At 53.3% G+C, this 45,294-nt stretch carries 34 protein-coding genes and 1 tRNA gene (1 of these 35 only partly in view); 27 read left to right on the forward strand and 8 right to left on the reverse strand.

Translation table 11 applies throughout. The features are described 5' to 3' along the window. From AAH450_RS11570 to AAH450_RS11595, 6 genes are all read left to right on the forward strand, one after another. On the forward strand, window positions 1–22 hold the 3' portion of the coding sequence (locus AAH450_RS11570) for an antiterminator Q family protein (protein ID WP_342910329.1). It extends 344 nt beyond the left edge of the window; the window shows 22 of its 366 coding nt (coding positions 345–366); its start codon lies beyond the left edge, outside the window; it ends in the stop codon at window positions 20–22. A 151-nt stretch (window positions 23–173) separates the two neighbouring features. Beyond that, window positions 174–641 (forward strand): lysozyme family protein, encoded by a 468-nt coding sequence (locus AAH450_RS11575; RefSeq protein ID WP_342910330.1) that lies wholly within the window; start codon window positions 174–176, stop codon window positions 639–641. Next, window positions 638–985 (forward strand): DUF7940 domain-containing protein, encoded by a 348-nt coding sequence (locus tag AAH450_RS11580; RefSeq protein WP_342910331.1) that lies wholly within the window; start codon window positions 638–640, stop codon window positions 983–985. The genes AAH450_RS11575 and AAH450_RS11580 overlap by 4 nt, the downstream gene beginning before the upstream one ends. After that, window positions 982–1,275 (forward strand): hypothetical protein, encoded by a 294-nt coding sequence (locus tag AAH450_RS11585; protein WP_342910332.1) that lies wholly within the window; start codon window positions 982–984, stop codon window positions 1,273–1,275. Before AAH450_RS11580 ends, AAH450_RS11585 begins: the two co-directional genes overlap by 4 nt. Window positions 1,276–1,575: 300 nt before the next feature. Continuing rightward, the gene (locus AAH450_RS11590) at window positions 1,576–3,324 is read left to right on the forward strand and encodes a glycosyl hydrolase family 28-related protein (protein ID WP_342910333.1); all 1,749 of its coding nucleotides are present in this window, start codon (window positions 1,576–1,578) and stop codon (window positions 3,322–3,324) included. 131 nt (window positions 3,325–3,455) lie between these two features. Next, on the forward strand, window positions 3,456–3,722 hold the full coding sequence (locus AAH450_RS11595; protein ID WP_318790709.1) for a hypothetical protein: 267 nt from the start codon (window positions 3,456–3,458) through the stop codon (window positions 3,720–3,722). Between the two features lie 63 nt (window positions 3,723–3,785). On the opposite strand, the gene AAH450_RS11600 is transcribed toward AAH450_RS11595, so the two are convergent. Together AAH450_RS11600 and AAH450_RS11605 are read right to left on the reverse strand one after the other, a co-directional pair. Next, a complete protein-coding gene (locus AAH450_RS11600) occupies window positions 3,786–5,186 on the reverse strand; it encodes a GGDEF domain-containing protein (RefSeq protein ID WP_342910334.1) in 1,401 nt (466 codons plus the stop codon). A 423-nt stretch (window positions 5,187–5,609) separates the two neighbouring features. Continuing rightward, on the reverse strand, window positions 5,610–5,933 hold the full coding sequence (locus tag AAH450_RS11605) for a DUF6388 family protein (RefSeq protein WP_342910335.1): 324 nt from the start codon (window positions 5,931–5,933) through the stop codon (window positions 5,610–5,612). Between the two features lie 167 nt (window positions 5,934–6,100). Here AAH450_RS11605 and yedD point away from each other — a divergent pair, with 167 nt between their 5' ends. Beyond that, complete coding sequence (gene yedD, locus AAH450_RS11610; RefSeq protein ID WP_342910336.1) at window positions 6,101–6,589, forward strand: lipoprotein YedD; 489 nt, start codon at window positions 6,101–6,103, stop codon at window positions 6,587–6,589. A 132-nt stretch (window positions 6,590–6,721) separates the two neighbouring features. On the opposite strand, the gene amyA is transcribed toward yedD, so the two are convergent. From amyA to fliD, 4 genes are all read right to left on the reverse strand, one after another. After that, a complete protein-coding gene (amyA, locus tag AAH450_RS11615) occupies window positions 6,722–8,209 on the reverse strand; it encodes an alpha-amylase (protein WP_342910337.1) in 1,488 nt (495 codons plus the stop codon). A gap of 138 nt (window positions 8,210–8,347) precedes the next feature. Beyond that, complete coding sequence (fliT, locus tag AAH450_RS11620) at window positions 8,348–8,716, reverse strand: flagella biosynthesis regulatory protein FliT (RefSeq protein ID WP_318790714.1); 369 nt, start codon at window positions 8,714–8,716, stop codon at window positions 8,348–8,350. Beyond that, on the reverse strand, window positions 8,717–9,124 hold the full coding sequence (gene fliS / locus AAH450_RS11625) for a flagellar export chaperone FliS (protein ID WP_342910338.1): 408 nt from the start codon (window positions 9,122–9,124) through the stop codon (window positions 8,717–8,719). Window positions 9,125–9,135: 11 nt separating this feature from the next. After that, the gene (gene fliD, locus AAH450_RS11630; RefSeq protein WP_342910339.1) at window positions 9,136–10,545 is read right to left on the reverse strand and encodes a flagellar filament capping protein FliD; all 1,410 of its coding nucleotides are present in this window, start codon (window positions 10,543–10,545) and stop codon (window positions 9,136–9,138) included. 282 nt (window positions 10,546–10,827) lie between these two features. Between fliD and AAH450_RS11635 the strand changes: the two genes are divergently transcribed. From AAH450_RS11635 to AAH450_RS11680, 10 genes are all read left to right on the forward strand, one after another. Further along, window positions 10,828–12,123, forward strand: a complete 1,296-nt coding sequence (locus AAH450_RS11635; RefSeq protein ID WP_342910340.1) for a FliC/FljB family flagellin — start codon at window positions 10,828–10,830, stop codon at window positions 12,121–12,123. A 71-nt stretch (window positions 12,124–12,194) separates the two neighbouring features. Further along, the gene (locus AAH450_RS11640; protein ID WP_342910341.1) at window positions 12,195–13,163 is read left to right on the forward strand and encodes an HNH endonuclease signature motif containing protein; all 969 of its coding nucleotides are present in this window, start codon (window positions 12,195–12,197) and stop codon (window positions 13,161–13,163) included. Window positions 13,164–13,308: 145 nt separating this feature from the next. Continuing rightward, window positions 13,309–14,031, forward strand: coding sequence for an RNA polymerase sigma factor FliA (locus AAH450_RS11645; protein ID WP_318790719.1), 723 nt, complete (start codon window positions 13,309–13,311; stop codon window positions 14,029–14,031). A gap of 43 nt (window positions 14,032–14,074) precedes the next feature. Further along, on the forward strand, window positions 14,075–14,578 hold the full coding sequence (gene fliZ / locus AAH450_RS11650; protein ID WP_318790720.1) for a flagella biosynthesis regulatory protein FliZ: 504 nt from the start codon (window positions 14,075–14,077) through the stop codon (window positions 14,576–14,578). 90 nt (window positions 14,579–14,668) lie between these two features. Continuing rightward, window positions 14,669–15,655, forward strand: a complete 987-nt coding sequence (locus AAH450_RS11655) for a D-cysteine desulfhydrase (RefSeq protein ID WP_342910342.1) — start codon at window positions 14,669–14,671, stop codon at window positions 15,653–15,655. 160 nt (window positions 15,656–15,815) lie between these two features. Then, complete coding sequence (gene tcyJ / locus AAH450_RS11660) at window positions 15,816–16,619, forward strand: cystine ABC transporter substrate-binding protein (RefSeq protein WP_342910343.1); 804 nt, start codon at window positions 15,816–15,818, stop codon at window positions 16,617–16,619. Then, on the forward strand, window positions 16,619–17,287 hold the full coding sequence (tcyL, locus tag AAH450_RS11665; RefSeq protein WP_318790723.1) for a cystine ABC transporter permease: 669 nt from the start codon (window positions 16,619–16,621) through the stop codon (window positions 17,285–17,287). The genes tcyJ and tcyL overlap by 1 nt, the downstream gene beginning before the upstream one ends. Before the next feature lie 42 nt (window positions 17,288–17,329). Continuing rightward, window positions 17,330–18,082, forward strand: a complete 753-nt coding sequence (gene tcyN / locus AAH450_RS11670) for an L-cystine ABC transporter ATP-binding protein TcyN (protein WP_342910344.1) — start codon at window positions 17,330–17,332, stop codon at window positions 18,080–18,082. A 237-nt stretch (window positions 18,083–18,319) separates the two neighbouring features. Further along, entirely contained in the window at window positions 18,320–19,417 is a 1,098-nt protein-coding gene (locus tag AAH450_RS11675) for an acyltransferase family protein (protein WP_342910345.1), read from the forward strand. A gap of 150 nt (window positions 19,418–19,567) precedes the next feature. Beyond that, window positions 19,568–20,647: an acyltransferase family protein gene (locus AAH450_RS11680; protein WP_342910346.1), complete on the forward strand. Its 1,080-nt coding sequence runs from the start codon at window positions 19,568–19,570 to the stop codon at window positions 20,645–20,647. Between the two features lie 58 nt (window positions 20,648–20,705). Here the strand turns inward: AAH450_RS11680 and putA are convergent, their stop codons facing one another. Beyond that, window positions 20,706–24,656: a trifunctional transcriptional regulator/proline dehydrogenase/L-glutamate gamma-semialdehyde dehydrogenase gene (putA, locus tag AAH450_RS11685; RefSeq protein ID WP_342910347.1), complete on the reverse strand. Its 3,951-nt coding sequence runs from the start codon at window positions 24,654–24,656 to the stop codon at window positions 20,706–20,708. 420 nt (window positions 24,657–25,076) lie between these two features. On the opposite strand from putA, the gene putP reads away from it, so the two are divergent. The 6 genes from putP (at window position 25,077) to phoH (ending at window position 31,868) form a co-directional block, all read left to right on the forward strand. Next, window positions 25,077–26,561 (forward strand): sodium/proline symporter PutP, encoded by a 1,485-nt coding sequence (gene putP / locus AAH450_RS11690; protein WP_342910348.1) that lies wholly within the window; start codon window positions 25,077–25,079, stop codon window positions 26,559–26,561. Window positions 26,562–26,885: 324 nt separating this feature from the next. Continuing rightward, on the forward strand, window positions 26,886–27,185 hold the full coding sequence (locus AAH450_RS11695; protein WP_342910349.1) for a hypothetical protein: 300 nt from the start codon (window positions 26,886–26,888) through the stop codon (window positions 27,183–27,185). Window positions 27,186–27,208: 23 nt separating this feature from the next. Further along, window positions 27,209–28,042, forward strand: coding sequence for an iron uptake transporter permease EfeU (gene efeU / locus AAH450_RS11700; RefSeq protein ID WP_342910350.1), 834 nt, complete (start codon window positions 27,209–27,211; stop codon window positions 28,040–28,042). A gap of 54 nt (window positions 28,043–28,096) precedes the next feature. Further along, window positions 28,097–29,218 (forward strand): iron uptake system protein EfeO, encoded by a 1,122-nt coding sequence (gene efeO / locus AAH450_RS11705; RefSeq protein WP_342910351.1) that lies wholly within the window; start codon window positions 28,097–28,099, stop codon window positions 29,216–29,218. Window positions 29,219–29,224: 6 nt separating this feature from the next. After that, complete coding sequence (gene efeB / locus AAH450_RS11710; RefSeq protein WP_342910352.1) at window positions 29,225–30,511, forward strand: iron uptake transporter deferrochelatase/peroxidase subunit; 1,287 nt, start codon at window positions 29,225–29,227, stop codon at window positions 30,509–30,511. A gap of 568 nt (window positions 30,512–31,079) precedes the next feature. Continuing rightward, entirely contained in the window at window positions 31,080–31,868 is a 789-nt protein-coding gene (phoH, locus tag AAH450_RS11715; protein ID WP_318790733.1) for a phosphate starvation-inducible protein PhoH, read from the forward strand. Between the two features lie 265 nt (window positions 31,869–32,133). On the opposite strand, the gene AAH450_RS11720 is transcribed toward phoH, so the two are convergent. After that, a tRNA-Ser gene (locus tag AAH450_RS11720) sits at window positions 32,134–32,221 on the reverse strand. A 237-nt stretch (window positions 32,222–32,458) separates the two neighbouring features. Between AAH450_RS11720 and phoA the strand changes: the two genes are divergently transcribed. The 4 genes from phoA to AAH450_RS11740 all read left to right on the forward strand — a co-directional run. After that, complete coding sequence (gene phoA / locus AAH450_RS11725; protein ID WP_342910353.1) at window positions 32,459–33,865, forward strand: alkaline phosphatase; 1,407 nt, start codon at window positions 32,459–32,461, stop codon at window positions 33,863–33,865. Between the two features lie 503 nt (window positions 33,866–34,368). Continuing rightward, a complete protein-coding gene (locus AAH450_RS11730) occupies window positions 34,369–36,039 on the forward strand; it encodes a ShlB/FhaC/HecB family hemolysin secretion/activation protein (protein ID WP_342910399.1) in 1,671 nt (556 codons plus the stop codon). Window positions 36,040–36,051: 12 nt separating this feature from the next. After that, window positions 36,052–44,100, forward strand: coding sequence for a two-partner secretion domain-containing protein (locus AAH450_RS11735; protein ID WP_342910354.1), 8,049 nt, complete (start codon window positions 36,052–36,054; stop codon window positions 44,098–44,100). A gap of 9 nt (window positions 44,101–44,109) precedes the next feature. Beyond that, on the forward strand, window positions 44,110–45,294 hold a 1,185-nt coding region (locus AAH450_RS11740; RefSeq protein ID WP_342910400.1), incomplete at its 3' end, for a hemagglutinin repeat-containing protein.

A 45,294-nucleotide genomic window follows, 5' to 3' on the forward strand; every position in this document is an offset into this window, starting at 1 on the left:
TACCCTTGAGTGCGAGAGATAAATTATTTCCAAAAAAGTGGTTGCGTACGCAATTACCGATCTAGTGTGTTAGTAACGCAATTTAATTTACCCAATCGAAGCACTTTACACACCGGGGAATTCATTCCTGAAGAATTTATGCGTCTGCATAAAAGTAATTACGGAGGTGAAGTATGAGTAAAGTCATTCAAATACTGGCTTATGAAGAGGGTTATAAAGAACGACCCTATATTGACACGGAAGGGTACCCAACGGTGGCCTGTGGAATAGTAATAGGCCCCAAAAATGCCCCGTTAGCTAATTATCAATTTACCGTACCAAGAAACGTAGGAGATATCTGGATGCAAAGAATGGTAGATGAAAAAATAGGGCAAATGAACAGCAACCCAACCCTGGTGGCCGCAATGAAGCAATGTAATCCGGCCAGGGCTGACGTGCTTTATAGCATGGCTTATCAGTTGGGGGTTGATGGGCTGCTCGCCTTTAAAAATACCCTGGTGATGATCTCGGTCGGCAATTTTGATGGCGCGGCGGAAGGGATGCTGAGCAGCATTTGGGCCAGGCAAACACCGCAGCGGGCAAAACGGCACGCGCAGGTGATGCGCAGTGGGAATTATGATGCCTATAAGGAGATTATATGAAATTTATTCTCTTTATTATGCTGGTTCTGTTGGTGGCTTTTGCCGTCTGGTGGATTACCAGGCACGGTAAAATCGAGCTGGTTGCGCATGCAAAATTACTCTTTAAGACCTGGTCCCTGTGGCTTGCTTCTATAGGGTCGTTTGTCGGGGCCTGGGTGCAATCATTCCCGGACTCAGCGATGAATGCCTGGAGCTCTTTGCCAGGCGACGTCAAGACAGTTATCCCACAACACTATCTGGGGCTGATCGCCTCCTTCCTGGTTGCCATGGCAGTCATTGCGCAATTTGTACGTCAGAAATCCCTGAACGCTAAAGCTCAGGTCATGAAGGAGGATAAAGCATGAGTACATTTTTCGCTCTGTTCAGCGGTAGCTGGCATATTCTCGCCGGGATTGGCGTGGTGCTGATGGCGCTGATTGTCAGCTGGTTTGGCGGTAAAAAAATCGGCAAAGTGCAGCAAAAAGCCCGCTCTGACGTGGCGGCAGCACAGGAAGAGAGTGACCGTATTGCCATAGTGGCCAATAAACAGATTCAGGATATTAAGGCGGTGAAGAATGTCCATGAAAGCAATAATATGCTTAATGATGATGACGCTCGTAACAAGCTGCGCGACTCGTCATATAACAACCCGTAATAATCCTCAAATGGTTTCTGACTCCTCATGTACGCTATTTAATCCTGTCCAGACTTATGGAAAGGACTGGCAGGTGATGGATATCAGAACCATCAAAGCCATCAATGTTCACAATGATACGTGGAATAAAGTTTGTGCTGCTAAAAAAGAGTAGGGCATCACCTGTTAAGGAGTAGGTGATGGTAGTCAGGGAGCTTTAATCATTCTTTCTTAATTCTCTATATTCCTTTTATTATTTTCTCTCTTATTTTTTTAATTAATTGAGGCGATTAGCAACGGCTTATTGCCCCGGAGGTTATTATGATTGAAGTTAATTCATTTGCAGAACTGAGAACTACCGCGCCAGCTAAAACTGGCGAGCTGGCCGTGTTACGCCGCTATTATGATAAGGACTCAACATTTCATGGCGGCGGTGAATTTGTCGGCTTTATCAGCGCTACTACCGTCACCGATGATTCGGGTACGTTAGCCGCCGGACAGGGTTTTTACTGGAAACGCGTGATCAACGATCCTGATGACTTAAATATCTACCATTTCGGCGCGAAAGGGGATGGCACCACGGATGACAGTGGTGCTTTTAAGTTAATGATGGCCTGGGCACAGAGCTACAACAACAATGCCAAAAGTCTGGGTGTACGTTTTCCTTCGGGCAAATTCCTTATCAACCCGATTGATTACTCCGGCACCGAGATGCCGTTCTTCTATATCTTTGGCGATCATAACCCGCATGGGGGAATGCCCCGGACGACCATTATCTCCAACAAATCCACATCACCGGTGTTCAAGGTCAAGGCGCGACGCACGACGCTTAAGGGAATCTGCTGGAATGGCCAGGCATCGGCAGATATTACTGCTAACAAGGGTATCATTAAGGCGACGATGTGTAGTAACCAGCAGCCGTTCTTTGAAAACACCATGGTGGCGGGAGAATCAGTCTTGATCAACAGCTTCCGTGCGCAGAATAACGGCGGTACGGTAATCAAACTGCTGGATACGCTTGATACTAAGTTTGAGCAAATTTATACCCTTACTACTTTCGCCCGTGTCATTGAGATTGGCTGGTCCGGTACGACCACTGGCGTCTGGGATCACTCAACGGCGGTTGAGATCACTAACGCCAATTTCCAGACGGGCTATGGCGATGCCACGCTCTACATGCCGCGTGTGACGCAAGGGGTGTTGCATAACGTCTGGATGGAGCACACCCGCTTCCCGGGGGATCTCAGTGAGGGACAATGGATTGTCGATGCGCTGAGTCTGGAGGATTGCGAAAATCCACTGAATATGAGCAACGGCCGCGTGCTGATCCGTCAGCTTAACCTGCAGGCGGGTGCCAAAGTCACACTGGATGCCACAAGTGAGCGCTGGTTATCCGGTTATGAATATGGCTGGCGCCGTGATGAGAACTTTGGTACCAACATGACCGGATCAATGAAAGTAGGTTGGTACTCCGGCTACAGGGTGACCAATACTTCAGCAACGGACAAATGGTACAGGCTGGGCAAGGTACACCTGCCAAAAGATAATCAGCAGTGGGTGGTGGAGATGATCAGCAAAGTCAGCAATGACGTGCTTTCCGGCACGGCTGGCAATCCGGTCACTGCCGTTTCTTCCTGTCTGACCTGGCTGAATATTTCGCGATGCGCGACCGCTATCTACGCGGATATCCAGCACAAAGGTTCGCCAGCCGTACTGGACGTGAAGTTAAACAGGATTGGCGTTACCTACGCTGAAATTTGGGTCAAGCTGAAAGCGGGCAGCGGTGACACGATGTTCAACCTGAAGTCAAACGGCCCCACCCGGTTCGATGCCGGTGTATGTGCCCTCTTTACAGCGGATCTTAGCGAAGTCACCGATACCAGCACCATCGGTACTACGTCGCCGAGTGCAAGGATGAGCCTGCATAATGGACTGGCAGGGATCGGCGCAAATGAGAAAGGGGTCTTAACCGTGGCCACCATTGCGGCTACCGCACCCACCACGACGACGGCTGCGGGATACATTACCGTCAATATTAACGGAACAGATCGTAAAATTGCCTACTACTAAGGCCTGCTGGCCGCCAGCGATGGCGGCCTTTTTGGCCCTGTCGCCGTCGGGTTAAAAAAGTGTTAATGAACTTCCGCTAACCCTGAGGGTCAGAATTTATGAGTGCTTTTTTAACCAAGAAGGATAATTGCATGAGTGACAACGAAGAACACAAAACGCCGACCGACCACGTACGTGATGTAACTTCTCAGTTAAAAGAAATGCGCCACTATGCACAATCCAACGTGGAAACCCTTTCAGCGCACTGGCTCGCTTTTGATCAGGGCGAGTATAAGCATCCTGAGTTTGCAGAGAGGATCAACGACCTGCTCACTAAGCAGGGCGGTTTACTGGATGAACTGGATAAAAATATTCAGGACATGGAAATTGAAGTGAACCGCATCGAAAACGAAGCCTGACAGGCTGAGCAAGTTCAGGATAACCCGCCACGGCGGGTTTTTTGTTCTCTGAAACTTAAAGAGTCACAGTACAAACTCGGGGCTGACCCGATTCCGGCCGCTGCTTTTGGCGATGTAGAGCTGTTCATCTGCATGTTTAATTGACTCATCCAGACTGGATGGATCGGTAATATTCAGCGTGCTGATGCCGATGCTTACCGTCACACTCAGATTGATATTGTTCAGCACAATAGCGTTGCGCTCAATGCTCTGGCGCAGACGATCCGCCAGCAGGTAAGCTCTTGGTTGAGAAATCCCCTCAATAAGTACCAGAAACTCCTCGCCTCCCATCCTGCTGATAAGCGCCGTCTGCTGTAGCGACTGCCGGATACACTCAACGGTTTTCGCCAGCACAAAATCTCCGGCCGCATGGCCATAGTTGTCGTTGATGCTTTTGAACCTGTCGATATCAATGACAAAAGCTGCACCGTAAAAACTGTTTTGCTTGTTACGTCGGGTTGCCAGCGTGGTCAGGCGTGAGGAAAGCCCGCTGCGGGTGAGAGCACCCGTCAAAAAGTCATAGTCTGCGCGTTGGGTAATTCTGGCGACCAGCTTTTTATTGGCGGTGCTACTCAGCGCGACAATCAACGGGCTGATGGTCATCGCCGCCACGCCCAGCCTTGCTGAAGCCAGACTGTCGATGCGGAAGAAATCGTCTGAACCCTGAATATTCAGCACGTTGCTGGCGACCAGAGTGATTTCTGCGATGCCGGTAAATAAGGTGAGCAGGCAGGTGAGAAATATCGGATAGCTCACCGCGCACCACATCAAGGCAGGCAGCGGGAAAATCAGGCTGCCGCCGCCGCCAACGTAGATCCCCGCCACCGTAGAAAACAGCAGCGAGAGCAGCGGCATCAGGCTGCTTTCACGCAAATCAGCCATAAACTGTGTAAGTTCATCCCTGCGCAGAAAGGTGATCACCAGCGGCAGCAACAGGATTGAGGTGGAAACCTGTTCACAAAACCAGGAGATCCAGCCCTTTAGCAGGTCATCATGAAAATAGCGCTGGCTGGTGAACGATCCCACCGCAGCACAGACGGCGGCAGCGGTAATGGAAGCAGGAAAAACTCTGATCAAAGCCTGTAGCCGACGCGGATAGGAGCGGGAAAGGAGAGGAGAGAGCAGAACGGCTCGACCTGTCACAATAAAAACCATATTCGCTGCATCTAAGCCCAGCGAAACTTCAAAAGGGGTGCCATATAAAAGGTCCGCGCAGACCATACCGAAATAGATAGCTGGCAGGCTGGAGAGCGTATCAAAGCGGGGGAAACGAATAAGCAGCCCTAAAAGCAGTGCATTGCAGGGCCAGAAAAGAGAAAGGGCATGGTAGCTGCGACACTGCAAGCCCAGAGCCGCTAAACACAATGCCAGAAGAAACAGGAAGATAACCTGGTCAAACTTATATTTATTCAGTTGCATATTCATGACTCAAGGTTCTTACAGGAGTCCGGCGAAGAGAAACCGCTCGGTAACTGCCTTGTAACGTCCATGTGCGGGCTTGATGTGCAGGTTTTTCACCCTCAAACCGCGCGCACAACATACGTGAAAAGCGGCGGCAAAGCAATCTTTTAAGAATTATCTTAATTTGGCGCAGGCGCCGTCTAAAATATCGTTAAGGCCTGTTTATTTCATTCACTGCCAAAGTCTGTTCATGCTGACGATGTGGCTGTAATGCCACAGAAAGTTGCCAGCATATATAGCGCAACCAGTTTCTTTTATCGAACAATAATATGCTGTTATCAGGCCTTTGAGACCATTCTGAGCAAGGGAAAGGCGAGAAGGAAACGGGTATCAAAACAGCCGTTAAAACAAGGCTGGCCCGGAAGCAGACCAGCCACCAGGGGGAATTTAAAGCTCGTTTTTAATACAAAATTCTTCCCAGCTCATACCAAGCGCCGTAGCGTGCTGTCGCAGATAAGCTTCGATAGCTTCATTCGCTACGGCTTTATCAGGTTCAGCCAGCTGGATGGCGAAGAGCATGCCATCCAGTTTCTTTTCACGAGTGAAAGCAGCATAAGCCCGGTCAGCCTGCATACTCTGTAACTGGGAGAGCGACATCCCCATCGCGGCGGCATTTTCCGCAGTTAATTGCGCAATGCCGCTTTTAATCTCAGGGTGAGCTTCCAAAAAAAGATCCCGTGCCGTGGCGTAATACTCTTCAATACTTTTCATCACTCTGTCCCGCTGTCGGTAATAGGCGTAGTTTACACGCCCGCCGCAAGCGGGGGAATGCCGGGGCGGATGGGTGGATATTAACTGAGCGGGAGAACGTGATGCAGCTTGCGGTAATTAAGGAGAAATTATAACGTAGCGCCTGACTGCATACTCAGGAAATGAAAATGAAAAAGTGGATGATAATGACTCTGGCGACCGTCGCGCTGGCTGGCTGTGCGGACATTCCCAACTACCAGAGCGCGGTAAAAACGCCTCCTCCAGCCAACCTGGTAGGTAACTGGCAGACAATGGGGCCGCAAAAAGGGTTAGTCAGCAAGGAAGCGATCGCCAGCCTGATTATTACAGCAGAGGGCGACACGCTCGATTGCCGTCAGTGGCAGCGCGTCATTGCCAAACCCGGTAAAGTAACCCTGTTTGATGGCGACTGGGTGAATGTGAATAATCAGGTTCGGGTGATGCCGCTGGAACTGGAAGGTATGGAGCTGCACTACGACAAGCTGAGGCTACAGAAAGTGCAAAACCCAACAGCGGAATGTCAGGCTGCGCTGGTGGCACAGAATCAGACCGCACCTGCGCAAGAGCAGTCTCAGACCTCCACGGATGCGGGCGGCAAAAAACATCATAAAATGATGATGAAAAACGCCAAATCCTGATAACAAAAAAGCCGTGCGGTTGACTTCGCACGGCCTGTTTCTTGCTCTCTTTGTCGCCAGATTATCAGGCCGACACAAGGTTACCGTACGCCATGGCAGCATCTTCGGGCTGAAGATTTCTGCACCAGCAACCTATTTCTGTTCTGTCACTACCCAGACACTTACGCTGCCCGCGTTGCAGCGGAACAGCGCCATTCCCTGCTCGTCTGCGGTTACCGTCCCGGTTTGATTCCCCAGATAATCCCGCCAGGTTTTCCCTGCCAGCGCCTCGCCTGTCGGCAACATCTTCTCTCCTTCCTCACCATTGGACATAATCACCACGCAGCCCGGATTTTCCTCTGTTCCACTGCGGGCAAAAGCGATGCAGTTTGGGTGATCGAACCACAGCGTTTGTACGCCATGGGCATAGAGCTGTCGGGCGCGGATCAGCGCTTCCAGCTCCGGGATCGCCGGCATATCGATTTTATAGTTTTCACCATCATCGCCTTCATCTTCATAGCTGGCACCAAAGAGATCCGGATAGAAGATTGCCGGTACGCCTTCCTCTCGTAGCAGGATCAGCGCATAGGCCAGCGGTTTAAACCAGGGTTCGACGGGGGCTTCCAGAGATTGCAGCGGTTGCGTGTCATGGTTAGCCACAATCGTCACCGCATGCCAGGGATCTTTCTCCACCAGCGTATTGCTGAACAGCTGGCTGAGATCATAGCTCGCGCCCTGGCGTGAGGCATTGTGGAAGTTCATCTGCAACGGGGCATCAAACAGCATGGTTTTACCCTCAACCTGTTCAATATAGTGCTGTAGCTTATCAACTTCATGCGACCAGTATTCCGCGACGATAAAGAGCGGCTGTTCAGCCACTTCCTGAATATGTTCAATCCACTCTTTATAGAACCAGGCAGGGATATGTTTGACTGCATCGAGACGAAAACCGGTACAGGGGAGCTGCTGCATCATCCAGCGCGCCCAGTACTTAAGCTCTTCCGTCACCGCTCGGTTGCGGAAATCGATGTTAGCGCCCATCAGATAATCAAAATTACCCAGCTCATCATCAACCTGATCGTTCCAGCCTTCGCCAGTGTAGTCATTGACGATTTTAAACACGCCATTATCATTGGGGTTTTCAATATGATCGACGCCGCTAAAGCATTTATAATCCCAGACGAAAGCAGAATATTGCCCGGCGCGTGCGGGAAAGATAAATCGGGTCCAGGCTTCTGCCTGAAAAGCTTCCGGCTCTATCTGGTCGCGGTTATCGGGATTGACCCGATTAACCAGCATCTGCTCTTTTTCATCCGCGCCCATTTTATGGTTAAGCACCACGTCCATGATCGCGCCGACATGATGCGCCCGCAGTGCTTTTACCGCGGCGATAAGCTGCTCTTTGTCGCCATATTTGGTGGCGCGGGAGCCTTTCTGATCGAACTCGCCCAGGTCAAAGAGATCGTAGCTGTCGTAGCCGACCGAATAGCCGCCGGATTCACCTTTATAAGCGGGAGGCAGCCAGACATCGGTGATGCCCATCTCCGCCAGTTTCTCTGCACGTTCGGCGACTTCGGGCCACAATTTACTGCCGTCGGGGTAATACCAGTGGAAAAATTGCAACAGGGTGGGATGAGGCATGTCCTTGCTCCGGGTTCATCAGACTGGGAAATGAAGTATGGAGCAGGCCTGGAGAAAAGCGCGGGTCAGAAGCTAAAATATTTTTTAGCGCTCTGCCCGCCGGCTGGTGTGAGTCAAATTCATACGGGAAAGGATCTTTTAAACGCCTGGTGATCCCTGGGGGAACAGGATAACGCCTTGCATTCCGCTGTACGCTTTATTCACGGATTTCTGGCGTGTAGCCTGGCCAATCAGCGAAGAAAGCTCGCTCATCCGCGACTGTAACAGGCTTTTCACTTCAGCTTCGTTATTCAGGATATGACGCAGGACAGGTTGCAGCTGATCCTGCGTCTGCTTAGGAACTGGGGAATGCCTTGTGCTTTCCGCCAGAATTTCAACCGCACTGACGTAATCGACTTCCATTTCAATCAATTCATCCCATTTACCCTCGCTTGCCAGGCGTAACATCGACTGGCTGAGGACCAATAACTGTTGGTAAATCGTAAGCAGTTGCGGAGCAATATTCATTTAAACGGCGTCCTGAAGGGCGGTGGTTCCAGAAACTTCTTTCCAGGCGTCGGCGATGTTGCGCAGCAACGTTTCGACTTCCAGAATCGCTTCTGCGTCATTATTTAAATTGGCTTTTATCAGGCAATGAACCATATAGCGATACAGCCCGGCAAGATTATCAGCCAGCTCATCGCCGCTCTGCTCTTCCAGCCCCTGCTTCAGTCCATTCTCGATAATATTGATGGCTTTGGAGAGCGACTCTCCTTTGCCACCGATGTTGCCATCCAGCAAAAATAACCGGGCGCGAACCAGGGCGCTGAGCGCCCCGTCAAACAACAGCGTAACCAGTTGATCCGGCGTGGCGCTCATTACTGCGCTCTCCACCCCGATTTTTGCATAGGCTTTGGTGCCGCTTGCGCTATACATTTTGTCTCCTTTTACTTAGTACTTGAAGAACTGCTTGACGTATCGAACTGGGTGGTCAGGTAGCTGCTGGTGTTGTTGAGCTTGCTGATCATCACGTCTAAAGCGGTAAACTGGGTTTTATACCGGGCGATGGTGTCATCTATGCGTGTGCTGACCGCATTATATTGATCGGTCAGATTATTAAGCGTTTTGCTCACGCCATCAGTGGCTGCCTGCAATATGCCCGTGCTGGAGAGCCAGCTGGAGACATTGGCACTGATAGTGGTGGCAATCCCGGTCTTTTTGCCGTCGCCAACAATCATCTCTTTGACGCCGTCCGGATCACTACTGAGCGCTGTGGATAATTTGTCATTATCAACCTTTAACTGGCCCGTTGTAGGATCGGAAGTGACACCAACCTGCGCAAGGGTTTTAAAAGTTGATGAGCTTTGAGCATTGGTCAGCATGCTTTTCAGCTGCGACTGAATAGTCCGCAGGGTGCTGTCACCAAGCAGGGCGCCATTGCTGGTATCCTGTGCATCGGTTCCGGCATCTACAGCGGTATATTTTGTCAGGCTGGCGAAAGAATCCTGGAGGGTATTGTAGGCATCCACCCAGGCACTAATCGCGCTTGAGGCTTTAGAGGTATCTTTGGTGATGGTCAGCGACTGATTGCCGGTAGTAACATCGCTCAGATTAAGCGTAATCCCTTCCAGCGCATCACTGATAGTGTTGCTGCTGTTCTCAATCGCTACGTTATTCACCGTTAACTGGGCATTTTTCGCTTCTACGCTCTGCGTCATATTGCTGGCTGAGTTGCCGTCATAGTTGAGCATGCTTTGCAGGGCGCTGTCGCCGGTCACGCTTAACGTCATTGCGTTATCGGTGCCCGTTTCATCAGAAGTCATCGACAGGCGATAGCTGCCATCACTGACTTTAATAATACTGGCGGTGACGCCGGCATCAGACTTATTGATGGCGTCGCGGATACCCGTTAATGAAGAGTTGGCGGCGGAAACGGATACGGTAACCGGATCTTTACCGTTACCCTGCTGAATAGTAATAGTGCTGTCTGAGCTGGCCAGTGCGGTGGTGTTGCTGCTCTGCACACCAGAAGTCAGCGTTTGCGCGGCTGCCAGCTGAGTGACGCTAACCGTATATTTACCCGCTACGGCGCCGGCCGCGGTGGTCGCGCTAAAAGCGGTAGAGCTGCTGGTGGTTTTAGTCGAGCTAAACAGGTCGGCATTATTCAGCGTGGTGTTAGCCGTCTGGAACGTAGTCAGCGCGCTTTTCAGCGTACCGTATGCGCTTAACTTGGCTGTATAAGATGACTGCTGCTTAGAGATAGGCGTTAAGGCGGCTTTCTCTGAAGTTTGCAGGCTATCCAGGATATCAGCTAGTTGAAGGCCTGAACCGATACCCAACGAAGAAATACTGGCCATAATGTTTCCTTTATAGAGTCAACACGGAGAGTGAATACCGTGGTTATCGGCTACTGCGGGGCAAAGTTTACGATTTTTTAAACGGAAGTAATGAAGCGAATAGCGGTAATAGAGAGGGGTATTTCGGCGAGTAGGGTGCTGGAAGAAAAAATTGAGTCTGAGACTAAAAAAATTCTAAAGGTTAGTTAAGGGCTGACGATAATAAGTTTGACGGCGATGAAGCCGGGTGGCAAACAAGCCCCACTCCCTTAACAAGATTCGATTTTAATAGGAAACTTTATCATGGCACAAGTAATTAATACCAACAGCCTCTCGCTGATCACTCAGAACAACATCAACAAAAACCAGTCTGCTCTCTCTACTTCTATTGAGCGTCTGTCATCTGGTCTGCGTATCAACAGCGCGAAAGACGATGCTGCTGGTCAGGCAATTGCCAACCGCTTCACCTCTAACATTAAAGGTCTGACTCAGGCTGCCCGTAACGCCAACGACGGTATCTCACTGGCTCAGACTACTGAAGGCGCACTGTCAGAAATCAACAACAACTTACAGCGTGTTCGTGAACTGACCGTACAGGCACAGAACGGGACTAACTCTGATTCCGACCTGACTTCAATCCAGGACGAAATCACTTCACGTCTGAGCGAAATTGACCGCGTATCTGGTCAGACTCAGTTCAACGGCGTGAAAGTACTGTCTGCTAATAACTCCATGAAGATTCAGGTTGGCGCAAACGACGGCGAATCTATCTCCATCGACTTACAGAAAATTGACTCTTCAACTCTGGGCTTGAATGGTTTCTCTGTAGGCGGCAATGCAGTTAAAACTGGCGCTGCACTGACTGAAATTGGTGACGGCTCTACTACTCCTTCTAAAGTTAACCTGACTGCTGCTGCATCTGCTCTTAGCACAGCAACAGGTAAAACTGTTAGCGCTGACAGCCTGTCTCTGCACAACCTGCAAGACAATACTGGCGCAGCGACTGGCGACTACGTTGTTAAATCTGGTAGCGATTACTATGCTGCGTCAGTAGACAAGTCAAACGGCGCTGTTTCTCTGAACAAAGTTGACGTGACTTATGATGATGACGACAAAGGTGTTTCTGCCGCAACTCAGACTGGCTCTTTGGTCAAAGTAGGTACTACAGCAGCTGGTGTTAACACTGCCTATACCGAAGTTAACGGTAAAAACTATGAAGTAACTGGCGGCCTGGCTAACGGTGACGCAGCTGGTACTACTGCTACTGCAACTGTAGAACTGAGCGGCGCTTCCGCTACTCCTACCTTCGCTGGTTCAGCTTCAGCTGACCCGTTGGCTCTGTTGGACAAAGCTATCGCTTCTGTTGATACCTTCCGTTCAAGCCTGGGTGCGGTACAGAACCGTCTGGATTCAGCGGTAACTAACCTGAACAACACCACCACTAACCTGTCTGCTGCTCAGTCACGTATCCAGGATGCTGACTACGCAACAGAAGTGTCTAACCTGTCTAAAGCACAGATTATTCAGCAGGCTGGTAACTCCGTGTTGGCTAAGGCTAACCAGGTTCCACAGCAGGTTCTGTCTCTGTTGCAGGGCTAATCACCTTAGTGCTCTGATAAAAACTTCCTTAAAACCCCGCGCCCGCGGGGTTTTTTATCTCTGGAGTGTCTATGCGCTTCAACGTTGATTTTGTTCCGGGCGACCTGCTGAGCTTTGAAGAGATAGCCCAACGCTACGCGTTAAAATATCCTGAAGAGAAGGAGCTGACGGCGCGTGCGCTACTCAGCCCCTCAACCAGCTATCGCAATCTGGTGATCCGTGCCGTTTTTGCTAATGAAGAAACCAACAGTCCGCTGGAGGATTTGCTGTTTATCTCTAATGATAACGAGCGCAAAAACTACCTGCGACGGATGGAGTATTACCTCAGGCAGCAGCTTCCCTTCTTCTATTTCCGCCGTACCGCAGCAGCAAAGCAGGAAAACCGCTGGAAGGTCATGGGGGAGAGTCACGTCTACGCCATGCTGGACCCGGCATCGGCTGCGGCGCAGAACCTGCTGGCCAGCCGGGGCTATAAACTCTCGCTGATGCGTAAAGAGGGTGAGGATAACTACTGGCAGCTGTTTGATACCCAGGCGCATCCCTGCTTCACCGTTTCACGCCGTATTCAGTTTCTGGTGGTGCTGACATCGCCTTTGTTCACTACGCCTGCGGGGGTGATTGCCGGAACACAAGTGGGCAGGCAGGTCAAAGCCAGCGTCTGGCAGCGTGCCAGTCAGGCGGAGTTCGCCGCTTCGGTAAAAGCGCGCTATGGCGCCTGCGTGATTACCGGGACTCGCGTATTGGAACAGACACCGTTTCCCTGGGTGGAAGCCTGTCATATCAATACGTTGGAAAATGAAGATGGTTTTTTGACAGACAACAGCGTCGATAACGGCCTGTTTTTGCGCAGTGATTTACACCGGCTGTTCACCAACCGGTTACTGACCATTGATGGGGCAAGTGGCAGGGTAACATTCCGTCATGGCCTACAGGATGAGGTCAGATTAAGTGAGTCTTATCAAGAGATTGACGGCCAGCCCTGCCAGCTCTGGGACAAGGTTCCCACCGCCACGCGTGAGAAACTTCTGCAATCAGGCTAGCCGGTAGCGGGGCGGCAGTAGCTTCATGCCGCCTTTTTACACAAAAATGAAATAACCCGCCTTTAATACCGCTATTCCCCCAATCAATCTCCCCTACAGAAACGGATAATCATGCCGATAACTTAACTAACGCAGGGTAGTCAGAGTGAACGATCTCTATACCGCCGATGGGGTGATGGACAAGAACTCGCTATGGCAGCGATATGTACCGCTGGTGCGCCATGAAGCATTGCGCCTACAGGTTCGATTGCCAGCCAGCGTTGAACTGGATGACTTGCTACAGGCAGGAGGCATTGGGCTGTTAAACGCCGTGGAGCGCTACGACGCGCTACAGGGCACAGCCTTTACCACCTATGCCGTACAGCGCATTCGGGGAGCGATGCTGGATGAGCTACGCAGCCGCGACTGGGCGCCTCGCAGCGTGCGTCGTAACGCACGTGAGGTAGCCGGAGCCATGCACAAGGTAGAACAGTCGCTTGGGCGATCGGCTACCGAACAGGAAGTGGCAACGTCTCTGGACGTTTCACTAGAAGAGTACCGGCAGATCCTGCTGGATACCAATAACAGCCAGCTGTTCTCCTATGACGAATTCCGGGAAGAACACGGCGACAGCGCAGAACTGGTAACGGAAGGCCATGAAGAGGCAAACCCTCTTCACCAACTGATGGAAGGAAATCTGCGCGAGCGCGTCATTGAAGCGATCGAGGCTTTGCCCGACCGCGAAAAAATGGTGCTGACGCTCTATTACCAGGAAGAGCTGAATCTGAAAGAGATTGGCGCAGTGCTGGAGGTGGGGGAATCCCGCGTTAGCCAACTGCACAGTCAGGCGATAAAACGCCTGCGCGCCCGGTTAACGGGAGCGCGCTGACGGAGTCAGTTTTGCACTCTCAACACCAACCGGGGACTCTCAGATGGGATCCAAAATAAAAATGAGACCGTTAAGTCGTTATTTGAAGGACTACAAACACAGCCAGAGTAACTGTTCACATTGTGGCAAGGTACTGGACCGTATGGCACTGGTGTTTCGCGGTCAGATAATAAACAAAGAGGCCATAGCCCGGATGGATCAGCTGATCGACGATCAGGTCTGGTTAAAACTTCAGAATGAGCTGACGGCACTTTGCCGCTTCTGTAGCGACATCTTCTGCAATACGCATCCGAATTACTTCGATATTATGGCGTTCAAACAGTATCTGTTTGAGCAGACCGAGATGAGCCACAGCACTATTCGCGAATATGTTGTTCGCCTGCGCCGACTGGACGATATGCTGTCGGCGCGTAATTTTCCTGCTGAAAAATTGCGGGGCAATAGCTGGCATGAATGCCTGGAAAATGACTTACCGGATGCCGGTAACAACAACTACCGTATCGCTTTGCGCAAATATGACCAGTTTTTAGGCTGGCAGCGCACTTAGGGTGACGAGCGCACGCTCTTTTACGTTACCTTTTTGCTTTCTTCTGTAAAACTGTAAGGATAACTGTTAGCGCTATCTGCGGAGGCTACATTGTCCTTACATCTTTTATCTTCCTTTCCCAGGCTTGAGCTGTTGGGTTCACCCACGCCGCTGGAGCATCTGCCGCGCCTCTCTGATTATCTTGGCCGCGACATCTTTATCAAACGTGATGACTTCACCCCGTTTGCGCTCGGCGGCAATAAGCTGAGAAAACTGGAGTTCCTGGCGGCGGATGCGCTGCGTCAGGGTGCCGACGTGCTGCTGACGGCCGGTGCCATTCAGTCCAACCACGTGCGCCAGACGGCAGCGGTGGCCGCTAAACTCGGACTGAAGTGCGTTGCGCTGCTGGAAAACCCTATCGCCACGACTTCTGCAAACTACCTTGCCAACGGCAACCGCCTGATGCTGGAGCTGATGGATACCGAAACCATCATGGTGGATGCACTGCATGACCCGAACGCCCAGCTTGAAGAGCAGGCAACCCGCCTGGAAGCGCAGGGATTTCGTCCATACATCGTGCCGGTGGGCGGTTCTAATGCCCTGGGTGCGCTGGGCTACGTGGAGTGCGCGCAGGAGATAGCGCATCAAAGCGAAGGCGTGGTCGACTTTGCTGCTGTGGTGGTCGCCTCGGGCAGTGCCGGCACCCATGCGGGTCTGGCCGTTGGCCTGGAGGTGCTGATGCCAGAAACCGAACTGGTTGGCGTCACCGTCTCACGTCATGCTGACGAGCAGCGCCCGAAAGTAGTGGCGATCCAGCAGCAGCTTGCCGCTTCGCTGGAGCTGACCGCCTCTGCGCCCATCACGCTTTGGGACGACTATTTCGCACCCCAGTATGGAATACCCAATGAAGAGGGGATGGAAGCCATTAAGCTGCTGGCCCGCCTGGAAGGGGTTTTCCTGGACCCGGTCTATACTGGCAAAGCGATGGCTGGTTTGCTTGACGGCATCACGCAGAACCGTTTCCGCCGTGAAGGCCCGATCGTTTTTGTGCATACCGGCGGGGCGCCCGCGCTGTTTGCTTATCACCCTTCGGTATAAGGTGGATCGAAAAATTCGGTGATGCCGCTGGCTTTAACGAAGCGGCTCGAATACATTTTTCCGGTCATAGATAACCGTTTGCTTTGGCGTCAGGGTACCGCTTACGTTTTACGTCAGCGGTGGGCATGACGCTGATAACTCATAACACAGTGGAGTCCTTATGAATTTCTCTCTGGTACGTCGCCGTCTGGCGATAGGCGCTATGTCGCTGGCGCTGGTGGCTGGCTTTTCGCTCAACGCTTTTGCGGCAGATGAAAACCTGCTTAACAAAGTAAAAGAGCGCGGCTCGCTGCTGGTTGGTCTGGAAGGCACCTATCCGCCATTCAGTTTTCAGGATGAAAACGGTAAGCTGGCCGGTTTTGAAGTCGATTTTGCCAATTCGCTGGCCCAGCATCTTGGCGTAAAAGCCAGCCTGAAACCCACCAAATGGGACGGTATGCTCGCTTCACTGGACTCCAAACGCATCGACGTGGTGATTAACCAGGTCACCATTTCTGACGAGCGTAAGAAAAAGTATGACTTCTCCACGCCCTACACCATTTCCGGTATTCAGGCGTTAACCAAAAAAGAGAATGCGGCAAGCATCACCAAAGCAGACGACCTGAAAGGTAAAAAAGTGGGCGTTGGTCTGGGCACCAACTACGAGCAGTGGGTGCGTGCAAATGTGAAAGATGTGGATATCCGCACTTATGATGATGATCCAACTAAATATCAGGATCTGCGCGTAGGCCGTATTGATGCAATTCTGGTTGACCGTCTGGCGGCGCTGGATCTGGTTAAAAAAACCGGCGATACGCTGGCAGCGGCTGGCCCGGCATTCTCACGTCAGGAGTCTGGCGTGGCACTGCGTAAAGGTAATGCCCAGCTGCTGGACGCCATCAATAAAGCCATTGCAGAGATGGAGAAAGATGGCACGATGGCTAAACTCTCTGAAAAATGGTTTGGCGCGGACGTAACTAAATAATGCAGGAAAGCCTTCAACTGGTGCTGGATTCAGCACCTTTTTTATTAAAGGGTGCGCTCTTTACGCTTCAGCTGAGCATCGGCGGGATGTTCTTCGGCCTGCTGCTCGGCTTTCTTCTGGCCATGATGCGCCTGTCGCATTTCTGGCCGGTTTCATGGCTGTCACGCTGCTACGTCTCGATTTTTCGCGGTACGCCGCTGATAGCGCAACTCTTTATGATCTACTACGGCCTGCCACAGTTTGGCATTGAGCTGGACCCGATCCCCTCCGCGATGATTGGTCTTTCGCTGAATACTGCGGCTTATGCCTCTGAATCCCTGCGTGGTGCTATCGCCGCCATTGAGCGCGGACAGTGGGAAGCCGCAGCCAGCATCGGCATGACGCGCTGGCAAACCCTGCGCAGGGTGGTTTTACCGCAGGCTGCCCGTACGGCTTTGCCGCCGCTGGGTAACAGCTTTATCAGTCTGGTAAAAGATACCTCGCTGGCCGCCACCATTCAGGTGCCGGAGCTGTTCCGTCAGGCTCAGCTAATTACCTCCCGTACGCTGGAGGTATTCACCATGTATCTGGCCGCCTCCCTGATCTACTGGGTGATGGCAACGCTGCTCTCCATGCTGCAAAGCAGGCTGGAAGATCGCGTTAACCGTCAGGACAAGGAGTCAAAATGAGTGCGCATTCAGCCGCCGGCAGAAACAGATTCGGGAGCCAACATGAGCGCGATTGAAGTCAGCAAGCTGGTAAAACAGTTTAACGGGCAGACGGTACTGCATGGCATCGATCTTGAAGTCAGGTCGGGCGAGGTGGTGGCGATTATTGGCCCAAGCGGATCGGGGAAAACTACGTTACTGCGCAGCATCAATCTGCTTGAGGTACCGGACAGCGGCACTATTCAGGTGGGTGATATCAGAATTGATGCGGCACTGGGCATGCATAAACAGAAAGAGCAGGTGCGCCGTCTCCGTCAGCAGGTGGGGTTTGTGTTCCAGAGCTTTAATCTGTTCCCGCATCGCTCGGTGATGGAGAACATCATTGAGGGGCCAACCATCGTCAAGCGTGAGCCTAAGGCAGAAGCTATCGCCCGCGCCCGTGAGCTGCTGGAAAAAGTCGGGTTGCAGGGTAAAGAGGAGAGCTACCCTCGCAAACTCTCCGGCGGCCAGCAGCAGCGTGTGGCTATCGCCCGTGCGCTGGCTATGCGGCCTGAGGTGATCCTGTTTGATGAACCCACCTCGGCGCTCGATCCTGAACTGGTGGGTGAGGTATTGAACACCATCCGCGCGCTGGCTCAGGAAAAGCGCACGATGGTGATCGTCACGCACGAGATGAGCTTTGCCCGTGACGTGGCAGACAGGGCAATCTTTATGGATCAGGGCCGGATTGTGGAGCAGGGCGAAGCCAAAACGCTCTTCACCCAACCGCAGCATCCCCGTACCCGTCAGTTTCTGGAAAAGTTTCTTAATCACTAATTTATCTCGCCGGATTAACCGGCGAGTTATTTCCTGCGGAACTTAACGCAAATTAATTAAGGATAATCTTAAATATCCGCCGGGGCCTTCCCACGCATTCCCCTGAGACTCCCCCTTTAGCCTTTTCACCGCAATGAAAGCCCTGGGCAAAAAAGCCAATTAGGAGTTACCTCATAGTTTTCCCGTGGACAAAAGTAAATAATTCATTAAGTTTTTTGTTAATTTGGATTAAGTGTTATGGCAGCTGGCGGTACCGGAAAAAATGAAGTCCTTTGGATTAATACGCTAAAAGGCGGTTGTATATTACTGGTGGTGCTGCACCACACCATCATCACCACCTTTATGCCTTCTCTCCAGTATCTCACCGCAGGCGTGCTGCCGGCGGAAATGTGGGTCGCTTTTAATAAATACCTTTCGCCTCTGAGAATGCCGGCCTTCTTTTTTGTTTCAGGTTTGCTGGCGATAAGCGCCATTAATAAGAAAACCTGGGGAGAGGTTTTTACTAAAAAATTCAGCAATATTCTCTACCTCTACATTCTCTGGGGGGTTATCCAGTGGGTGAGCATTTATAATATTTCTGCCAACCTGATTGGTGAAAAGCTCTCAACCGCCACGAATGCTGCCTATGCGGAGTCACCTGTTGAGTTTATCAAGCTGCTGGTACTCTCCATGACCAGCCTGTGGTACCTCTACGCGCTGGCGGGCTATTTTGTGGTGGCGAAACTTTTCCACCGCCAGAAAATGGCGCTGATCGCCGTGGCGCTGCTGGTCAATTACGCCACGCAGTTCAGCCTGATACCAGGCTGGGGGCCTGCCAGCGTGGCGCAAAACTTTGTCTACTTCCTGCTGGGCGCATTCTTCAGCCATTATCTGATTGAGCTGAGCTTTATGACCCGCAGAAATGCGTTAATCCTGGGTGCCTTCGCACTTATGGGGCTGGCTCATCATGCGCTGGGCCTGTACAAGAATCCCTTCTATTGCATGATCTCCATTGTGTTTGGCATTGTGCTCTGTCGGGCGCTGAATACGCGCTTTAATATGGCCTGGCTTAACTGGATTGGCCGCAATACCTTGCAGATTTATGTGCTGCACCGCATTTTCATCGAACTGCTGGGCCTGAGCGTACTGACGCTGGCGGTGAAATACAGCCTGTTTGATAATACCGCCTTCTCACTGATTTGGGCGTTGACGCTACCTGTGGTAGCCGTCACCACCTGCACTGTCGTGTCGTTGCTGGTCTGGTCGCTGCTTAATCGTGGCCCTGGCCGGGCGCTGTTCCTCTATCCCCGTTTAATGAGGAAACCGCGGCCGGTGCCGGATATTGCCAGTAGCTGACACATTTTACTCAGGGCCGATAATATCGGCCCTGAGCTTTTATGCACCACCGATCTACCTGTACCACATAATAATAAAGTTACACTCAGCACCAGGATACGTTGCTGCCACGCTTTTATAAAATATGACGATAACAGCTGGAGTAATAGAATGAATAATAGCAATAAGAAAGAAATCGCCTGGGTGAACAGCCTGAAAGGCGCCTGCATTTTGTTAGTAGTTTTATATCACGTTGTACTACCAGGCTATGCTGACATGATGACCCATTTAACCGCCGGATTTTTCCCGGCGAAATTATGGGTCGCTTTTAATAACTATCTCTCTCCGCTGCGAATGCCGGCCTTTTTCTTTGTTTCCGGTCTGCTGGCAGCCAACGCTATCGTTAACCGTCCCTGGAAACAGGTGTTCACCAGCCGCGTCACTAATCTCTTCTATCTCTATTTTTTATGGGGAGTGATCCAGTGGCTGATGATAAACGGCGTCTCTGGCGAAATCATGGGGGCCCACCTCTCTGATAACGTCAATGCCGCCTGGGCTGCCACGCCGCTACAGTTTATAAAGCTGATGTTGCTGGCCATGAGCTCCTCCTGGTATCTCTATGCCCTGGGCCTGTTCTTCCTGTTTGCCAAGCTGTTCCGCAAACAGAAAGGCCTGATGCTGCTGGTGGCGATAGCGTTAAACTATGCGGCAGTGGTTAAGGCTATCCCAGGGTGGGGGCCGGAGAGTCTGTCACAGTACTTCCTCTTCTTCCTGTTTGGTGCCTTCTACAGCAGCACCATGATGCGGTGGAGTGAATGGCATCGCAGCAATCTGGTGCCCTGGGCGATACTGGGTGCGCTGACTGTTGTGCATGTAATGTTGGGAATGACTGAAAGCCTGTTCCTGTGTGTGATCGCCATTCTCTGCTGCATTGCGCTGTTCAGAATGTTGAACCGCTACTTCAGCATGAGCTGGCTGAACTGGATCGGCAAAAACACGCTGCAAATCTATGTACTGCATCGCATCTTTATTGAGTTCTTCGGGATGTCAGCCATTCTGTTCGCTGTCAGTCACAATCTCTTCGCCAGCAAAGCTTTTTCTCTGCTCTGGGCGGTGGGCTTCCCGATTGCGATGGTGGCGCTCTGTGCAGGCTGCTCGGTAGGGATCTGGACGTTGCTGAACCGTGGCGTGGGGAAAAATCTGTTTATCTACCCTAAACTGCTACGCATGAAACTCAACGTGCAACCCTGAGTTGGCGGCAATAAAAACGGGGCGAATTTCGCCCCGTTTTTTTATCGCTACAGAGTGATTAGCCGATGGTCATCAGGCTGGCGTTACCGCCTGCCGCCGCAGTGTTCACGCTGAGCGAGCGTTCAATCAGCAGACGTTCCAGCAGCAGGTTGGTTTCACCACGGGCAAAGCCCTGTACCGAGACAATCGCGCCTTCGCGTGTTGCCACCGTCTCGCAGACTTCACGAAGCTGATCGGCATCGCCATGATAAATCACTGCATCAAACGCTTCAGCATTGGCCAGAGGCTGTGGACTCAAATGAATACGCTTCTGCACCTCAGCAGGCAGTTTCCTCAGCAGGGCGCGATGCAGCTCGTCAGCCTGCCAGACCGCTTCACTGCCTACGGCGGTAACCGCAGCGAGCTGAACCAGCGCATCCTCTTCGTTATCCGCCAGGCAGAGCACCCGTTCTCTTGGCAGCAGGGCAAAGGTGTTACGTTCACCCGTCGGGCCTGGTAACAGGCGCACGGTGCCGCCCTGGCCCAGCTCGGCAAAGCGTGCGCAGAGTGCCGCCAGCTCCGGCTTGTTTTTCGCCCATTCCGTTAAGGCCTGATGCGGTGCCAGCAGCCCTGGGCGCAGCGCGGCGTCAACCGGCCACATGCCATCCTGACGATCCAGCGTCACCCGCAGCGCGCTATCCGGACGATGTGACAGCAGGCGATAGAGGTAGAGCGGCCCACCCGCTTTCGGGCCGGTGCCAGAGAGTCCTTCGCCACCAAACGGCTGTACGCCCACCACCGCGCCAACCATATTACGGTTAACGTAGAGGTTACCCACGCGCGCGTTGTTCGTGACCTGAAGAATGGTTTCATCGATGCGGGTATGCACACCCAGCGTCAGGCCATAGCCGGAGGCATTGATCTGCTCAATAACCTGCGGCAGGGTGTTACGCTTGTAGCGCACCACGTGCAGCACCGGACCAAAGATCTCTTTATCAAGGTCGCTGACGCTGCCCAGCTCAATCAGCGTCGGCTGAATAAAGGTGCCGCTTTGCCACTCTTTACGCTCTTCCGGGTTAGCCCAGGCTGCCTGATAAACGTTCATGCCTTTAGTGCGCATCGCCTGGATATGACGTTCAATATTCTCTTTGGCTTCCGCATCAATAACCGGGCCGATATCCGTAGAGAGACGCTCAGGGTTGCCCATACGGCATTCAGCCATGGCGCCACGCAGCATTTTCAGCGTGTGGTCAGCCACATCTTCCTGCACGCAGAGCAGACGCAGGGCAGAGCAGCGCTGTCCTGCGCTGTCGAACGCCGAGGCGACGATATCAATCACCACCTGCTCGGTCAGTGCTGAAGAGTCAACGATCATTGCGTTCATCCCACCGGTTTCGGCAATCAGCGGCGTAGGACGGCCTTGAGGATCAAGACGACCGGCAAGGTTACGCTGCAACAGGGTGGCGACAGCGGTAGAGCCGGTGAACATCACACCGCGCACGCGCGGATCGCCAGTCAGCTGTGCGCCAACAGTTTCACCCAGGCCCGGCAACAGCTGTAGCGCGCCAACCGGAACGCCCGCTTCATGAAGAAGCGCCACCGCCTCGGCGGCGATCAGCGGCGTCTGCTCGGCCGGTTTAGCCAGCACGCTGTTTCCTGCGGCCAGCGCGGCGGCGATCTGGCCGGTAAAGATGGCCAGCGGGAAGTTCCACGGACTGATACAGACCACCGGGCCAAGCGGACGGTGCGTTTCGTTATCAAAGTCATCGCGTACCTGACCCGCGTAGTAATGCAGGAAATCAACCGCTTCCCGCACTTCAGAAATCGCATTGCTGAAGGTTTTACCCGCTTCGCGAACCAGAATGCCCAGCAGGCGCTGCATCTGGCCCTCCATCATTACGGCGGCGCGTTCCAGAATGGCGGCGCGCTCTTCTGGTGGAGTAGCGAACCAGATCGGGCCTGCACTGGTAGCGGCATCCAGCGCGGTTGAGACATCGGCTTCCGTGGCGTGACGAACATAACCCACAATATCTGTCGGCTCAGCCGGGTTGATGACCGGCAGTGCTTCACCCGCTTCCGGCTCACCGTCAATCATCGGGCCAGCCTGCCAGGGCTGAATGGCGCTGTTCAACAGGGCGCTGGAGAGAGAGGCCAGACGATGTTCGTTAGCCAGATCTAACCCCGCAGAGTTCTGACGTTTTTCGCCATAAAGCTCGCGCGGCAGAGGGATTTTAGGATGAGGTAAGCCAACGGCTCCTTCCACGCGGGCCATTTTCTCCACTTCTTCTACCGGATCGGCCACCAGATCCTCAATCGCCAGGGTGTTATCGGCAATACGGTTCACGAATGAGGTATTCGCACCGTTTTCCAGCAGACGACGAACCAGGTAAGCCAGCAGCGTTTCATGCGTACCCACCGGCGCGTAAATACGGCATGGGCGGTTTAATTTACCGTCAGCCACTTTACCTACGACCTGCTCATACAGCGGTTCTCCCATGCCATGAAGACACTGGAACTCATACTGGCCTGGATAGTAATTATTGCCCGCCAGCTGATAGATAGCGGCCAGCGTATGGGCGTTATGGGTGGCAAACTGCGGATAAATCAGATTGGGCACCGCAAGAAGTTTGCGCGCGCAAGCCAGATAAGAGATATCGGTATAAACCTTACGGGTGTAAACCGGGTAGCCTTCCAGACCTTCCATCTGAGCGCGTTTGATTTCGCTGTCCCAGTAGGCACCCTTCACCAGGCGGATCATCAGGCGGCGGCGGCTACGCTGTGCCAGATCCACCAGCGCATCAATCACCGCCGGGCAGCGCTTCATATAAGCCTGGATCACAAAGCCGATGCCGTTCCAGCCTTCCAGCTCCGGCTCAAAGCAGAGTTTCTCCAGCAGATCCAGCGACAGCTCCAGACGATCCGCCTCTTCCGCATCAATATTGATGCCGATATCGTACGAGCGTGCAAGAAGCGTTAACGATTTCAGGATCGGATAAAGCTCGTTCATCACGCGTTCATATTGCGCGCGGCTGTAACGTGGATGCAGGGCAGAGAGTTTAATAGAGATGCCCGGACCTTCATAAATACCGCGTCCGTTAGAAGCTTTACCGATGGCGTGGATCGCCTGCTGATAAGAGAGCAGGTAGGCTTTCGCATCCTGCGCGGTCAGCGCAGCTTCACCCAGCATGTCATAAGAGTAGCGGAAACCTTTCTCTTCCAGCTTACGGGCATTCGCCAGCGCTTCAGAGATGGTTTCACCGGTAACAAACTGTTCACCCATCAGGCGCATCGCCATATCCACGCCTTTGCGGATCAGCGGTTCGCCGCTTTTACCGATAATACGGTTCAGCGAACGGGAGAGGTTTGCTTCGTTATGAGTGGAAACCAGGCGGCCGGTAAACAGCAGGCCCCATGTGGCGGCATTTACAAACAGGGAAGGGCTGCGTCCAAGGTGAGACTGCCAGTTACCGTTGCTGATTTTGTCGCGGATCAGCGCATCACGGGTTGGTTTATCCGGAATACGTAATAAAGCCTCGGCCAGGCACATCAGCGCCACCCCCTCCTGCGAAGAGAGAGAGAACTCCTGGAGCAGGCTTTGCACCATGCCAGCGCGTCCGGTTGCACCTTTCTGGTGCCTTAGCTTGCTGGCAAGCTGGTGGGCAAGGCGGTAAGTCTGCTGAGCAAGTGGAGCGGGTAAACGCGCCTGCTCCAGCATCATCGGCACCGATTCGGTCTCCGGACGGCGCCAGGCGGAGGTTATCGCCGCACGGGCAACAGACTGGGGAAGAATATGCTCAGCAAACTGCAAAAATGGCTGACGCTGCTCTTCTGGCAAGGTTTCATCCCCTTCCTGCGGCAGCGTCTGTAACGGGAATTCCGGCAGGGCATCGCCTTTTTCCAGCTGCTCAAGATAGTTAAAGATAGCCTGCTTGATCAGCCAGTGTGGGGTGCGGTCAATCTGGCCTGCGGCCAGTTTAATACGCTCACGCGTGGCTTCATCCAGCTTCACGCCCATGGTGGTTGTGCCCATGCCTGAGAACTCCTTGCAAAAAAAGAATGTCGATGTTGGCAAGCAATATCACTTAAGTTGCAACTTTGTGCAACCGTGTTAAATGTGACCTGGTTTGCAGAGTTTAAAACCGCGTAATGAAAAGCGGCATGGATATTGCTGCAAGAATCCGGCCAGAATTAAACAGGCAGGAAAAATGGGGCTTTGAGCGGGGTTACCCCGTGGTGCAACCGGTTTAAATGTGATCCAGTGCAACCTGTTAAACCAAGAGCTGTGATGAAGGGTGAAATTGCTGTAACTACTGTGTTAAATCGTTTGTGCGAAAAAGCGGTTTACGGCAGGATACCCCGCGCTAAGCCAGCAGGGGCGTCGCGACGTTCCAGCGGTGCGCCCCGGTAAGCGCTGGCGGTGCGCATTAACAATAATAAGTGGAGAACCTGAATGACTGTAAGTACACCAATGATGGTGACCTTTTGCGTCTATATCCTCGGCATGGTGCTGATAGGTTTAATTGCATACCGGTCTACGAAAAACTTTGATGACTATATTCTGGGTGGACGCAGTCTGGGCAGCGTGGTGACTGCGCTCTCTGCCGGTGCTTCCGATATGAGTGGCTGGCTGCTGATGGGGTTGCCGGGCGCTATCTTTCTCTCCGGGATTTCAGAAAGCTGGATCGCCATCGGCCTGACCATTGGTGCTTATCTTAACTGGAAGATTGTCGCGGGCCGCCTGCGCGTGCAGACAGAACACCATGATAATGCGCTGACCTTGCCAGATTACTTCTCCAGCCGGTTTGAAGATAACAGTAAAATGCTGCGCGTTATCTCCGCTCTGGTCATTTTGGTCTTCTTTACTATCTACTGCGCCTCCGGCATCGTTGCGGGCGCTCGTCTGTTTGAAAGCACCTTCGGCATGAGTTATGAAACGGCGTTGTGGGCCGGGGCCGCTGCAACCATCCTCTATACCTTTGTGGGTGGCTTCCTGGCAGTAAGCTGGACCGATACCGTGCAGGCCGGGCTGATGTTCTTTGCGCTGATCCTGACGCCGGTAATAGTGATTATTGCCGTAGGCGGACTCAGCGACTCGCTGCAAGTAATTCAGGCGAAAAGCATTGAAAATATCGATATGCTTAAAAACCTTAACTTCGTGGCGATTATCTCTCTGCTGGGTTGGGGACTGGGCTATTTCGGCCAGCCACACATTCTGGCGCGCTTTATGGCGGCAGATTCTCACCGCTCCATCCGTTCTGCCCGCCGTATCGGTATGGCCTGGATGATCCTCTGCCTGTTGGGGGCGGTAGGCGTCGGCTTCTTTGGCATCGCTTACTTCCAGAATCACCCGGATCAGGCTTCCGGCGTCTCGGAAAACGGCGAGCGTATCTTTATCGAACTGGCCCGTATTCTGTTCAACCCGTGGATTGCCGGAATTCTCCTGTCAGCCATTCTGGCGGCGGTGATGTCAACCCTTAGCTGCCAGCTGCTGGTCTGTTCCAGCGCGCTGACGGAAGATTTGTATAAAAACTTCCTGCGTAAAAATGCCTCTCAGCGCGAGCTGGTATGGGTAGGGCGCCTGATGGTGCTGCTGGTCGCCTTCATCGCCATTGCGCTGGCAGCCAACCCGAATAACCGCGTGCTGGGCCTGGTCAGCTATGCATGGGCAGGCTTTGGTGCCGCTTTTGGGCCGGTTGTGCTGTTCTCGCTGATCTGGAAGCGCATGACCCGCAACGGCGCGCTGATTGGTATGATTATCGGTGCGGCAACCGTGCTTATCTGGAAGCAGTACGGCTGGCTGGATCTGTACGAAATCATCCCTGGCTTCCTGTTTGCCAGCCTGGCGATTGTGATTGTCAGTTTGATGGGGCGTGAGCCTTCTGCTGCGGCACAGCAGCGTTTCGATGCGGCTGAAGCGGAATATAACGCAGATTAATTGCGAGTTGACCGGGCGGCGCTCTGCCGCCTGCTCACTGCTTACTGATGCGGCCCAGCCTCTTAAGAAAATTTCTGCCATGCGCTGCCATTTCTGGCGCAAGTGAATTTCCTGCCACGCGCTGCCATTTCTGGCGCAAGTGAAATTCCTGTCACGCGCCGTCATTTCTGGCGCAAGTGAATTTCCTGTCACGCGCTGCCATTTCTGGCGCAAATGAATTTCCTGCCGCGCGCTGCCATTTCTGACGCAAGTGAAATTCCTGCCGCGCGCCGTCATTTCTGGCGCAAGTGAATTTCCTGCCATGCGCTGCCATTTCTGGCGCAAGTGAAATTCCTGTCACGCGGCACCTTTTCCGGCACAGATCAAAATCGTGCCACGCGCTGGCGCAACCGGCCACCTCAGAAAATCTCTCCTCTCCGCTTTATTATCCTTCTTAAGACGCACGTTGCCTGGCACAGACCCAAATATTCTCTGGCACTGACTGAACCGCACTTTTTTATTCACCCAACCCGCACCGCCCTGCTCGCAGAATGTGAAAATAGTCGCGCCTGCTCTTGTGTTTTTCTTGCCGATAATGATAATCGATATCGTTTTGATTTACGTTTCTTTACTCTGGCTGAATGACTTAATTTTTTGAGGTCCTGAACATGTTCGTCCCGTTTCTCATCATGTTACGTGAAGGGCTGGAAGCCGCGCTGATAGTCAGCCTGATTGCCAGTTACCTGAAGCGGACCCAGCGCAGTGAGTGGTTTGGCGCCATGTGGGTTGGCGTGTTTGTTGCCGCTACCCTGTGCCTGGGCGTGGGCTATTTTATCAACGAAACCACCGGTGAATTTCCGCAAAAAGAGCAGGAGCTGTTTGAAGGGGTAGTGGCGGTTATTGCCGTTTTCATCCTGACTTACATGGTCTTCTGGATGCGTAAGGTCTCCCGTAACGTCAAGGCTCAGCTGGAAGAGGCAGTAGACAATGCGTTGCAGAAGGGGAAAAGCAGCGGCTGGGCACTGATTGTGATGGTGTTTCTGGCCGTAGCGCGTGAAGGCCTGGAATCGGTCTTCTTTCTGCTGGCCGCTTTTCAGCAGGATGTGGGTATCGCGCCGCCGATCGGGGCCATTCTCGGCCTGGCGACTGCCGTGGTACTGGGAATGCTGATCTACTGGGGCGGCGTGCGCCTGAATCTGGCGACGTTCTTTAAGTGGACCAGCCTGTTTATTCTGCTGGTGGCCGCTGGGCTGGCGGCGGGCGCTATCCGTGCTTTTCATGAGGCGGGATTGTGGAATCATTTCCAGTCAATCGCCTTTGATCTCAGTAACACGCTCTCAACCAGCACGCTGATTGGTACGCTGCTGGAAAGTATGCTGGGTTATCAGGAGTCGCCAAGCGTCAGCGAAGTCGCGGTCTGGTTTATCTATTTAGTGCCCGCACTGCTGCTGTTCTTTATGCCGGTGCGTTCTCAGCCTGCGGCACTCCACACCACACGTTAAGCCTTTGTCCGTGCCTGATTACAGGCACGTTAACTTTTACAGGGATATTTACTTATGACTCTTCGTTTTCGCCGGCATGCGCTGGCCGCGCTCGTTACCCTGCTGGCTGGCTCAGCCACGGCACTGGCTGCGGATATTCCTCAGGTTAAAATCAGCGTTAATGACCGTCAGTGTGACCCGATGACGGTCACCGTTAACGCCGGTAAAACTCAGTTCATTATTCAGAACAACAGCCAGAAAGGGCTGGAGTGGGAAATTCTGAAAGGCGTGATGGTGGTGGAAGAGCGTGAAAATATCGCGCCTGGCTTCACCCAGAAACTGACCGCTAATCTGGAAGCGGGGGAATATGACCTTACCTGCGGCCTGCTGAGCAACCCGAAAGGCAAGCTGATTGTGAAAGGTGCCAGCGCCTCGGCGGACGGTAAGCCAGATATCATGCAGTTAGCCGCACCTGTGGCTGACTATAAAGCGTATGTTACTCAGGAAGTCGCGGAGCTGGTCGCCAGTACGAAAGCGTTTACTGATGCGGTAAAAGCAGGGGACATTGAGAAAGCGAAAGCGCTCTATGCACCAACCCGCCGCCACTACGAGCGTATTGAACCTATTGCTGAGCTGTTCTCAGATCTGGACGGCAGCATTGATGCCCGTGAAGATGATTACGAGAAGAAAGCGGAAGATCCTAAATTCACCGGTTTCCACCGGCTTGAGAAAGCGCTTTGGGGCGACAAAAGCACTAAAGGCATGGAAACCTATGCCGTGCAGCTGAACACTGACGTGCTGGATCTGCAAAAACGCATCGCCGGACTCGCCTTCCCGCCGGGTAAAGTGGTAGGCGGCGCTGCCGGTCTGATTGAAGAAGTGGCCTCAAGCAAAATCTCGGGTGAAGAAGATCGTTACAGCCGTACCGACCTGTGGGATTTCCAGGCAAACGTTGATGGCGCACAGAAAATTGTGGATCTGCTGCGTCCGATGTTGCAGAAGGCCGATGCGCCGTTGCTGGCGAAGATCGATGCCAACTTCAAAAAAGTGGACGGTATTTTAGCAAAATACCGCACCAAAGAGGGTTATGAATCTTACGACTTACTGACAGATGCTGACCGCAACGCGATGAAAGGCCCGATAACGACGCTGGCTGAAGATCTTTCTAAACTGCGCGGAACACTGGGACTGGATTAACTGTAGATGGCAAGGCAACCTGTTGACGACGCGGCCATGCCGTCGCGCCGTCGTTTATTAAAAGGCATGGGCATCCTCAGCGGCGCCCTGGCCGTGACTGGCGGCTGTCCGGTTCATGCCGCCCCAGACGACAAATCCTTCTCGCCGGGGGCGTTATCGCCCACTGCCCGGCAGGAGGCCCAACCTTTTTATGGCCAGCATCAGGCAGGCATTACCACTCCGCAACAGGCCGCGATGATGCTTGTGGCCTTTGACGTGCTGGCAACGGATAAAGCGGATTTGGTGCGTTTATTCAGGCTGTTGAACGATCGTATTGCCTTCCTTACTCAGGGCGGTAAAGCGCCGCTGGTCAGCAATCCTCGTTTACCGCCCATGGATTCCGGCATTCTTGGGGAGGAGATCTACCCCGATAACCTGACGATAACGGTCTCTGTGGGCCATTCGCTGTTTGATGAGCGCTATGGCCTTCAGCCGCATAAGCCGCACAAGCTACAGGCAATGACCCGGTTCCCTAACGATTCGTTAGATGCCAGGCTCTGTCATGGCGACCTGCTGCTGCAAATCTGCGCCAATACCAACGACACGGTGATCCATGCTCTGCGGGATATCATCAAACATTCCCCAGATTTACTCAGCGTGCGCTGGCGTCGTGAGGGTTTTATCTCGGACCATGCTGCGCGCAGCAAGGGAAAAGAGACGCCGATCAATCTGTTAGGTTTCAAGGACGGAACGGCGAACCCGGACACCACCAATCAACCCCTGATGGACTCTATTTTGTGGGTAACGCAAGGGCAGGGGGAACCCGACTGGGCCGTGGGCGGCAGCTATCAGGCCGCCAGAATCATTCAGTTCCATGTTGAGTTCTGGGACCGCACGCCGTTACGGGAACAGGAGACCATTTTTGGTCGGGTAAAAAAGAGCGGCGCGCCATTAGGCATGCAAAATGAGCATGATGTGCCTGATTATGCCAGCGACCCCGACGGCAACATCACGCCGCTGGATGCGCATATTCGGCTGGCCAATCCGCGAACATTAGAAACGCAGAGCAATTTAATGCTGCGGCGGGGCTACAGCTATTCGCTGGGCGTCTCTAACGCGGGTCAGCTTGAAATGGGCCTGTTATTTATCTGTTATCAGCATGATTTAGAGAAAGGTTTTCTCAGCGTGCAAAAAAGGCTGAACGGTGAGGCGCTTGAGGAATATATTAAGCCGGTTGGCGGAGGCTATTTCTTTGTTTTGCCCGGCGTTCCTGACGATAAGCATTATCTCGGCCAGTCTTTACTTGAAGCCTGATCGTTAACGTCTGTGCCTTCTGCCTCGCCCTGAGGCAGGAGGTTGTTTTTTAATCAATATTGCCGTCGGCTTTTTTCCCTTCTTTCCTCCCGTTTTTCCGATTCAGATTAGTGATTAAAAAATTTCTAACCCGATGAATATTCTTAGAAAAAATTTAATTTTCCGCCACCTGCTGGCAATAAATCCTGAGATTGCTACGCTTGACGTAAAATAGATGTTGCTTTCGAACTGAGATTTGTAGCACTTTATTAACAGCGGTAGAAAGAAGTGTTGTCAGATTCACTATGGAGATCGCGAATGGTAAAGTCCTTTAACGGACATCAGTACGACAAAAAAAGTTTCGCTGCTTTTTGCGAGGGCGATTCTTCCCCATCAACTTTCTCAGTTTTCTGTTCTAACGGCCAACTCACGATAAATCCCGACCGGTGCACAGCTGCGCTTATGCCAGGCTATGCGCCTAATCTCTGGCCAGACAAGGCTTAAAAGGAAGCCACCGAAACCTCTAAAGCGTTCACGTAATCGCATCGATTCCAGATGCGGGAAATGAAACCAACTGTAAGGTGTCACTATGGGAAGACAGAAAGCAGTGATCAAAGCTCGTCGTGAAGCAAAACGTGTGCTTCGTAGCGATTCACGCAGTCACCGTCAGCGTGAAGAAGAATCGGTCACCTCGCTGGTGCAGATGGGTGGGCTGGATTCAATAGGGATGGCGCGTGATTCGCGCGATTACACGCCCATTGAAGCCCGAAATGAAGCTCAGGCGCACTATCTTAAAGCCATAGAGAGCAAACAGCTGATCTTCGCCACGGGCGAAGCGGGCTGCGGTAAAACCTGGATCAGCGCAGCGAAAGCGGCTGAGGCCCTGATTCATAAGGATGTTGACAGGATTATTGTTACGCGTCCGGTGCTTCAGGCGGATGAGGATCTGGGCTTCCTGCCCGGAGATATCTCCGAGAAGTTCGCCCCTTATTTCCGGCCAGTGTATGACGTTCTGGTTAAACGTCTCGGTTCTTCCTTTATGCAGTACTGTCTGCGTCCCGAAATTGGCAAGGTGGAGATTGCTCCCTTCGCTTATATGCGTGGACGAACCTTTGAAAATGCCGTGGTGATCCTTGATGAGGCGCAAAACGTCACCGCCGCCCAGATGAAGATGTTCCTGACCCGCCTTGGGGAAAACGTCACCGTGATTGTCAATGGCGATATCACCCAGTGTGATCTGCCATCACATGTTCAGTCAGGCCTCAGCGATGCCTTAGCTCGTTTTGAGGATGATGACATGGTAAGCGTGGTGCGTTTCGGTAAAGAAGATTGCGTCCGCTCACAGCTCTGCCAGCGTACGCTGCTTGCTTACGGCTAACCGTAAAAAAACTGACCAGGCCCGGATGAAAATCCGGGCTTTTTTTATGCAAGTCTCTTCTTTCGCGCAGACTTTCTCTTTAAATAGGGCGGTGAGAGAGGGGGATCACGAGGCACGTCCATGTGCCTCGCCTTTCAGGCAGCAGAGCTGTGCAAAACGGCTCTCCTGCCGTTTTGTCGAACCCTGTCGAGGGTTCTCACCCCACTCTCCGGTATAACATGCAAAAAAAAAGTCTGAACTTTCGCTCAGACTTTCTCTTTAAATATGGCGGTGAGAGAGGGGTTCGAACCCTCGATACGTTGCCGTATACACACTTTCCAGGCGTGCTCCTTCAGCCACTCGGACACCTCACCGTATTGTTTTACTGCGTCGTCCCAGGGGGCGACGGGGCGCTACTATAGGGAGTAGAAGGCGCCCGGTCAAGCATATTTTTCTTTTATTCTATCGGCTTAAAGGCGGTGCTGGCAGAAAAGCGTGCGGCAAACCCTTGTCATCATACAGAAATGTCTCCGACACAAAACTATCATGGTTGTGTCGCAAACTGGCTCCCTGAAATCTTTAGCAAAACTTCATCATGGAGCATCGAGTTAATGAAACTTAAAAGTCTGTTCACCCTCTCTCTTATCGCTACGGTTATCTCCTCCACCGCCTGGGCCGATGTTGCGGCCTACAGCCGCGCCGCGCAGGGGGATATCACGCAGCCTGGCGGGGCACGCCGCCTTACAGGTGACCAGACTGAAGCGTTAAAAGCTTCTCTGAACAGCAACACGGCTAAAAACGTTATCCTGCTGATTGGGGATGGTATGGGGGATTCAGAAATCACTGCGGCACGTAACTATGCCGAAGGGGCAGGCGGTTTCTTTAAGGGGATTGATGCGCTGCCGTTAACGGGCCAGTACACCCACTATTCGCTGGATAAGAAGACGCACAAGCCTGACTACGTTACCGACTCTGCCGCTTCAGCTACCGCCTGGAGCACCGGCGTGAAGTCTTACAACGGCGCGATTGGTGTGGACGTTAACGGCAAAGATCACCCAACCCTGATGGAAATGGCGAAAGCAGCAGGGAAAGGCACCGGCAACGTTTCAACAGCAGAGCTTGAAGATGCCACGCCAGCCGCGCAAATCGCTCACGTCACTTCGCGCAAGTGCTACGGACCAGAAAAGACCAGTGAGCTGTGTGCCGCCAATGCGCTTGAGAAAGGGGGTAAAGGCTCCATCGCCGAGCAGCTGCTGAATACCAGAGCGGACGTTACGCTGGGCGGTGGCGGTAAAACGTTCAGCGAAACGGCAAAGGCGGGTGAATGGCAGGGAAAAACCCTGGAAGAGCAGGCTAAGCTGCGCGGCTATCAGTGGGTGACTGACCTGGAAGGCATGACCGGGGTGACTGAAGCCAGCCAGCAGAAACCGATGTTGGGCCTGTTTGCGCAGGGGAATATGCCTGTGCGCTGGAAAGGGCCAAAAGCCACTTATCACGGCAACATTGAGGGCAAACCGGTGACCTGTGAAGTCAATAATGAGCGTCCCGCATCCACGCCAACGCTGGCACAGATGACCGATAAGGCAATTGAGCTGCTGAGCAAAAATGAGCACGGCTTCTTCCTACAGGTTGAAGGCGCTTCCATTGATAAACAGGATCACGCAGCCAACCCATGCGGACAGATCGGTGAAACGGTCGATCTGGATGAGGCGGTGCAGAAGGCGCTGGAATTTGCCCGTAAAGAGGGGAACACGCTGGTAATTGTGACCGCAGACCACGCGCACTCCAGTCAGATTATTGCTAACGACAGCAAAGCGCCGGGACTGACCCAAACGCTGAATACCCGAGAGGGCGGCCTGATGACCATCAGCTACGGCAACTCAGAGGGAGAATCGCAGGAGCATACGGGCACACAGCTTCGCGTTGCGGCTTACGGCCCTCACGCCGCCAATGTCGTAGGCCTGACCGACCAGACTGACCTGTTCTATACCCTGAAAGCAGCGATGAATATTAAATAGCTGTTTTGACGTGCAGGGAGCTGATTGTGCTGAAGATCGGCTCCTTTTTTACATCATTTATCCTCACCCATTCCGACCGAAACGCTTTTCATTAATCCTGCCTGCTCCTTGTTATCTTCTGCTGCGCCTGTTTCTGCTTATTCTGTCCCACTCTCTGCCAGTCAGAACTCGTTAATGGCAGCCAAAGTCCGGGAAATTATCCTTTGGCCAGTCAGCCATTTTGGCAGTGAATACATTAATAGATCCGTTAACGGAACTCTCTCGCCTTACTTTTTAACCGGCGATATATCAGCTGACATTAAGCACAATTTTTTAATCTGTTTTGCTTAAATACGCGTTACTTAAAGAGCATTTGTATTAGCCGCAGATAATCGAAGTACTTAAGCTAAATTTCAAAATATATATCATTTTTTCTAATTTATTGGATGAATTATGATTGTCTGCTGATAACACTTTCACATAAAATCCTTGCGGATTCTTTACAGATTAGCGCGCTTATCATGATGATTAACTACCGTGTAGGGAAACAGTGGTCGTGGCTTTTTGCCGTGTTTATAACGGGTGCCAGTGCAGCGCCGTTGAGTCCAGCCGATCGCGATCAGCTGCAAATACAGCAGCAGAATATGTTACAGAGCAATCAGCTTCAGCGCGAAGAACTGCAACGCAGCGTGCAGCCAGAAATGTCAGATAAGGTTACCGATGGCCAGCGTACGGGTCCCTGTTTCCTTATCAAAAAAATCATTATTAATAATGCCTCGTTATTTTCAGCAAAAGAGAAAAAAAGAGTCACTGCGCCTCTGCTGGGCCAGTGTATAAATATTGCTCAGATTGAAAAGTTAACGCGCGATATATCTGACTGGTATCTCTCCCGCGGGTACATTACCAGCCGGGCTTTTATTCCTGAGCAGGATATAAACAGCGGCATTTTAACGCTCTCCGTGCTGGAAGGACGCTTACAGCAAATACGGCTGGAGAAGGGTTCTTCAACTCAGTTGAAAATGGCTTTCCCACGACTTGAAGGTGGCATCCTTAACCTGCGTGATATAGAGCAGGGGATGGAGCAAATTAACCGTCTCCGTACCACGCCGGTTCAGATTGAAATCCTGCCGGGTGATAATCCTGGTTTTTCCATTGTTAACCTCACAGCGACGCCGGAATTTCCTCTGACGGCTGCCCTTTCTTTTGATAATAGTGGCCAGAAAAGTACCGGCGTGGGACAGATGTCTGCTTCTTTAACCGCTAACAATCTGCTGGGGATTGCCGACCAGTGGTTTATCAGCGGCGGACGCAGCAGCGCCTTCTCCCCTTCCCGTAATGCACGCAATCTGCAATCAGGAGTCAGTGTGCCTTATGGCTACTGGCTGATGAATTACAACTATAGCTGGAGCGACTATCGCAACCGCTTTGAGAATAACAATTTCAGCTGGCTCTCTCATGGCGACAGTCAGATCCATCGTGCCACCGCTTCCTGGGTCGCCTTTCGTAACGGCCAGAGTAAAACGGCGTTAGTAGCTGGAATAGATCACCGAATCAGCCGCAACTGGCTGAACGATACGCTTCTTGAGAGCAGCAGCCGCAAACTGACCAGCCTCCAGTTCGGCCTTAACCATACGCAGAAAATGGCCGGAGGCGTTGCCACCTTTAACCCGATGTTCAGTCATGGCGTCCCCTGGCTGGATGCAGAGAGCGACAGCGGTAAAAGCGACGATCTGCCCAAAGCTGATTTCCGCAAATGGAGCCTGAGCAGCAGCTTCCAGCGCCCGCTTACCCAGAACCTCTGGTGGCTGAGCAGCGCCTATGGTCAGTGGTCACCCGACCGGCTGTATGGCAGCGAACGCCTGACCATTGGCGGCGAAAGCTCGGTTCGGGGTTTTAAAGAACAGTACCTTTCCGGCGATAACGGCGGCTATTTACGTAATGAGCTTAATTACGCGTTATTCACGCTGCCGCTGCTGGGTCAGATTAATGGTTTGCTGGCGCTTGATGGCGGATGGCTGGAGAGCGACCGCTACGATCGTGAATCTTCGGGCACTTTATGGGGAGGTGCCGTAGGCCTCACCTCAGGTAACCGTTATTTCGCCACACAACTCACCTTAGGCCTGCCGGTGAAATACCCCGACTGGCTTGGGCCAGATCGCCTCTCCGCTTATTACCGCATTTCTCTGCTCTTTTAAAAGGCAATGATTATGGAAAATCGACTTCATCCGCTGCGCACTTCCCAACGTCTGCTGAGCTATCTGGTCTGTGCGTTGATTGCCTGGCAGCCGCTGTTGCCGGCTCTTTCAGCCACCATGACGCCCGTTACAGCCGGAACAAAACTGGATAAAGCAGCAAATGGGGTACCGGTTATCAATATCGCTACGCCCAATGGAGCCGGTATTTCCCATAATCAGTTCAAAGAGTATAACGTCGGCAAAGAAGGGGTAATTTTGAATAATGCCACCGGCCAGCTGACGAAAACGCAGCTTGGGGGATTGATTCAAAACAACACCAACCTGAAGGCGGGGCAGGAAGCGAAAGGGATCATCAATGAAGTCACCGGCGGCAGTCGTTCACAGCTTCAGGGATATACCGAAGTGGCGGGGAAAGGCGCCAACGTTATCGTTGCTAACCCTTATGGAATAACCTGTAACGGCTGCGGTTTTATCAACACACCCAACGTAACCTTAACCACCGGTAAGCCGCAGCTGGACGCAAAAGGTAATTTGCAGTCGCTGGAAGTAACCAGGGGGACGATAACGGTTGAAGGACAGGGAATTGACGCCAGTCAGTCGGATGCGTTGTCAATTATCTCCAGGGCAACCGAGGTCAATGCCGCTATCCATGCCCGTGATTTAAAGGTTATTGCCGGGGCTAACCGTGTAGCGGCAGACGGCACTTCTCAGGCTGTTGCGGGGGAAGGCGCGGCGCCACGTGTTGCGGTAGATACTGGCGCGCTCGGGGGAATGTATGCCAACCGTATCCGGTTAGTTTCCAGCGAAAAAGGGGTTGGGGTAAACCTTGGCGATCTGAATGCGCGTCAGGGCGATATCTCTCTTGATGCCAGCGGAAAAATAACGCTGAACAAAAGCCTCAGTAGCGGTGCGCTGGAGGTCCGGGGGCAGAGCATCGTCCTTAACGGGGATAATAAAGCTACCGGCCCGGTAGCGCTGAATGCCGCGCAGGATATCACGCTGGCGGCAGGCACAGTGGTCAGTGACGAGACTATCAGCCTGACGGGTAACGGTAAGCTGGCGGTCAGCAGCGGGAAGCTGACGGCGGGGAAAAATATCCAGCTCCACGGCGGCGATCTGCTGGTTGATAAAGCCAGTGCCGGTAATGCTGCGGGTGATATCCAGCTGACAGCGCAAAAACAGATTGATAACGCCGGTCAGCTTACCGCTGGCAAAGGCCTCTTATTAAAGGCGCAGCAGGCGCAGAACAGCGGTGCGCTGGTAGCAAAAGCGGCTCAGCAAATTAATGCTGATGCCCTGACCAATAAGGGTCAAGTAGTGGGCGACAGCCTGAGCGTAACCACCCACACGCTGGCTAACAGTGGTGAAATGCTGGGGGGCGCGCTCACTGAAATCAACACCGATCTTTTACAACAGAGCGGCACGCTGAGCAGCCAGGGTAGTACGAAAATTACCGCTGATTCGCTGGATAACAGGGCGGGCGGTGCAATAACCGCGAAAAAGTCGCTGGTGACAGCCAGCAGCAAACTGGTTAACCAGGGCACGCTCTCAGCTCTTGAGTTGACGCTGAACAGCACTCAGATTGAGAACAATGGGCTGATTCAGGGCAACGATCTGCTGAAAATCAGCAGCAATCAGCTCACAAACCAGCTCCAGGGCATCCTCACTTCGGCCCATGACTTTGCCCTTGATCTGCCCGATCTGCATAACAGCGGTTTGATCACCAGTGACGCCGCACTCGCCTTCAGCGGAAACAGTCTGGTTAACACCGGTGAAATCAGTGCCGCCAGCCTCACTGCCAGTAACAGCAGCCTGATTAATCAGCAGGATGGCCTGCTGATCTCTGATGCGGGCATGCAACTGAATCTGCAACAGCTTACGAATAATGGGCAGGTAGTGGCCAGCGAGCTGGAGATTACTGCTGCCGGCGTGAACAATAGCGGCCTGCTTCAGGGCAGCGGAGCTGTGCGCGTCAGCGGCGAGAATATGACTAATGCCGGGACTCTGCTCAGTGGCGGGCAACTGGCTTTGCAGGCAAAAACGCTGAACAATCAGGGGTTGTTACAGGGGCAGCAGCTGACGCTGAAGTCAGAGAGCTGGCAAAACAGCGGTAACGCGCTGAGTGAAGAAGAGGCGGAGGTAAACACAGGCAGCCTGACTAACTCGGGTAGGATCCTCGGCCAGCAGGGCATTCAGCTACAGAGCGACACCACTGATAACCAGGGCTGGCTGATTGCGCAGGCGCTAACGCTGCGGGGCGATTTAATCAACAGTGGCCTGATCCAGGGTAACGACTCGCTGGCGCTTGAGGGCAAAAATTTGCGTAATCAGGCCACAGGTCAGTTACTCAGTGCTGGTGCGCTGACCCTGGACGGCACAACGCTGGTTAATCTGGGAACCCTACAGGCCGATCGGCTAACGTTGTCTGCTCAAAACTGGCAGAACGGTGGCAGTACACGCGCCTCTTCTCAACTTAAGGCGCAGGTCAGCGGGAGTGTCGGTAACAGCGGCAGCCTGCTGAGTGAGCAGGGGCTGACGCTGTACGCCAGCGAAATCCTTAATCAGGGCACCCTTGCGGCCGATCGTCTGAACCTGAGCGCACCGCTGTTAACCAACGGCGGCCTTTTACAGGGCAACAGCGAGCTGACGCTGAACACCACTTCTCTTACTAACCAGGCTGGTGGGAAACTGCTTGGCGGCGGCGCCTTAAATCTTATGCTGGAGCAGATAAATAATGACGGGCTGCTACAGGTTAATGATGCGCTGACTGTCACCGGCAGCCAGTTCACTAACAACGGACGGGTGCAGGCTGACACTCTCCTCACTCATCTCAGTGACACCTTTACCAACGGCTCTGGCGCACAACTCCTGGCGCAGCAGCAGGTGGATATCAACGCGCGCAAACTGAATAACCGCGGCACCGTTGCGGCAAACCAGCTTAAGGTAAGCGGCGACGAGTTAATAAACAGCGGCCTGCTCCAGGGCGATGAGTCACTGACCACCCACTTCCAGCAGCTCAGTAACCAGTCAGGCGGACAGCTCCTGAGCGGGGGAGAGCTGAGCGTAACAGGCGGCAGCGCCAGCAATGACGGCAGCTGGCAGGGCGACCGCCTTGGCTTTGAACTGACCACGCTGGCTAACCGGGGTGCCATCACCGGAACTCACTCGCTGAATGGCGACGCCAGCAGTGAACTGAACAACAGCGGGATGCTGCTGAGTCAGGGAGCGGCTGACCTCTCTGCCCCAACCTTGCTGAACAGCGGTAAAATAATGGCCAGCGGCCTGACGTTGCAGGGCGGTACGCTGAACAACAGCGGGTTGTGGCAGGGGAGTGACTCGCTGGCGGTGCAGGCGGAGAGCCTCACTATCGGCACAGCGGGTAAGGCACTCTCAGGCGGCGCATTAACGCTTAAAGCCGGACAACTCACCACTTCCGGCACGCTACAGGGAGAGAGGGCGGAAATCACCGCGGATAGCTGGCAGCAGCAGGGATCTGTTTTGGGCAGCGGTGAGCTTACGGCCCGCGTGAGCGGAGAGCTGCGTAATATCGGTGAACTGTTAAGTCAGGGCGAGGTGCTGATAGGCGCTCAGACACTGACCAACAGCGGCTCGCTGCTCAGCAGTCAGGCGATGACGCTGACTGGAGATAAGTTAACCAACAGCGGAGCCATACAGGGAAAAACAGTGAGGCTGAGCCAGGCAAATGTGATCAATCAGGGCAGCCTGATTGGGTTACAGGCGCTGACGCTGGCGGCCCTGCCGCAGATGGCAGGAAGTATGATCAGAATGGCCCTGGCTGCTCCGGCGCGTGAGCTGGTAAACAGCAGCGCAGGAACGATGCTGACCCAGGGCACGCTGACCGTTAAGGGTGGCACGGTAACCAATAACGGCAGCTGGCAGGGACAGCAGATCCTGCTGGAAGCGGGGCAACTGATCAACAACGGCTCAATTCAGAGTGCCGATGGACTGCAACTGAACCTCACGGATAAGCTGACTTCGAACGCAGGCAGTAAAATCACCGCCAATGGCGTGGCAGCACTTCAGGCGCTGGCGCTGACCAATCAGGGGCAGTGGATTGCGAAATCACTGACGCTTACAGGTTCCACACTCAATAATAACGGTGACATTAGCGGCGTTGACGCACTGACGGTGAAACTTGATGGCGGGTTTACGCAGCAGCAGAACAAAACGCTGCTTTCGGCAGGAAAGCTTACGCTTGAGGCTGCCTCGGTGACCAACTCCGGCAACGTTCAGGGCCAGGAAGTGACCCTGACCAGCGGAGCGGTTAATAACAGCGGTCGTTTGCAGGGGGATAATAACCTGCTTATGACGCTCAGCGGGCGGATGACCAATAATGCCTCCGGCACGCTTGTCAGCCAGAAAGCGCTGACGTTAACCACGCCGGAACTCTATAACTACGGTCTGATTCAGAGCGGCGCGACCAGCACCATTAAAGCCACCGGCCTTGCCAGTAATAGCGGTAAGCTGCTCTCTGGCGGTGAGCTGACGCTCAACACGCCACAGCTGACAAACAGCGGCTGGCTCCAGGCGACGCGTCTCATTTTGAATGCGGCAAACGCGGCAAACAGTGGAACGCTGTTGGCAGATCAGCAGGCCACCCTCAGCGGCTCTGCGCTGTCCAATCAGGGGAGCGCGCAGGGGGCAAATCTTGTTGTCAATTATCAGCAGCTCTCCAACAGCGGCACGTTGCTGGGCACGCAACAGCTAAACGTGACAGCGTCACAAGTTAACCAGCAGGCAGCCGGTAAACTCTTCAGCGGCGGCACGCTGACAGTAAACAGTAACGGATTCGATCAGCTCGGCCAGGTCGTGGCGCTGGGCGATGCAACGCTGAAAATCATTAACGCCTTCACCGCTAAAGGGGTACTTGCTGCCGGCAACCGTCTGAGCGTCAGCAGCAATGGCGCGCTAGAAAACCAGGGCACCATGCAGGGGCAGGCGCTGACGGTCAGCGCGGGTGGCTTGCTGACCAATAATGGCCAGCTGACCAGCGGCAGCGGTGACAGCAGCCTGAGCGGCAGCGGCATCATCATGAACGGCAATGGCAGCCTCCAGGGCGGCGGCAACCTGACGCTGACCAGCCGCAGTGACGTCACGCTTAATGGCTTTACGGGCACGCGTGGAAGCCTGACGATTAGCACCCCAGGCAGCCTGGTGAACACAGCGCTGCTCTATGCGGCGAATAATCTCTTCCTCTTTGCAAACAGTATTCAGAATAAGCGGGGCGATATTCTCGCTGGCAACAACCTTACGTTGCAGCGCGACGCGGCGGGCAATGCTAATGGTGAAGTGGTTAATACTTCCGGCACCATTGAGACGCAGAAGGGTGACATTAAGGTTAATACCGGGCATTTGTTAAATGAAAGGGCGGGTTTAGCCACAAGCAGTAAAAAAACAGTATATATTCCTGCCGACAATATGGTGTTGAGTGTTCTTTTGTCCAGCCTTGACCCAGAGGACATTACTTATGGAATTAGCCTTCAATGTGCAGGCAAAAATGACCATTGCTCCGAACATTATTATTATCAGGTTTCAAATCCCGGAGATCGCAGGAAGACATTAATAAGTACTGAAGAAAATATAGCCACCTCAGAAGGGGGAGCCGCCAGCATCAGGGCAGGAAAGAATGTAATAATTGCCGCAGATATTCTCGAAAACAAAGCCAGTGACATAATTTCTGGTGGTGATGCTTTCCTTTCAGGAACGACACTTTCTAACAGTTCTTATTACAATAATAAGTTATCCAACTATGGTTTTTTTATCACCCCATGTGATGGTAGTTTCTCTTCTTGTCGCTTTACAAGAAAAGAAAATGAAACTTATAAAGCAGATGCAGCATTGTTATACGAGCTTGATGGCGATCCATTCAGTGAACAGGAAGCCAGTGGCGGGTTTCGCGCCGTTATCCAGGCCGGAGGCAATGTTTCCGCTAACTTCAGTGGCGATATTAGCAACACCAGCACCATGGCGCATGTTGGTTGGGGCGGTAATACGCTGGCAAAGCCTGGCCTCAACAGCTTCAACGCACCGGGTGGTCTGACCACCGTACAACGTCAGCAGTTAACCGCCGCGGGTAAAGTAACGGTCAACTCACCACAATGGCGCGATCAGCTACAGAGCGCGTTACAACAGGTCAACGGTGGCACAGCCTTGGATGGCGCATCCGCAACCGGTATTGCGCTCACCAACCGTGACGTCAACGCTGTTGGCAGCACTAACCTCGGCAAAGCCGCTGATCTGAAGGCGATAGCGACTAACGGCAGCCAGGCATTGCTCCCCTACCAGGCATCCCGCGTCGACACCAGCGCCTATCCGCTGCCTTCCGGCAATAACGGTTATTTCGTCGCGTCCAGCGACAGCAAAAGCCCCTACCTGATCACCGTTAACCCCAAACTCAACGGCCTGGGGCAACTCGATCAAAGTCTGTTTGGCGATCTTAACGCGCTGCTGGGCAAACGCCCCGGCAACGCACCGCAGGAGACGCGCACCCAGTATACCGATACGAATGCCTTCCTCGGCTCGTCCTATCTGCTGGATCGACTGAACCTGAAACCCGATTACGACTATCGTTTCCTCGGGGATGCAGCATTTGATACCCGTTATGTTAGCAACGTGGTGCTCAACCAGACTGGCAGCCGCTACCTGAACGGCCTCGGTTCTGAACTCGATCAGATGCGTTATCTGATGGATAATGCCGCCGCTGCACAGCAGTCGCTGGGCTTGCAGTTTGGCGTATCCCTGTCCGCTGATCAGCTGGCTGCGCTGGATAAAAGTATCATCTGGTGGGAAGCAAGCACGGTAAACGGCGAGACGGTCATGGTGCCGAAGGTCTATCTCTCGCCAAAAGATGTCAGCCTGCAAAGCGGCAGCGTCATTGCCGGTAATAATGTCTCGCTGAAGGCGGGCACTATCACTAACAGTGGTAGTACCATTGCCGCGAAAAACGACCTCAAGCTGGACAGTGAAAACCAGCTTAGCAACCTCAGTGCGGGCCTGATGCAGGCCGGTGGCGATTTGCAACTGAGCGCGCTCGGCGATATTAACAACGTCGGCTCCACCATCAGCGGTAAAACCGTGGCGCTGGAGAGCGTGAACGGCGATATCAATAACCTCACCACTACCCAACAGTTGACGCTGAATGCCAGCAACAATCGCGGTGCCAGCAAATCCTTTACCGAGACTCTGAGCGGGCCGGTAGCGAGCATCGCCGCGCTGGACTCCCTCAGCCTGAAAGCGGGTAACGACATCAACATTACCGGCGCCAACGTGAAAGCAGGCGGTAACCTGCTGATGGACGCCTGGAATAATATTGCGGTCACCAGCAATCAGCTGACCACAGGCAATGCCCAGTCAGGGGTAAAAAATGGCTGGCGCAAAATTGATGACACCAGTACCAGCACGACCAGCAACCAGGGTAGTGTAATCAGCGCAGGCGGCAATCTGGCCATGCAGGCGGGTCATAACCTTGACGTGACGGCCAGCGCCATCAACGCAGGGGGTAACGCCACGCTTGGTGCAGGTAATGATATCAACCTGAACAGTGCGGCCACGACTCAGAACAGCCAGCAGGGCAAAAGTGAATCGCATGCGAGCGGACTGGACCGCACTACGTTAACCAGCGGCAACGATTTGTTACTGAAGGCGGGTCGCGATCTGAACAGCGATGCAGCAGGCATGGCAGCGGAAAATGATATAGCTCTACAGGCAGGACGCGACCTTAATCTGCTGGCCGCAGAAACCCGCTCCGGCAACAGCTATAAAGCCGGTAAGAAAGTGGAAATCAACGATGCTGTACGCCAGCAGGGCACGGAGTTAGCCAGCGGCGGTAATACCACGCTCGCCGCAGGCCGCGATATCAACAGCGAGGCTGCACAGGTTAAGGCCAGCAAAGATATCGCCGTCACCGCCGGGCAGGACATCAACCTGACAACCGCTACCGACAGCGACTACCACTACAAAGAGGAAACCAAAACCAAAAAAAGTTTCCTGAAAAAAACCACCACGCACAAAGTTGAAGAGAACAGCAGTACAACCGAATAGGGAACGTTACTGAGCGGGAAAAACGTCACCCTGAATGCCGGTAATAATCTGCTGGTGAAAGGATCTGCCGTGGCGGGAGATGAAGATGTCTCGCTTAAGGCAGGTAACAATGTGGATATCGTTGCGGCCACCAACACGGACTCCAGCTGGAGTTTGAGCGAGAAAAAGAAAAGCGGCCTGATGGGCAGCGGAGGCATCGGTTTCACTATCGGCAGCACCAAAACCCGTCAGGAGCTGAAAGAGAAAGGCTCAACGCAGAGTCAAAGCGGCAGCATGGTTGGCAGCTCCGGCGGCGATCTCACAGTCACTGCCGGTGGAGTGGCCCACGTTGGCGGCTCCGAGTTGGTGGCAGGCCGCAACCTTTCCCTGACCGGCGACAGCGTGGTGATCGATCCTGGCCATGACAAACGTACCAGCGACCAGCTTTTTGAGCAGAAATCGAGCGGACTGACAATCGCCCTCTCCGGCGCGGTGGGCGGTGCGGTCAACAGCGCAGTAACCACGGCTCAGGCTGCCAGCAAGGAAAGCGATGGCCGTCTTGCGTCGCTTCAGGCAACCAAAGCCGCACTGTCGGGCGTGCAGGCAATGCAGGCCTCTGAGATGAATGATCTCAAAGGTAAAGATCCCTCTAACAACAACGCCATCGGTATCTCAGCGACTTACGGTTCGCAGTCTTCAAAATCCACCAGCCACAATGAGCAGGATCACACTGCCGGAAGCACGCTGAATGCGGGAAATAATCTGACGATTGCGGCGAACGGCAACAAAGCCGGTGCGCAGAGCGGCGACATCACTATAGCGGGCAGCCAGCTGAAGGCCGGGCAGGACGTTTCGCTGAACGCCTCGCGCGATATCAACCTGCTTTCGGCTCAGGATACCGATCTCACTACCGGCAAAAATGAGAGCAAGGGCGGTACGCTGGGTATCGGTGTGGGAGTGGGATCGGGCGGCTGGGGGATTACCGTTTCCGCCAGCCTTAACCGCAGTACCGGCAAAGAGAAGGGTAACGGCGTCACCCAGAACGAAACCACGCTGGATGCGGGGCATCAGCTGACGCTGACAAGTGGCCGCGACACCACGCTGGCTGGCGCACAGGTCAGCGGTGAAAAAGTGGTGGCGGATGTCGGGCGCGACCTCACGCTGAGCAGCCTACAGGACAGCAATAATTACGATTCGAAACAGACCAGCGTCAGT

This window comes from Erwinia magellanica, from assembly GCF_039023495.1.
Lineage (GTDB): Bacteria > Pseudomonadota > Gammaproteobacteria > Enterobacterales > Enterobacteriaceae > Erwinia.

What these genes read in the sequence shown, in the direction of transcription:
- AAH450_RS11575 (WP_342910330.1), top strand. Translation starts at nt 174, where the DNA reads ATGAGTAAAGTCATTCAAATACTGGCTTATGAAGAGGGTTATAAAGAA.
- AAH450_RS11580 (WP_342910331.1), top strand. Translation starts at nt 638, where the DNA reads ATGAAATTTATTCTCTTTATTATGCTGGTTCTGTTGGTGGCTTTTGCC.
- AAH450_RS11585 (WP_342910332.1), top strand. Translation starts at nt 982, where the DNA reads ATGAGTACATTTTTCGCTCTGTTCAGCGGTAGCTGGCATATTCTCGCC.
- AAH450_RS11590 (WP_342910333.1), top strand. Translation starts at nt 1,576, where the DNA reads ATGATTGAAGTTAATTCATTTGCAGAACTGAGAACTACCGCGCCAGCT.
- AAH450_RS11595 (WP_318790709.1), top strand. Translation starts at nt 3,456, where the DNA reads ATGAGTGACAACGAAGAACACAAAACGCCGACCGACCACGTACGTGAT.
- AAH450_RS11600 (WP_342910334.1), bottom strand. Translation starts at nt 5,186, where the DNA reads ATGAATATGCAACTGAATAAATATAAGTTTGACCAGGTTATCTTCCTG.
- AAH450_RS11605 (WP_342910335.1), bottom strand. Translation starts at nt 5,933, where the DNA reads ATGAAAAGTATTGAAGAGTATTACGCCACGGCACGGGATCTTTTTTTG.
- yedD (WP_342910336.1), top strand. Translation starts at nt 6,101, where the DNA reads ATGAAAAAGTGGATGATAATGACTCTGGCGACCGTCGCGCTGGCTGGC.
- amyA (WP_342910337.1), bottom strand. Translation starts at nt 8,209, where the DNA reads ATGCCTCATCCCACCCTGTTGCAATTTTTCCACTGGTATTACCCCGAC.
- fliT (WP_318790714.1), bottom strand. Translation starts at nt 8,716, where the DNA reads ATGAATATTGCTCCGCAACTGCTTACGATTTACCAACAGTTATTGGTC.
- fliS (WP_342910338.1), bottom strand. Translation starts at nt 9,124, where the DNA reads ATGTATAGCGCAAGCGGCACCAAAGCCTATGCAAAAATCGGGGTGGAG.
- fliD (WP_342910339.1), bottom strand. Translation starts at nt 10,545, where the DNA reads ATGGCCAGTATTTCTTCGTTGGGTATCGGTTCAGGCCTTCAACTAGCT.
- AAH450_RS11635 (WP_342910340.1), top strand. Translation starts at nt 10,828, where the DNA reads ATGGCACAAGTAATTAATACCAACAGCCTCTCGCTGATCACTCAGAAC.
- AAH450_RS11640 (WP_342910341.1), top strand. Translation starts at nt 12,195, where the DNA reads ATGCGCTTCAACGTTGATTTTGTTCCGGGCGACCTGCTGAGCTTTGAA.
- fliZ (WP_318790720.1), top strand. Translation starts at nt 14,075, where the DNA reads ATGGGATCCAAAATAAAAATGAGACCGTTAAGTCGTTATTTGAAGGAC.
- tcyJ (WP_342910343.1), top strand. Translation starts at nt 15,816, where the DNA reads ATGAATTTCTCTCTGGTACGTCGCCGTCTGGCGATAGGCGCTATGTCG.
- tcyL (WP_318790723.1), top strand. Translation starts at nt 16,619, where the DNA reads ATGCAGGAAAGCCTTCAACTGGTGCTGGATTCAGCACCTTTTTTATTA.
- tcyN (WP_342910344.1), top strand. Translation starts at nt 17,330, where the DNA reads ATGAGCGCGATTGAAGTCAGCAAGCTGGTAAAACAGTTTAACGGGCAG.
- AAH450_RS11675 (WP_342910345.1), top strand. Translation starts at nt 18,320, where the DNA reads ATGGCAGCTGGCGGTACCGGAAAAAATGAAGTCCTTTGGATTAATACG.
- AAH450_RS11680 (WP_342910346.1), top strand. Translation starts at nt 19,568, where the DNA reads ATGAATAATAGCAATAAGAAAGAAATCGCCTGGGTGAACAGCCTGAAA.
- putA (WP_342910347.1), bottom strand. Translation starts at nt 24,656, where the DNA reads ATGGGCACAACCACCATGGGCGTGAAGCTGGATGAAGCCACGCGTGAG.
- putP (WP_342910348.1), top strand. Translation starts at nt 25,077, where the DNA reads ATGACTGTAAGTACACCAATGATGGTGACCTTTTGCGTCTATATCCTC.
- efeU (WP_342910350.1), top strand. Translation starts at nt 27,209, where the DNA reads ATGTTCGTCCCGTTTCTCATCATGTTACGTGAAGGGCTGGAAGCCGCG.
- efeO (WP_342910351.1), top strand. Translation starts at nt 28,097, where the DNA reads ATGACTCTTCGTTTTCGCCGGCATGCGCTGGCCGCGCTCGTTACCCTG.
- efeB (WP_342910352.1), top strand. Translation starts at nt 29,225, where the DNA reads ATGGCAAGGCAACCTGTTGACGACGCGGCCATGCCGTCGCGCCGTCGT.
- phoH (WP_318790733.1), top strand. Translation starts at nt 31,080, where the DNA reads ATGGGAAGACAGAAAGCAGTGATCAAAGCTCGTCGTGAAGCAAAACGT.
- phoA (WP_342910353.1), top strand. Translation starts at nt 32,459, where the DNA reads ATGAAACTTAAAAGTCTGTTCACCCTCTCTCTTATCGCTACGGTTATC.
- AAH450_RS11730 (WP_342910399.1), top strand. Translation starts at nt 34,369, where the DNA reads ATGATTAACTACCGTGTAGGGAAACAGTGGTCGTGGCTTTTTGCCGTG.
- AAH450_RS11735 (WP_342910354.1), top strand. Translation starts at nt 36,052, where the DNA reads ATGGAAAATCGACTTCATCCGCTGCGCACTTCCCAACGTCTGCTGAGC.